At 49.4% G+C, this 57671-nt stretch carries 55 protein-coding genes (1 of these 55 cut by a window edge); 2 read left to right on the top strand and 53 right to left on the bottom strand.

Annotated features, from left to right (window positions below; genetic code table 11):
• Positions 1-75: 75 nt before the first annotated feature.
• From KB186_RS15340 to KB186_RS15210, 27 genes are all read right to left on the bottom strand, one after another.
• The gene (locus tag KB186_RS15340; RefSeq protein WP_137031981.1) at positions 76-474 is read right to left on the bottom strand and encodes a F0F1 ATP synthase subunit epsilon; all 399 of its coding nucleotides are present in this window, start codon (positions 472-474) and stop codon (positions 76-78) included.
• Between the two features lie 27 nt (positions 475-501).
• Entirely contained in the window at positions 502-1911 is a 1410-nt protein-coding gene (gene atpD / locus KB186_RS15335) for a F0F1 ATP synthase subunit beta (protein WP_015893618.1), read from the bottom strand.
• A 48-nt stretch (positions 1912-1959) separates the two neighbouring features.
• Positions 1960-2823 carry an ATP synthase F1 subunit gamma gene (gene atpG / locus KB186_RS15330; protein WP_173610471.1) on the bottom strand — a complete coding sequence of 288 codons (864 nt, stop codon included), beginning with the start codon at positions 2821-2823 and terminating at the stop codon, positions 1960-1962.
• 74 nt (positions 2824-2897) lie between these two features.
• Positions 2898-4409: a F0F1 ATP synthase subunit alpha gene (gene atpA, locus KB186_RS15325; protein WP_106654764.1), complete on the bottom strand. Its 1512-nt coding sequence runs from the start codon at positions 4407-4409 to the stop codon at positions 2898-2900.
• A 43-nt stretch (positions 4410-4452) separates the two neighbouring features.
• Positions 4453-4980 carry a F0F1 ATP synthase subunit delta gene (locus tag KB186_RS15320; protein ID WP_173610469.1) on the bottom strand — a complete coding sequence of 176 codons (528 nt, stop codon included), beginning with the start codon at positions 4978-4980 and terminating at the stop codon, positions 4453-4455.
• On the bottom strand, positions 4977-5480 hold the full coding sequence (gene atpF, locus KB186_RS15315) for a F0F1 ATP synthase subunit B (RefSeq protein WP_015893622.1): 504 nt from the start codon (positions 5478-5480) through the stop codon (positions 4977-4979). Before atpF ends, KB186_RS15320 begins: the two co-directional genes overlap by 4 nt.
• Positions 5481-5594: 114 nt before the next feature.
• Positions 5595-5816 (bottom strand): F0F1 ATP synthase subunit C, encoded by a 222-nt coding sequence (gene atpE / locus KB186_RS15310; RefSeq protein ID WP_015893623.1) that lies wholly within the window; start codon positions 5814-5816, stop codon positions 5595-5597.
• A gap of 55 nt (positions 5817-5871) precedes the next feature.
• A complete protein-coding gene (atpB, locus tag KB186_RS15305) occupies positions 5872-6687 on the bottom strand; it encodes a F0F1 ATP synthase subunit A (RefSeq protein WP_106779513.1) in 816 nt (271 codons plus the stop codon).
• A gap of 67 nt (positions 6688-6754) precedes the next feature.
• On the bottom strand, positions 6755-7123 hold the full coding sequence (locus tag KB186_RS15300; protein ID WP_173610468.1) for an ATP synthase subunit I: 369 nt from the start codon (positions 7121-7123) through the stop codon (positions 6755-6757).
• An 11-nt stretch (positions 7124-7134) separates the two neighbouring features.
• Positions 7135-7344 carry an AtpZ/AtpI family protein gene (locus KB186_RS15295; protein WP_026134010.1) on the bottom strand — a complete coding sequence of 70 codons (210 nt, stop codon included), beginning with the start codon at positions 7342-7344 and terminating at the stop codon, positions 7135-7137.
• A 137-nt stretch (positions 7345-7481) separates the two neighbouring features.
• The gene (locus KB186_RS15290) at positions 7482-8672 is read right to left on the bottom strand and encodes an acetyl-CoA C-acetyltransferase (RefSeq protein WP_173610466.1); all 1191 of its coding nucleotides are present in this window, start codon (positions 8670-8672) and stop codon (positions 7482-7484) included.
• Between the two features lie 145 nt (positions 8673-8817).
• Positions 8818-10806 carry an AraC family transcriptional regulator gene (locus tag KB186_RS15285; RefSeq protein ID WP_232773922.1) on the bottom strand — a complete coding sequence of 663 codons (1989 nt, stop codon included), beginning with the start codon at positions 10804-10806 and terminating at the stop codon, positions 8818-8820.
• Positions 10807-10905: 99 nt separating this feature from the next.
• Complete coding sequence (bioC, locus tag KB186_RS15280; RefSeq protein WP_232773921.1) at positions 10906-11724, bottom strand: malonyl-ACP O-methyltransferase BioC; 819 nt, start codon at positions 11722-11724, stop codon at positions 10906-10908.
• A complete protein-coding gene (locus tag KB186_RS15275; RefSeq protein ID WP_232773920.1) occupies positions 11693-12430 on the bottom strand; it encodes an alpha/beta fold hydrolase in 738 nt (245 codons plus the stop codon). Before KB186_RS15275 ends, bioC begins: the two co-directional genes overlap by 32 nt.
• Complete coding sequence (bioF, locus tag KB186_RS15270) at positions 12427-13626, bottom strand: 8-amino-7-oxononanoate synthase (RefSeq protein WP_173610501.1); 1200 nt, start codon at positions 13624-13626, stop codon at positions 12427-12429. Before bioF ends, KB186_RS15275 begins: the two co-directional genes overlap by 4 nt.
• A 16-nt stretch (positions 13627-13642) precedes the next feature.
• Complete coding sequence (gene bioB, locus KB186_RS15265) at positions 13643-14638, bottom strand: biotin synthase BioB (RefSeq protein ID WP_047069820.1); 996 nt, start codon at positions 14636-14638, stop codon at positions 13643-13645.
• A gap of 20 nt (positions 14639-14658) precedes the next feature.
• Positions 14659-15378, bottom strand: coding sequence for a dethiobiotin synthase (gene bioD, locus KB186_RS15260; RefSeq protein ID WP_232773919.1), 720 nt, complete (start codon positions 15376-15378; stop codon positions 14659-14661).
• A gap of 1 nt (position 15379) precedes the next feature.
• The gene (gene bioA / locus KB186_RS15255; RefSeq protein ID WP_173610461.1) at positions 15380-16765 is read right to left on the bottom strand and encodes an adenosylmethionine--8-amino-7-oxononanoate transaminase; all 1386 of its coding nucleotides are present in this window, start codon (positions 16763-16765) and stop codon (positions 15380-15382) included.
• A 417-nt stretch (positions 16766-17182) separates the two neighbouring features.
• Entirely contained in the window at positions 17183-20347 is a 3165-nt protein-coding gene (locus KB186_RS15250; protein ID WP_232773918.1) for a phosphodiester glycosidase family protein, read from the bottom strand.
• A gap of 223 nt (positions 20348-20570) precedes the next feature.
• Complete coding sequence (gene wecB, locus KB186_RS15245) at positions 20571-21719, bottom strand: non-hydrolyzing UDP-N-acetylglucosamine 2-epimerase (protein WP_173610459.1); 1149 nt, start codon at positions 21717-21719, stop codon at positions 20571-20573.
• An 18-nt stretch (positions 21720-21737) separates the two neighbouring features.
• Positions 21738-22367 carry a uracil phosphoribosyltransferase gene (gene upp, locus KB186_RS15240; RefSeq protein WP_047069825.1) on the bottom strand — a complete coding sequence of 210 codons (630 nt, stop codon included), beginning with the start codon at positions 22365-22367 and terminating at the stop codon, positions 21738-21740.
• Between the two features lie 181 nt (positions 22368-22548).
• A complete protein-coding gene (locus KB186_RS15235) occupies positions 22549-23799 on the bottom strand; it encodes a serine hydroxymethyltransferase (protein WP_173610458.1) in 1251 nt (416 codons plus the stop codon).
• A 19-nt stretch (positions 23800-23818) separates the two neighbouring features.
• Positions 23819-24388: a TIGR01440 family protein gene (locus tag KB186_RS15230; RefSeq protein ID WP_221867350.1), complete on the bottom strand. Its 570-nt coding sequence runs from the start codon at positions 24386-24388 to the stop codon at positions 23819-23821.
• Entirely contained in the window at positions 24389-24844 is a 456-nt protein-coding gene (rpiB, locus tag KB186_RS15225; RefSeq protein ID WP_007725502.1) for a ribose 5-phosphate isomerase B, read from the bottom strand.
• A 140-nt stretch (positions 24845-24984) separates the two neighbouring features.
• Complete coding sequence (locus tag KB186_RS15220) at positions 24985-25455, bottom strand: low molecular weight protein arginine phosphatase (RefSeq protein ID WP_088909763.1); 471 nt, start codon at positions 25453-25455, stop codon at positions 24985-24987.
• Positions 25456-25488: 33 nt separating this feature from the next.
• Complete coding sequence (locus KB186_RS15215; protein WP_173610456.1) at positions 25489-26049, bottom strand: manganese efflux pump MntP; 561 nt, start codon at positions 26047-26049, stop codon at positions 25489-25491.
• 56 nt (positions 26050-26105) lie between these two features.
• Positions 26106-27185, bottom strand: coding sequence for an L-threonylcarbamoyladenylate synthase (locus KB186_RS15210; RefSeq protein ID WP_232773917.1), 1080 nt, complete (start codon positions 27183-27185; stop codon positions 26106-26108).
• A 230-nt stretch (positions 27186-27415) separates the two neighbouring features.
• Between KB186_RS15210 and KB186_RS15205 the strand changes: the two genes are divergently transcribed.
• Complete coding sequence (locus KB186_RS15205) at positions 27416-28213, top strand: DUF3298 and DUF4163 domain-containing protein (protein WP_173610454.1); 798 nt, start codon at positions 27416-27418, stop codon at positions 28211-28213.
• Positions 28214-28272: 59 nt separating this feature from the next.
• Here the strand turns inward: KB186_RS15205 and spoIIR are convergent, their stop codons facing one another.
• From spoIIR to KB186_RS15130, 15 genes are all read right to left on the bottom strand, one after another.
• A complete protein-coding gene (gene spoIIR, locus KB186_RS15200) occupies positions 28273-29028 on the bottom strand; it encodes a stage II sporulation protein R (RefSeq protein ID WP_232773916.1) in 756 nt (251 codons plus the stop codon).
• 110 nt (positions 29029-29138) lie between these two features.
• On the bottom strand, positions 29139-30029 hold the full coding sequence (gene prmC, locus KB186_RS15195; protein ID WP_232773915.1) for a peptide chain release factor N(5)-glutamine methyltransferase: 891 nt from the start codon (positions 30027-30029) through the stop codon (positions 29139-29141).
• Positions 30013-31089: a peptide chain release factor 1 gene (gene prfA, locus KB186_RS15190; RefSeq protein WP_047069834.1), complete on the bottom strand. Its 1077-nt coding sequence runs from the start codon at positions 31087-31089 to the stop codon at positions 30013-30015. The genes prmC and prfA overlap by 17 nt, the downstream gene beginning before the upstream one ends.
• Before the next feature lie 235 nt (positions 31090-31324).
• Positions 31325-31828: a sporulation protein gene (locus KB186_RS15185; RefSeq protein ID WP_173610451.1), complete on the bottom strand. Its 504-nt coding sequence runs from the start codon at positions 31826-31828 to the stop codon at positions 31325-31327.
• Between the two features lie 86 nt (positions 31829-31914).
• Positions 31915-32490: a thymidine kinase gene (locus KB186_RS15180; RefSeq protein WP_232773914.1), complete on the bottom strand. Its 576-nt coding sequence runs from the start codon at positions 32488-32490 to the stop codon at positions 31915-31917.
• Between the two features lie 28 nt (positions 32491-32518).
• Positions 32519-33973: a cryptochrome/photolyase family protein gene (locus KB186_RS15175; RefSeq protein WP_232773913.1), complete on the bottom strand. Its 1455-nt coding sequence runs from the start codon at positions 33971-33973 to the stop codon at positions 32519-32521.
• 87 nt (positions 33974-34060) lie between these two features.
• A complete protein-coding gene (rpmE, locus tag KB186_RS15170; protein WP_015893651.1) occupies positions 34061-34258 on the bottom strand; it encodes a 50S ribosomal protein L31 in 198 nt (65 codons plus the stop codon).
• 106 nt (positions 34259-34364) lie between these two features.
• The gene (locus KB186_RS15165) at positions 34365-35630 is read right to left on the bottom strand and encodes a radical SAM family protein (RefSeq protein WP_232773912.1); all 1266 of its coding nucleotides are present in this window, start codon (positions 35628-35630) and stop codon (positions 34365-34367) included.
• Between the two features lie 70 nt (positions 35631-35700).
• On the bottom strand, positions 35701-36603 hold the full coding sequence (locus KB186_RS15160) for a M23 family metallopeptidase (protein ID WP_173610448.1): 903 nt from the start codon (positions 36601-36603) through the stop codon (positions 35701-35703).
• 75 nt (positions 36604-36678) lie between these two features.
• Positions 36679-37959, bottom strand: a complete 1281-nt coding sequence (rho, locus tag KB186_RS15155; RefSeq protein ID WP_173610447.1) for a transcription termination factor Rho — start codon at positions 37957-37959, stop codon at positions 36679-36681.
• A gap of 67 nt (positions 37960-38026) precedes the next feature.
• On the bottom strand, positions 38027-38989 hold the full coding sequence (glpX, locus tag KB186_RS15150; protein WP_173610446.1) for a class II fructose-bisphosphatase: 963 nt from the start codon (positions 38987-38989) through the stop codon (positions 38027-38029).
• A gap of 28 nt (positions 38990-39017) precedes the next feature.
• Entirely contained in the window at positions 39018-40301 is a 1284-nt protein-coding gene (locus KB186_RS15145) for a UDP-N-acetylglucosamine 1-carboxyvinyltransferase (RefSeq protein WP_173610445.1), read from the bottom strand.
• Positions 40302-40380: 79 nt separating this feature from the next.
• Entirely contained in the window at positions 40381-41025 is a 645-nt protein-coding gene (gene fsa, locus KB186_RS15140; RefSeq protein ID WP_015893657.1) for a fructose-6-phosphate aldolase, read from the bottom strand.
• A 14-nt stretch (positions 41026-41039) separates the two neighbouring features.
• Positions 41040-41894 (bottom strand): class II fructose-1,6-bisphosphate aldolase, encoded by an 855-nt coding sequence (fba, locus tag KB186_RS15135; RefSeq protein ID WP_016740164.1) that lies wholly within the window; start codon positions 41892-41894, stop codon positions 41040-41042.
• Positions 41895-41997: 103 nt separating this feature from the next.
• Entirely contained in the window at positions 41998-42372 is a 375-nt protein-coding gene (locus tag KB186_RS15130; protein ID WP_007725537.1) for a response regulator, read from the bottom strand.
• 170 nt (positions 42373-42542) lie between these two features.
• On the opposite strand from KB186_RS15130, the gene KB186_RS15125 reads away from it, so the two are divergent.
• Positions 42543-43337 (top strand): lipid II flippase Amj family protein, encoded by a 795-nt coding sequence (locus KB186_RS15125; protein WP_173610444.1) that lies wholly within the window; start codon positions 42543-42545, stop codon positions 43335-43337.
• Positions 43338-43407: 70 nt separating this feature from the next.
• Here KB186_RS15125 and KB186_RS15120 read toward each other — a convergent pair whose 3' ends face one another.
• The 11 genes from KB186_RS15120 to KB186_RS15070 all read right to left on the bottom strand — a co-directional run.
• A complete protein-coding gene (locus KB186_RS15120; protein WP_173610443.1) occupies positions 43408-45003 on the bottom strand; it encodes a CTP synthase in 1596 nt (531 codons plus the stop codon).
• Between the two features lie 206 nt (positions 45004-45209).
• Positions 45210-45770 carry a DNA-directed RNA polymerase subunit delta gene (rpoE, locus tag KB186_RS15115; RefSeq protein ID WP_173610442.1) on the bottom strand — a complete coding sequence of 187 codons (561 nt, stop codon included), beginning with the start codon at positions 45768-45770 and terminating at the stop codon, positions 45210-45212.
• 257 nt (positions 45771-46027) lie between these two features.
• Positions 46028-49279 carry a fused isobutyryl-CoA mutase/GTPase IcmF gene (gene icmF / locus KB186_RS15110; RefSeq protein WP_232773911.1) on the bottom strand — a complete coding sequence of 1084 codons (3252 nt, stop codon included), beginning with the start codon at positions 49277-49279 and terminating at the stop codon, positions 46028-46030.
• A 121-nt stretch (positions 49280-49400) separates the two neighbouring features.
• Positions 49401-50033 (bottom strand): TetR/AcrR family transcriptional regulator, encoded by a 633-nt coding sequence (locus tag KB186_RS15105; RefSeq protein ID WP_007725542.1) that lies wholly within the window; start codon positions 50031-50033, stop codon positions 49401-49403.
• Positions 50034-50203: 170 nt separating this feature from the next.
• A complete protein-coding gene (locus KB186_RS15100) occupies positions 50204-51346 on the bottom strand; it encodes an acyl-CoA dehydrogenase (protein WP_016740159.1) in 1143 nt (380 codons plus the stop codon).
• 35 nt (positions 51347-51381) lie between these two features.
• Positions 51382-52524, bottom strand: coding sequence for an acyl-CoA dehydrogenase (locus KB186_RS15095; protein ID WP_173610439.1), 1143 nt, complete (start codon positions 52522-52524; stop codon positions 51382-51384).
• Positions 52525-52554: 30 nt separating this feature from the next.
• Positions 52555-53406 carry a 3-hydroxybutyryl-CoA dehydrogenase gene (locus KB186_RS15090; RefSeq protein ID WP_173610438.1) on the bottom strand — a complete coding sequence of 284 codons (852 nt, stop codon included), beginning with the start codon at positions 53404-53406 and terminating at the stop codon, positions 52555-52557.
• Positions 53407-53421: 15 nt separating this feature from the next.
• Complete coding sequence (locus tag KB186_RS15085; RefSeq protein ID WP_173610437.1) at positions 53422-54600, bottom strand: acetyl-CoA C-acetyltransferase; 1179 nt, start codon at positions 54598-54600, stop codon at positions 53422-53424.
• Between the two features lie 161 nt (positions 54601-54761).
• Positions 54762-55871, bottom strand: a complete 1110-nt coding sequence (locus tag KB186_RS15080) for a hypothetical protein (RefSeq protein WP_232773910.1) — start codon at positions 55869-55871, stop codon at positions 54762-54764.
• Positions 55868-56407 (bottom strand): sigma-70 family RNA polymerase sigma factor, encoded by a 540-nt coding sequence (locus KB186_RS15075; RefSeq protein WP_173610435.1) that lies wholly within the window; start codon positions 56405-56407, stop codon positions 55868-55870. The genes KB186_RS15080 and KB186_RS15075 overlap by 4 nt, the downstream gene beginning before the upstream one ends.
• A 115-nt stretch (positions 56408-56522) precedes the next feature.
• A protein-coding gene (locus tag KB186_RS15070; protein WP_173610434.1) for a heterodisulfide reductase-related iron-sulfur binding cluster crosses the window boundary here: on the bottom strand, positions 56523-57671 show its 3' portion. It continues 927 nt past the right edge of the window; only the last 1149 of its 2076 coding nucleotides appear in the window; the start codon falls outside the window, past its right edge; the stop codon is at positions 56523-56525.

The raw sequence follows: 57671 nt of genomic DNA, 5'->3' as shown, positions 1-57671 counted from the left end.
ATGGCTCATCATTCATTACCCTATAACCGAAAAATCCCCGCAGCCACATGGGCGCGGGGATATCAAGCTTACGCTTTACTTCGATACGTCGAGACGTGCCATCGCACGTTGCAGCGCGCGTTCTGCACGCTTGACGTCGAGCTCGGCATATTTCTCAGCTAAACGCTTTTCAGCACGCTCTTTCGCAGCCTTCGCGCGTTCAACATCGATGTCTCCCGGCAATTCAGCCGTTTCAGCAAGGATGGTCACTTTATCGCCGCGCACTTCCATGAAGCCGCCGCTTACAGCCATCTTCACTTCTTTATCGCCTTCTGTCTTAATCCGAACTGGCGCTGTTTTCAGCGGGGTTACCAACGGCATGTGGTTTGGCATAATACCAATTTCCCCTTGCAAGCCGCGAGCAATCACCATTTCAGCCTGACCGCTGTAGACAACCCGTTCAGGAGTTACGACTTCAACTGTCATCTTACTCACTTACTCGTCTCCCCTTTCCAGGGTGTCTTACGCCATTTTCTTCGCTTTTTCTACCGCTTCTTCAATTGTACCTACGTACAGGAACGCGCCCTCTGGCAGGTGGTCATGCTTACCTTCGAGGATTTCCTTGAAGCTGCGAACAGTTTCCTTCAATGGCACGTATTGGCCTGGGTTACCAGTGAACTGCTCGGCAACGTGGAAGGACTGGGACAAGAAACGTTGAATGCGGCGTGCGCGTCCAACTACTTGCTTGTCGTCGTCGCTCAACTCGTCCATACCGAGAATCGCGATGATATCTTGCAGTTCTTTGTAACGTTGCAGGATTTTTTGAACGCTACGAGCCACATCATAGTGTTCTTGTCCTACAATATCAGGAGCCAGAGCACGGGAAGTGGATGCGAGTGGGTCTACCGCAGGGAAGATACCCAACTCAGCGATGGAACGCTCCAAGTTCGTTGTAGCGTCCAAGTGAGCAAACGTAGTAGCAGGAGCCGGGTCAGTGTAGTCATCCGCTGGTACGTAGATCGCTTGAATGGACGTTACGGAACCTTTTTTCGTGGAAGTAATACGCTCTTGCAGCTGACCCATTTCGGTAGCCAATGTTGGTTGGTAACCTACCGCAGATGGCATACGGCCCAAGAGAGCGGAAACTTCGGAACCCGCTTGAGTAAAGCGGAAAATGTTATCAACAAAGAGAAGAACGTCGCGGCCTTCTTCATCACGGAAGTATTCCGCCATAGTCAGACCAGTCAACGCTACACGAAGACGTGCACCAGGCGGTTCGTTCATCTGACCGAATACCATCGCGGTTTTCGGCAGTACGCCTGCGTCTTTCATCTCGTGGTACAGGTCGTTACCTTCACGGGTACGCTCACCTACACCAGCGAATACGGAAATACCACCGTGCTCTTGCGCGATGTTGTTGATCAGCTCTTGAATAGTAACGGTTTTACCTACACCCGCACCACCAAACAGACCGATCTTACCACCCTTGATGTACGGAGCCAAGAGGTCAATAACTTTGATACCTGTTTCCAGGATCTCAACAGTCGTTGCTTGGTCTACGAACTCAGGAGCTTTACGGTGAATTGGGTCACGACGATCTACTTGACCGAGTTCTTGCAGGTCGATCGGCTCACCCAATACGTTAAATACGCGTCCGAGGGTGATTGCACCCACTGGAACGGAGATAGCTGCACCGGTATCAACTGCTTCCATACCACGAACCAAACCGTCAGTGGAAGACATTGCAACGGTACGAACCAAGTTATCGCCCAAATGAGTAGCAACCTCAACAGTTAAGTCGATGTCGCGCTCACCGGCACTTTGTGCTTTATGTTGAATCTTGATCGCATTGTAAATGGCAGGCAGGTGTCCGCGGTCGAACTCGACGTCAACAACCGGACCCATTACCTGAACCACACGTCCATTCGCCATCTTACTTCTTCCCTCCTGTAAAGCTAAATTGGGAGCTATTCGCTGCCACTAAGCCTGTGCGTTTGCACCTGCAACGATCTCGGAAATCTCTTGTGTAATGGCTGCCTGACGAGCACGGTTGTAGCTCAACGTTAAACGGTTGATCATATCCGTAGCATTGTCTGTCGCGTTGCCCATTGCAGTCATACGGGAACCTTCTTCAGAAGCTTTTGCTTCGAGAAGTGCACTGTAAACCAGTGTTTCCGCATATTTCGGCAACAGGTCCGCCAATACTTCTTCCGAGGACGGCTCATACTCGTAATTGATTGCGCGCGCATTGTTGCTCTCGGGAGCTTCCAATGGCAGCAATTGTTTTACGGTAGGTATTTGCGAAATTGCACTTTGGAACTTGTTGTAGCACAGGTACAGTTCGTCAATCTGCTCATTCTCGAACATTTGGACTGCTGCACCGGCAATTTTCTTGATATCAGCAAAGGCTGGGCTGGTTGGCAGACCTGTCACTTCCTCCAAAAGCGGGTAGTTCCGTTTGCTGAAGAAGTCACGACCTTTGCGGCCAATCACAAAAATACCGTATTCATCCTTGGACTTGTGCTTCTCGTTAATGGTATTTACCACTTTACGGAGAATGTTGGCATTGTAACCCCCAGCAAGTCCACGGTCGGAAGTGATGACAATATAACCAGTCTTTTTCACCGGACGATTTTGCAACATTGGATGCTTGGAACCAGAGGTCCCACTCGCGATGCTTGCGATCACTTCCTGGATCTTGTCAGCATACGGGCGTGCCGCCTCAGCTTTATCCTGGTTACGGCGAAGCTTCGCAGCCGCCACCATTTTCATCGCTTTCGTGATTTGGCGCATATCTTTTTTACTTTTGATACTGCGTCGAATCTCACGTATTCCTTTAGCCACTCGTTTTCACCACCTTGAGGACGCATGCACGGGCAAATCGCCCGGCATGCATCTGATGTCTATCAGGTTAACGATTAGCGAGTTACCGAAAAGCCTTTTTTGAACTCTTCGATCGCTGCGTTGAATTCTTTTTCATCTGGAAGGTCTTTCGTTGTGCGGATGTGCTCCAACAGTTGTGGTTTGTTGGAATCCAAGAAAGACAACAGCTCTTTCTCAAAGCGGCGCACTTCTGCTACTGGAATATCATCCAGGTAACCTCTTGTAGCGCTATAGATAGAAGCAACTTGCTTCTCAACAGGCATTGGATCGAACTGACCTTGTTTCATGATTTCCATCAAGCGCTCACCACGGGTCAGACGAGCTTGGGTCGCTTTGTCCAGATCGGAACCGAACTGAGCAAACGCAGCCAACTCACGGTATTGAGCCAACTCGAGCTTGAGTGGACCTGCTACCTTTTTCATCGCCTTGATTTGCGCGGAACCACCTACACGGGATACGGAAAGACCGGTGTTAACCGCTGGACGTTGACCTGCGTTGAACAAGTCTGTCTCCAGGAAGATCTGACCGTCCGTGATGGAGATCACGTTCGTTGGAATGTATGCGGAAATGTCACCCGCTTGGGTTTCGATGAATGGCAGAGCCGTAATGGAACCAGCGCCCAGATCATCAGACAGTTTCGCAGCGCGCTCCAGCAAGCGGGAGTGCAAGTAGAATACGTCACCAGGATATGCTTCGCGACCTGGAGGACGGCGGAGCAAGAGGGACATTTCGCGGTATGCAGCAGCCTGTTTGGACAGGTCATCGTATACGCACAGAACGTGTCCGCCTTTGTACATGAAGTACTCAGCCATTGTTACACCTGTATATGGAGCCAGGTACAACATTGGAGCTGGGTCAGACGCAGTAGCAGAAACGATGATTGTGTATTCCAGAGCCCCTGCTTTACGCAGAGTTTCTACGATGTTTGCAACGGTAGATTGCTTTTGACCGATTGCAACGTAGATACAAATCATGTCTTTACCTTTTTGGTTGATGATCGTGTCGAGCGCCACTGCTGTTTTACCAGTTTGGCGGTCACCAATGATCAACTCACGCTGTCCACGACCAACTGGGATCATCGCGTCAATCGCTTTGATACCTGTTTGGAGTGGTTCGTGTACGGATTTACGTGCCATAACACCAGGAGCTGGGCTCTCGATTGGACGGAAACCGTTATTTGCGATAGGGCCTTGACCATCGATTGGTTGACCCAGTGGGTTTACAACGCGGCCGAGCAGCGCTTCCCCTACTGGAACTTCCATAACGCGGCCGGTACGTTTTACAGTATCGCCTTCCTTAATGTCGCGGAAAGGTCCCATAATAACGACACCCACGTTATCTTCTTCCAAGTTGAGTACCATACCCATTACGCCATTTTGGAACTCGAGAAGCTCCCCTTGCATGGCCTTTTCCAAACCGTGAACACGAGCAATACCGTCACCTACTTGGATGACTGTGCCTACATCCACAACTTCGATTTCAGATTTAAAGTTAGCGATCCGCTCTTTAATGAGGGAGCTAATCTCTTCTGGTCTGATTGCACTCACTTAATTCACCCCATTCATCCAACTTCTTAAAAGCCATCGAACTTTACGCTTTTTGCGCAAAGGTTTCCAACTTCGTTTTCAAGCTGCCATCGTACAGACGGTCGCCAATTTTGATAATAATGCCACCGAGAATCGCTGGATCTACGACTGCTGTCATACGCAGCTTTTTATTCAGCGTTTGTCCGAACTTCTCAGCCAGCTCATTTTGCTCTTCAGTAGAAAGCGGCTTTGCACTTGTCACAATCGCATCTGCAAATCCACGAGCTTCGTTCGCCAATTGTACAAAAGAACGGTAGATATCAACCAGATCAACTTCGCGTCCGTTCTCAATCAGGACGTTCAGAAAATTAAAGGCTTCTTCCCCTACATGGCTTTTGAACAATTCGTCAGCGAGCGTAGCTTTCGCATCTGCTGCGATGTGAGGGTGCAGCATGATCTTTTTCAGATCTTCATTGCCTTCAACCGCTTCCACGATTGCACCCAGGTCTGCTTCTACCTGATCAATCTTGCTACGTTCACTCGCTACTTCAAAGAGCGCACGAGCATAGCGTTTTCCTACTGCGCTACTCATAGGCGATCTCCCACTTGTGCGAGAAATTTATCAACAGTAGACTTTTGAGCTGCTTCGTCCAGTTCTTTCTCGATGATCTTGGAAGCCAAGAGCACGGACAGGCTGGTCATCTGCTCACGCAGTTCGAGTTTTGCTTTTTCCACTTCACGCGCCAGTTCAGCACTTGCTTCCGCTTTCATACGCTCGGATGCAGCTTGTGCTTCTGTCACGATTTTGGTTGCTTCATCAGACGCTTGCTTTGCAGCGCGGTCAATGATTGCTTTCGATTCTGCACGCGCTTCATCCAGCACGCGACGTTGCTCAGCTAGAAGAGCTTCCGCTTCAGTGCGGTTCTTCTCAGCTGAGGAGATTTGACTTTCGATATGCTGACGACGTTTTTCCATGATCCCTACGATCGGGCCCATAGCCAATTTACGAACAAGCAGCAACAACAACAAGAACACAATTGCCTGGGTTAACAGCGTTCCCCATTCCAGGGATACCGCTCCAAAGTCGAGCATTCGTTTCACTCCTTCCTGCGAAAAGAAAGATGTATCATCAAGGTTATTAATTGTCTTTGTCAAAAATATAGGCGGGTATCAAGTGCCCGCCTATTGTTACTAAATGCTCGCTGATTACAGGCGACCGAAGAGAATGAAACCGATCGCTACAGCGATGATCGGAACTGCCTCTACCAGACCAAGACCCAGGAACATGAGACCCATCAGGCTACCACGTGCTTCTGGTTGACGAGCTACGCCTTCAATTGTACGAGAGATTACCAGAGAGTTACCAATCGCTGCGCCAAGAGCAGCCAGACCAAATACGATACCAATTGCAAGAGCCAAACCTTCCATTGTTTAAAAACCTCCTTAGTGTTTAAAAAACGAAAATAAAATCGGGTAAGCGAAATTAGTGTTCTTCATTCACTTGCTGTGACAGGTAAACCATCGCCAGCGTTGTGAAAATGAATGCCTGTACGGAACCAACGAACACTGAGTAGCCCAACCACAGGAACAGCGGAATGCTTCCGAAGATCCCTACACCCAGCAGGAAGGCGATCAAAACCTCACCCGCAAAGATGTTACCGAATAGACGCAAAGGCAGCGTCAACGGCTTGATGATGAACTCCTCCAGAATGTGAATCGGGTTCAGGAATGTATGTTTCAACCATCCGCCGAAGCTCTTCTTGATGCCCAGATAGTGAGCGTAGAGAAGAACGATGAACGCCAGAGCGAAAGTTACGCTTGGAGTCGCTGTTGGTGATTTCCACCAGCCAATGACAACGCCATGCGAGGACGGATCGGTAGAGTTCAACTCTTCTTCAAGCTTGGCCATCTTTTGTTGCTTCATTTGTTCATTCGTGGAAGCCGTCAACATGTCTTTAACCTTTTCACTTACTTGATGGTCAGGACCGTTGTGGTGAGCCGTGTTTACGTTAAATACGAGACCCAGTTGGTTTCCAAGGAAAATGTAAAGGAACAAAGTGAGTGCCAGCGAGACAAAGCCCGCAGCCTTCTTCGGTGTGATGTAGCTTTTTGTAATGCCGGTAACGAAGTCCACAATCCATTCCATCACGTTTTGCGCGCCGCTTGGAGTTGCGGAGGTCAGGTTGCGGGTCATCCCGATACACAGCAAAAGCACCACCAGAGAGGTAACCAAAATCATGAGAATAGTGGAGATGTCAAATACCATGCCCAACCATTCAAACCGCAGAGAATAATGCATGTATTTCACCCCTTTCTTCCGCGCGAGTCTATTGCTTACGTACGTGTAAAGAAAAAATATCTACTATCTATTTAAAGGAGCGATACACAAATAGGAAACTGAGAATCTGAAAGAGGAATAAACCTATCAACACGCCACCGATTCCAAACAAATGAGGAAAACGCATTGTCAAAAAGACTGCAAAGCCTGCCACAGCCAGTCGCTGCAACATACCAGTCCCTTTTGGCCGGACATTTGAATCAACAGCCATCTGACCTATGCGCCAGGTTTTGCTGAAGAGGACCGTGCCATTCACCAAACTGCAAACCATCCCAAGCAGGAGGCTTTGCAAAAAGAAACGATATGATGGCAACACCGCCCAGAGTATCGAGGCAATTGCCATACAGAAAAAGGCATAGCGAAACGTGGATCGCATTGCCGAAGAAAACGTTTGCATGTTCCATCTCCCTAGAGGTAACCGCGAACGATGCGGTAGACGCTATACACGCCTATTCCTAATCCCGCGAGCAGCCCAACCATCAAAAAAAGCGGATTGGTAGAGAAAAGACCATCCAAGTATTTTCCCAGAAGGACTCCCGAAATCACGCAAACGGCCATATCGACACCGATCAGGGTGACCAACGTGATCGCTCGCCACGGATTATCCAATTTCGACACAGAGTAACATTCTCCTTTCATACATAAGGAGAGGGCTGGTGTCAAGTGCCCCTTTGCCCTCATTCATATTAACGAAGAATTATTCCCTTTGTCAACGTTCGGCTCAGTCTGTACACAAAGCGTTCACAATTTAAAATTTAAATTTTCTCGACAATTGTAGAGACCCCTTGTCCACCGCCGATGCAAAGAGTCGCTAACCCATATTTTACCCCTTCGCGTTTTTGCAATTCATGCACGAGTGTGACCAGGATTCTCGCGCCACTCGCACCAATTGGATGCCCCAAAGCAATGGCTCCGCCGTTGACATTCAGCTTCTCACGATCAAAGCCTAGTGCTTTGCCTACAGACAGCGATTGGACGGCAAAAGCTTCATTTGCTTCGATCAAGTCGATGTCAGCAATCGACAGACCCGCTTTTTCCAGTACGCGTTTGGTCGCAGGAACTGGACCGTACCCCATGATACTTGGATCAACACCTGCACTCGCATTGGCTACAATACGGGCGAGAGGCTTCACGCCCAGCTCTTCTGCTTTTTCGCGTGTCATAATCAAGAGAGCTGCTGCTCCATCGTTGATGCCAGATGCATTCCCGGCTGTCACGGTTCCATCCTTTTTAAATGCAGGCTTTAATTTGCCTAGCGCTTCGGCCGTCACGCCAACGCGCGGGAATTCGTCTACGGCAAACAGCACCGGATCACCCTTGCGTTGCGGGATTGGAACCGGCACGATTTCTTCCTGAAAACGACCACTAGCGAGCGCTTGCTGAGCCTTTTCCTGGCTCCACGCTGAAAACTCATCCTGCTCTTCGCGTCCGATTTCGTATTTGGTGCAGAGGTTCTCTGCTGTAATGCCCATGTGGTAGTCGTTGAAAGCACACCACAGTCCGTCACGAATCATGGAGTCTACTACTTTCTGGTCTCCCATGCGGTAGCCTGAGCGCGCACCTTCCATTAAATAAGGTGCCTGACTCATATTCTCCATCCCGCCAGCCAAGACAACTTCTGCCTCACCTGCAAGGATTGACTGCACAGCCAGATGAACGGCTTTTAGACCTGAACCACAAACCTTGTTGATTGTCAGGGAGGGAACTTCATGAGCAAGGCCCGCGTGAATAGAAGCCTGGCGCGCCGGGTTTTGACCCAAGCCTGCTGACAATACGTTCCCCATAATCACTTCATCGACCGCATCCTTGGAAACACCTGCACGCTCTAGCGCTGCTTCCAGTACAATCCCGCCCAGCTTTGTCGCGCTGACACCTGCAAGCGTTCCTTGAAAGCTACCTATAGCAGTGCGCACAGCACTCGCAATGACGATTTCTCTTTGACTCATCTTCCACACACCCCTCGAATAAACAGGATAGGCAACCTTCTTAAGATTCCATCTTTTTGTGATAATTCCTGCCAGGAAATCGCTTTCTTTTCCAATTCATAAAAAAACGTCACAGCTCTTAGGAGAGAGTGACGGTCTGTATGATTTATAGAAGCGCCTCTGCAATTTCATCGACGATATTGTTGATGGCAATCGGGCCATAATAGGCAATCCACACAGTTGTGTTTACCTCGTACACCTTATTTTCCTTGGCTGCTTTTAGCCCTTTCCAAATGGAGCTATTTTTGAATTCGTCCGTTAATGCTTGGTTCGCTTTGTCCGTTACGACAAATATGTGATCGGCATTTACCTCTGGCAGCACTTCCAGAGAAATCATCGTAGCTGTATCAGATTTATCCATCGCTGGCTTGGGAGGAGTCAGTCCCAAATCGGAATACAAGATAGCAGCCGTACGGTGTTCAACTGTGTGCAGTCGAATGGCATTATCACGCGGACGAATAAGTGCGACGGACTCACCCTTGAGCTTGGTTGCGAGTTCTGCTTTCAGTTTGTTCGTTTTCTCTTTGTAGTCTTTTACGATTTGCTCAGCTTCTTGTTCTTTTTCGAGAATTTTCCCGAATGTAAGCAGTGTATCCCGCCAGTCTTCGTTTCGGCCAAACATGATGGTTGGTGCGATTTTGGACAGGTTATCATAGATTTTGTCCTGGAACTCCGTGCAAATAATCAAGTCAGGCTCCATGGCCACGACCGCTTCCGAATTGGGCTCGTCCTTTGTCCCGAGTACATGTACATCTTTTAGCTTGTCCATGAGATACTCAGGAAACTTTGTACCGTCCCCCGTTGTAATTACACTGCCTGCAGGCAGTTCGCCCAAGGCCAGCATTTGATCTGCGTACTGCGTATCCAGCACAGCGATTCTGACTGGTTTAAAATCAAGCGTCAGCTCGCCTTTCATGTGTTTGATAGTACGTGTCTCGCTTTTCTTCACTTCTTGATTCGCGCTAGGTTGCGTGGTATTCGATTGCGTCGCTACCTGCTTCGAGGCGCCTGTTGCTGTACTCCCCGAATTGCTAGAATTCATGCCGCCAGCCGAGCAAGCTCCCAGCAGCAAGGTAAGGCTCAGCATCAGATTCAGCGCCAGCATCGCTTTTGTACTCTTATACATCGGTACGGCTCCTCCATCTCTTGAATGCGAGTGATTTTGATTTTCATTTTCAATGTGATCATTATATTTCCACAGCTTTTGACCAGCAATGGAATATCGCGACAAGAGTGATGGACTTTGGCGACGTTGTTCCGGTGTCAGAGAATATTCTTTGTAGGAAGACGGAGATATACCTGTGTATTTTTTGAAGATACGACTGAAATAATAGCTGTCGGCATAACCTACTGATTCCGCTACTTCTTTTAGTCCCAAATTCGTTTGACGCAGCAGTTCCTGCGCTTTTTGAATGCGCACTTGGATCAGATAGTCGATAGGGCCGACCGCTAGCTGGGCTTTAAAGGTGCGTTGCAGGGATCGGGAGCTGCAGTTTAAGAGCGCGGATAGATCATCGAGTGTGAAAGTCTCTGCGTAGTGCTCCTCGATATGCCTGATGGCCTGTTCGACCAAGTTCGGTACTGTTACTCCGATTCCTTGTGACTGCATCTGTGCCATTAGCTCACATACGAGTTGATAAAGCAGAGCCTTGGCTCGCAGCTTGTCCAGATTGCCGTTCTGATTCCATGCTTGCTGCATACGTGATATTGCGACAAATACATTTGCCTGATGCATGGGAGTAAAGCCGTATTGGATGTGAAAAGGTTGTGTTTTCTCCAGTAAACGCAGCAGCTCCTGCCGGCAAGGCAACGGCAAATGAGCTTTGTACAAAATCAGATAGTATTCCAGCTCATCCTTTATTTCCTCGATATCCACGTAAGTACCTTTGCCAGCATGGGCAATATAGCAATTCTTGATCGCATGCACATTCCCGTCAAGACGAATCAGACCACTGCCTCTCACCGAAAATAGAAAGGCACTAGCCGGCAATTGATAGGACCGCAGCTGTTCTCCGGCTCGCATGACGATATGCCGTACATCATGTAATCGTACACTTGCCTGATTCCATAAAAAAATATGATCATCTACGTTCATTGTCCCACATTCAACTCCTTGATAGCCCTCCCATCGTTCCTCTATTCATTCTATTTGATAACCATTCTCATTTCCATAACAAAGATCATTGATAACACACTACACCGATGAAATCGCGCGAACGTAAATAACTTCGTAGGTGACAGGGATGCCTGTTTCTCTTTTATACGTCTGCTCATAGTATTGAATCATTTCTGCAAGGAGTTTTCTGCGTCCAAGACCGCTCCCTTGCTCCATACTTGCACTGGCGCCCACAGCTTTCACGGCATGCAAAAAATCCCGTACACCCGGGTACGTTAGCCGCTCATATTTCCTAATGATCTCTATATCCGTAAACCCTGCTTGCTTCAATTGCTCACGCCAATCACGTGCAGAGAGAAACTCCAAGCCATGGCGCACTCCCTTCTCCCCCAAAATTGCATGAGCATTCGCAAACGAATCATGCAGCTCCCAAAAAGTATCGGGTCCAAATGTTGAAAAAACCAAAGGTGCTCCGGGCTTCAGGATTCTTGCCAATCCTTTTAGCGTATGCGTAGGCTTGGCAAACCACTGAAAGCATGCTCCTGAAACGATCAAATCCTTTGACTCCGCCTGTTGTTCCCAAACCCATTCTTCGGCATCAGCTTGAAAATAGGAGCAAATCAGGCGTTGCTGCTCCAGATTGTTCTTCGCCTGCTCCAACATGCCTGACGCAATCTCTACCGCCTCGTAATGGGCAGCAGAAAAATAGCTGCGAATGACGCGGGTTAACCCCACTGTCCCACAGCCAATCTCTACGATGTTTCGCACATCATTCTCATTCGCTATCTCTATAATCATTTGACTCAAATGATCGACCATCTTCTTTTGCACGAGTGCGTATTTTTCGTATGAGACAGCCTTCTCACTAAATCGGCTGCTGATTGCCCTCTTCTGCAAGCTGCTCCACCATCCTCTTTAGCGAATCTCCTACAACCTCTGGAACAAATACATGCGGGGCATGACCACAGTCAGGAATTTGCACGAAATGGGCACTCGAAAGGCTACTCGCCAGCTCTTCTCCCGCTGAGAACGAACAGATAGCATCCTCCATTCCATGAATGACGAGAGCAGGAGTAGTCAGCGAAGACAGAAACGGGCGGCAATCCTCTTCTTCTAAATAGGTCAAGCCCGCAACCAACGCCGCCGTACTCCAATTCTGGCTGTCCAGTCCCACTTGCAGACCTGTTTGTTCTCGCTCTCCTGGTGTTAGCATTTGTTTGACAAAAGTGTCCATCACACGCTCGCGTGCAACAGAAAGCTGCCTTTTCATCCTTTGCAAAACAACGGGATGCCACCCTTTACGAAGATCATGCTGTTCGCTCGTAAAGCGTGCTGTCGTGCCGATCAAAACAAGTCCTGAGACCGGGTACTGGGCAGCGAGGCGTAATCCGAGCATTCCTCCCATTGACCATCCCACTACAATCAGCTCCTGAGCCGATTGGGAGCGGACTTCCTCTTCTACTCTCTCGTAAAATTGTGAGGGGTTCGTGACGTCCGAATAAGTAGGAATGATATGCTGATAGGAAGGAAACTGTGAGCGAACTGCATCCCAGCTGCAATCTGGCATTCCCCACCCGTTTAGCCACAGCATCACTTTTCTCACGATATCGCCCCTCCTTTGTGAAGTTCGTCTCTGATTTCGCTCACTTGCTCACAAGCCCACTCCAGCTCTTCGCGCGTATGGTCAGCCATCACCGTAAAACGGATACGCGCGGTTCCTGCTGGCACAGTAGGAGGTCGAATCGCCACTGCTGCAATCCCTCGCTGCCGAAGCCTTTTGCTGAATTGCAAAGTCCACTCATTCTCTCCTAACGTGAGCGGGATAATTGGCGTATCTTCTTCGTCTACGGTAAACCCGTATGAGCGAAGCAACTGGCGAAACATGAGCGCATTCTGCCTCACTGCTTTTCTTCGCCAAGAGTCTGTTTGTACCAAAGACAACGCCGCCAGATTCGAACCAATCACAGCAGGAGGCAGAGCTGTGGAATAGACTAGCGAGCGTGCTTTTGTCATCAAATAACGAATGATGATCTCATCTGCGCATACGTATGCGCCATAAACACCAAATGCCTTGCTGAAGGTTCCCATCAAAACATCGACTTGTCCGGCGATGCCTAGCTCGTGGCACAAGCCCTGCCCTTCCTCACCACGCACTCCCCCTGCATGGGCTTCGTCAACCATAAGGATGGCATCGTAACGATCTCGCAGTTGTACCAATTCAAGAAGAGGGGCTTTATCACCGTCCATGGAGAATATGCTGTCCGTGACGATCCACTTCCGTCTTGTATCCTGGTGCTTTTTCAGCAAAAATTCCAGGTGCTCCATGTCGTTATGTCTATACCGAAAATGCTCCGCCCGACTGAGCACGATCCCATCTACGATGCTGGCGTGATTCAACCGATCACTAAAAACAGCGTCGCCTCTTCCAGCAAGCGCTGCAAGTACCCCTGTATTTGCCTGATAGCCATTTGCAAAAACAAGCGCCCCTTCTCTCTCTTTCCACGCCGCCAATTGTTGTTCCAGCTCGTCGTATAACGCGTAGTTACCATGGACGAGGCGAGAGGCAGTTCCTCCTGCCCCCCACTCCTCTGCCGCTATCTTGCCAGCTTCCACGATTCGTCGATCATGAGCCAAGCCCAAATAGTTGTTCGATGACAGGTTTAATAATGGTCTCCCTTCGACTTGAATCCACGTGCCAGCGCGATCAATGGCTGACTCTACAGTGTTCCATTCTCTTGCCAACGATTGTTTGCACAATGAATCGTATTCTTCTTCCAGCCATGTGTAGCGTTTCTTCATCACTGACCTACTTGTCCTACAACGCACACAGCTCGATTTCAAACCCGAGGTCTTCAATCATCTGATGGTCTGTCGTGATTTCTTGCCCGGGTGTCGTCAAATAATCACCTACAAACAATGAGTTGGCTGCATACAAGGAAAGCGGCTGCAAGGTGCGCAGATTCACTTCGCGACCACCCGCAACACGAATTTCTTTATCCGGGCAAATAAATCGGAACAAGGCGAGAACACGAAGAGCCTTCATTGCCGGGGTGCGTCCTTTATCCTCCAACGGGGTTCCTGGAATCGCATTTAAAAAATTGATCGGGATGGAATCTGCGTCGAGATTGCGCAGGGCAAATGCCATTTCAACGATCTCCTCATCGCTCTCCCCCATGCCGATGATCACGCCTGCGCAGGGCGACATCCCTGCTCTTTTTACGGTATCGACTGTCTGTACACGCTGATCGTACGTGTGCGTTGTCGTAATCGCTTCGTAATGGTTGCGACTCGTGTTGAGATTATGGTTGTAGCGGTGAACACCTGAATCTTTTAGTCGCGTTGCTTGTTCGTCGCTTAGTATCCCTAAGCACGCGCAAATTTTCAGTGGCATTGTCTCGCGGATTTCTTTGACTGCCTCGATGACCTGCCCCAGCTCTTTTTCCGTGGGACCACGTCCTGAGGCGACAATACAGTATGTACCTGCTTTTCGATTCATGGCTTCTCGCGCACCTGCGAGCAATGTCTCCTTATCCAGCATCGTGTACTTGGATACGGGAGCATTCGAAACAATCGACTGCGAGCAGTAACCGCAATCCTCCGGGCATAGGCCGCTCTTGGCGTTGATGATCATGTTCAGTTTGACCTTTTTTCCGAAAAAGTGCTTTCTGACGCGAAAAGCTTCGTTCATGACCAGCAGCAGCTCATCATCTGGCGCTTGCAACACCTTCATAGCCTCTTCCTGCGTAAACTCTTCTTTGGCAATCGCTTTATGGGCGTATTCCTTCCAATCCAGACAGGTGCTTTGCTTCATTTTCTCGTCTCCCCTTCATTTTATTTATGGCTCCACTGGTACAGCTGTCCGATGTCTACACATTCGTGGATTAACTGTGTCAACTGCTGACGCCCTAACGGTTGGTCTATCCATGGAAGTACGCCCCATACAGGAACTCCCCCATAGCTCTCAATCATGCTCGCGTTTGTTTTGACACTCTCATCAATGACACCAGCTGAGTTGTTTTGATTCAGGATGACACCTACAACCTCGATCCCGAGTTCCCGTGCATACCAAACGGACAACAGCGTATGGTTAATCGTGCCGAGCCCAGCCCGAGCCACGATGAGCATTGGCAGGTTCAGTCGAACAGCAAGATCCGCCATCGTTTCGGTTGGAGTCAATGGCACAATCAGACCACCGGCTCCTTCGACGAGGAGTGCCGGATAACGTTCCATCAGGGAGCGTCCTCCAGCAATTACTTGCTCCATAGTCAAGCTTTTCCCCTCTGCTTCCGCAGCCAGATAAGGGGTAAGCGGTGCCGCAAAACAGAGCGGAGCTATCTCCTCACACGCGTCATGCACTCCACTCCACGATCTCAAGCGCATTGCGTCACTGCCCTCATCCTGTGCTCGTGCTCCTGACTGGACCGGCTTCCAAACCCCGATGTCCACTCCTGTCTCACGCAACACGGATGCGATTCCGGCAGTCACAATCGTTTTGCCTACCCCAGTATCTGTCCCTGTGATGAACAATCCGGATAAGGGGCGATCAGCCATATCAATCACTCCTCGTATCGCCTGTCGTTACGTCCTGAATCGATTCCGCCAAAATCCGAACCATGTCAGCCAATTCTTCGGTTGTAGATACAAGCGGTGGGATAAAAACGATGACGTTGCCCAACGGTCGTGTCAAAAGCCCTTTTTCTCTTGCTGCCTGACAGACACGTACACCGATCCGCTCATTCCAGTGATAAGGCTCCTTGGTCTCTTTATCCCGAACCAGCTCGATTCCCGCCATCAGACCTTTTTGCCGAATTTCTCCTACATGAGGCAGGTCGTATAACGGCCCTAGCAATTGATCCAGATCGATTGCCTTTTTTGCTACTTGTTGAACGACTCCGCGCTCCTCCATCAGCCGCAGGTTGGCGAGAGCAACTGCACAGCCGAGTGGATTTCCTGTGAACGAATGTCCGTGAAAGAAGGTTTTCTGTTCCTCATAGTCGGCGAAAAAAGCATCATAAATCTGCTCGGTTACTAAGGTAGCCGCTACTGGTAAATACCCGCCCGTGAGCCCTTTCGCAACCGCCATGATGTCCGGCACGACCCCATCATGCTCACAAGCGAACATTTTGCCTGTGCGTCCAAATCCTGTTGCTACCTCGTCTGCGATCAGCAATACATCATGGGCGCGCAACAGCTCCGCGATTTTTTTCAAGCAACCGTCTGGCATGATAATCATGCCACTTGCTCCCTGCACGACAGGCTCTACGATCATCGCCGCAATCTCATGAGCTCTTTCCCGAAGCAAGCTTTCCAGACTGCTCAACGTGGCCTGAACGGCTGCTTCTTCTCCTCCCTGCCGGTATGGATAAGGGTATGGAATGACGTGTGGAGAAAAGAGCAGTGGTTTGTAAACTTGATGGTAGAGAGGAATGGCTCCCACGCTGGTAGCTCCAATCGTATCCCCGTGATAGGCATTGTTCATCGTGATAAACGAATGCTTGCCGGTCTGCCCGCGATTTTGCCAGTATTGGAACGCCATTTTCAGTGAGATTTCGACCGCCGTTGCCCCGTTGTCAGAGTAAAAGACCTTGCTCAATCCTTTTGGAGCGAGCTGGATCAGTTTTTCCGCTAATAAAATGGATGGGACGTTTGCCATGCCGAGCAAGGTAGAGTGGGCAATCTGGTCGAGCTGGTCTGTGATTGCCTGATTTAGCTCGGGAACGTTGTGACCATGGACGTTCAACCACACGGAGGAAAAGCCGTCGTAATAAGCCTTGCCGTTCACATCGAACAGCTTGATCCCTTCTCCTCTCGCAATAATCAATGGCTCCTGTGCGACGTAGTCTTTCATTTGGGTGAAGGGATGCCACACGTATCGCTTGTTTTTGGCAGAGAGCTCTGCATAACTTTTTAACAACCAAATCACAACCTTGGTTAACATATATTTGTTAACTGTTATTTTAAAATGGTTAACTCATTTTGACAAAGCTTTTTTTGATCTTGAAAAATAAAAGGACTTTCTGGTTTGAGTCAACATAGGGGAGGAGAAGAAAAAGCGCAGTTCTCTTCGACTCTGACACGCCCGCAAAGGGGATTTACTGTCCGTCTCCACTTCCAAAAGGGGACCGTCGAGCCAAAGCCACCCTACGGGCGGAAGCTTCTCAAGGAAGAAGTGTTCGACAAGCGTGGTCCCCTTTTGGAAGCTCCGACTGGGAAGGCGTTGTCAAGGTCTACGAGCCCTGCGCTTTTTCTTCTCACCAGCTTTGTCAGTTTATCGATACCTTCTAAAACTCAGGAAGGCAACAAAAAAGGTCAAGCTTCTCTTCGTTAGAGAAGCTTGACCTTTTATATTCCGATTCTATTTATCTTGATGCAGGATGCGATACAGCGCTACGACACACACTGCTCTCGTCGTCGGTTCATTTGGTTGGTAATTTGATCCAACTGGATCAATCAGACCGAGTCCGACCATGTTGTTGATAGATGTAGTTGCCCAGGATGGCCAGGTCCCTTTATCGGAGAGCTTTTTCGCCGCTCCCTTTTTATTCACGAGACGATCGAGAATGACTGCGGCCTCTGCGCGAGTCACCGGCTGATCCGGACGGAAGGTATTATCGTTATACCCCTTCACCAGACCTTTGGAAACGGCAACCTGTACGGCACCTTGCGCATAGGAAGGCACCTTATCCTTGAATTTCAGCTTTGGCGAGGAAGGAAGCTCCCACCCAAAAGAGCGCGAGAGCAGGGTGACGAACTGTGCTCTTGTCAGAGAAACCTCTGGGCCAAACGTCGTCTCCGTCAAACCCTTCACGTAGCCCTTTTCCGCCATGTAGGTGATTTCTGCCTTGGCTGGATGCTTCGTGATATCTGTAAATCCAGCGCTGCTCGTGCCTGCATTGTCCAGGTAGTACGGAATGTACTTGCCGTAGCTATTGACTTCATATACCCACTGACCTTGAGCATTCATGGTTCCCAGAAGCGGATCCAACGTATTGTTTACTTGGTTTACGTACAAGAGTCCAACGCCTTTTCCAGCGAGCCATTGCTTCGGTGCCAGTGTCAACTGAATCGACGAGGTTGAAATCGCGTCCTCTTGCCCTGCTTTTAGTTCGCCCGGCTTAATCGTAAACGAGTAATCGGCAGGTACATATCCTGGCATTGGCTGGGTCACGATCGACTCCACATCAATCAGTGCACTATCCAGATAAGATGCGGTATTTTCTAAGGAGTAATGGAGATCAAGCTCCGCTCCGAGTGACATGCTGCCTGGCAGTTCAGGGACAACCGCCGCATCGCTTGGCTGACCTGTCTGGTTGCCCAAGAGGAGCGAGAATTCGTCGAAGTACAGTGTTCCTTTGTCGTGTGTAATGCCATCATTGGCTTGGTCAACGACATACACACTCTTCAATTGCAATGGATAGGCAACATTGCTCGGGAAGTAGCCTTTCACTTGCTTCCAGCCTGTCCAATTGATCTCTTTAGCCAGATCGACGTAGACCGGCTTCCCGTTTGCATCGACTGCTTCAGCACGGAGCCAATGTCCGCTGTTGTCACCATTGACCCACAAGCCCAATCCGAGCGGCTTGCCAGGAATGGTCACAGGTTTTGCCCCCAGAACGCCGTACGAAATCCGCATGTTGTTCGCTGGTGCCCCAGAGAAGTTGTACACCAGCTTCGCTGCCTTTTTCGTGCGGAATGTCTGATCGGAAACGAGCGCAAACGAACCAGCCGAACTGATGCTGGATGGATTCGCTGCATGGTACATGCCGGCCTGATTATCGAAGGTCAGCCATGGCTGCTCAAATTGTCCAACGGCAAATGGTACGGTTGTCGCCACGCCATCATACGTAATCGTCAGGTTTCCGTTGCCCGGCTCATTGCCTGCTACCAGTTGCAGATTGTCGTTGATCGTCGCTACAGAAGAATCGACACTCGCTTTTACGCTAAGTGGTGTCGCTTGTACGGTTGAGCCCTTTTTCGTTTTGATTTTGACATCGAGAGTAAGGGATTGTCCCGGTGCAATCGTGATCGGATTCGGGGAAACGATGATTTGCTGAACATCGTTGCCGGAAATGACTTGAATGTCTTTATTTTGCGTCACATTGCCCAATCGCGCAGTCAATGTGATCTTGCCAGAGCGAGCTGGTGTGAAGTGCTTGCCATTTACGGAGCCCGCTTCGGACTGACTAGCATCCCAGCTCACATCGCCTGCATTGATCGCATACGGCTGGTAATGCACGTCATAACCTTTGGATGCGCTGAGCGGGATAGATTGTCCGATAAGCACATCTGCCGGTACATCGATTTGGAAGCCTCTCAATTCTCCCGCAGGTGCCGTGTTGTATACGGCCAGTCCAGTAGGCACTCGGCGCTCAGCACCGCCGCTCGGCTTATTCGCCAAATTTGCGTGTGTCTCACCCAGCATGCGAGCTGCCATGGTCGTAGAGCCACCACCGTCAAAGTTTACAGCCCGATAAGAGCCGAGCTCCGCCATGATTTTTGCCAGCTCGTCCAAATAAACGCCTTGGCTCGCATCGATCGTGACCATGTACAAGGTCTTCCCGTCCTGGGAAACTCCGACCGATGTGCGTGCCGTCTTGTTGATGATGGACTTGTCCGCTTGAAAGGAAGTGAGGGCTTTCCCTTGATCAACCAAAATCACATTGCCGCCTACCGCTTGCTTTAGGTTGAGTGTCTGTGGTGTCGTTTGGTACTCAACCGCTGCAGTAGCGCCTACAGGGAAGTTTTGCTTGAGGAATGCTCCTGCTGCTCCATGTCCCCAAAGGACATAGCCGTTGTAAGGTATGTATACGCCAGGTTGATTCACACGAACTTCTTTGGCTACGTTGTCTACAAACAAAATCTCGACGACATCTTTGTAGCCCGGTATCGTCCCCAAGCTGGTTTTGCCAAAGGAAGGGGTATAGACGTTCAGTTGGTTCTGGTGACTTTTTCGTGAATCACTCGGGTTGTACTCTTCCTTGTTGACACCCTGAATCGAATAGGTAGCGCCATTAGGAGCCGTAACCTTGCCGCCAAACCCAAACTTGTCGACGATGGCCATCTTGTCGCCAGTCAAGCCCAGCGCGTACCAGTAGGAGACCAAACCCATGGACGAAATGAGTTCATCGTCTTTCATGACGATACCAAACGGCGCTCCCCGTTTGGACATGTTAAAAAAGTCGGCATTGATCGCTGCTATAGCTCCAGTTTCACGCGCCATTTGTGTAACCGTCTGCCTGTCTGTCAGCTTGCCTTTCGTTCCGTATACCGGTTTGACCTCAACGTAAGGATTATTCAGATCAACCTTGGTTACCATGATCGTGACTACTTGATTGGCAAATGATTTCGTATATTTCTGTAAAGTGGTCCCCTCACCAATTGGGGTTTGCCACATCATATTCAATGCACTTGTCTCCGCTCTGGCGTGTGCGACATTGGTCGCAAACGGCACAAACGGAACAAAAGCTCCCCAGGCCATGGTCGTAGCCGTGAGCAGCGTCACTATCCTTTGCGCTCTCATGTTGGTAACTCCTCTCCGTATTCCAAACTCTGTCTTTCTACCATCTAAGCCAAGCAACTAAATATTAGACGCAAAAGGTCATGGATAGTTTCGCCAATTCTCTCGATTCCCTATTAGAAAAACATACCAAATCATCAGTCATCGAAACCCCAAAAATCGCTCTACAACAAGAAACCCGCCCGGTTTTGACGAACGGTACCTGGCGGGTTTTCCTAGCTGTATGTTACTGACCTGGTTGGAAAGGCTCTGGTTGTTCAGCCCGCAAACCAAAATGATAGAGGATTGCTTCTACGATACGACGGGAAGCCTCGCCATCCCCATATGGGTTGACAGCATGCGCCATTGCATCGTAAGCCGCTTGGTTGGTCAGCAATTCTTTTGCCATTGCATACACTTGCTCTTCGTCGGTTCCCACGAGTTTCAACGTGCCTGCTTCAATTCCCTCAGGACGTTCTGTCGTATCGCGCAGAACCAGGACTGGCACGCCAAGAGACGGCGCTTCCTCCTGCACCCCGCCGGAATCGGTCAGGATGAGATGGGAGCGACGAGCGAAGTTGTGGAAATCAAGGGCATCCAATGGTTCGATCAACGAAATGCGATCGTGATTCCCGAGAATCTCCTGCGCCACTTCTTGTACAGCAGGATTCAAGTGAACCGGATACACAACAGCAATCTCAGGATGCTCATCCACCAGTCTTCGAACTGCACGGAAAATACGACGCATCGGCTCGCCCAAATTTTCGCGGCGGTGTGCCGTCATCAACACCAGCTTCTGACCAGCTACGCGATCAAGCACCGGATGCGTGTAATCCTCGCGAACGGTCGTTTTCAACGCGTCAATTGCAGTGTTTCCTGTCACGTAGATGCTCTTTTCCGGCTTTGCTTCGCGACGAAGGTTGTCAGCCGATCCATTGGTCGGGGAGAAGTGAAGGTCAGCCATGACACCTGTCAGCTGACGATTCATCTCTTCCGGGAACGGCGAGTACTTGTCCCATGTGCGCAAGCCCGCTTCCACGTGACCAATTGCTACCTGGTTGTAAAAAGCAGCCAGACTCGCCACAAAAGTGGTTGTCGTATCCCCGTGTACGAGGACGATGTCCGGTTTTACTTCCTTCATTGTTTCATCCAGGCTCTCCAATGCGCGAGTGGTCACACCCACCAGCGTTTGGCGATCCTTCATGATGTTCAAGTCAATGTCTGGTTGAATATCAAAAATGTCCAAAACCTGATCGAGCATTTGACGATGTTGGGCCGTCACGCAAACGACAGATTCGATCTGTTCGCTGTACTTGTTCAATTCATGGACAAGCGGTGCCATTTTGATCGCTTCCGGACGTGTGCCGAATACCGTCATTACTTTTACAGTTTTCATCCGTTTTTCCCTCTCCGACTACTTCGTGCCGTACAAGCGGTCACCCGCATCGCCCAAGCCTGGCACGATGTATCCATGGTCGTTTAAATATTCATCAACAGCTGCTACATAGATATCTACATCAGGATGCTCGTCCTGAACCAGCTTGATGCCTTCTGGAGCAGCGATAAGGCACATCAGTTTCAAGTTTTTCGCTCCACGTTTTTTCAAAGCAGTAAGAGCGGCAACAGCAGAGCCACCAGTCGCCAGCATTGGGTCAGTTACGATCAACTCACGCTCAGCAACATCGGATGGCAGCTTCACATAATACTCAACAGGCTGCAGGGTTTCCGGATCACGGTAAAGACCTACGTGTCCTACTTTGGCAGCAGGGATCAGCCTCATCAGGCCATCCACCATACCAAGACCAGCACGAAGAATCGGTACCAACCCTACTTTTTTACCAGCAATTACATTCGACTGACAGGTAGCCACTGGCGTTTCGATAGTGGTTTCCTCCAACGGCATATCACGGGTAATTTCATAGCCCATCAGAGTAGTCACTTCATCTACCAGTTCGCGAAATTCCTTGGTCCCTGTATTCTTGTCACGAATATACGTAACTTTATGCTGAATCAGCGGATGGTCAAACACATATACACGGCTCATGTCATTTCCTCCGTTTCCCTATCAATACATCCTTTCTATAATAGCTGGTGAGAGTGGTGCCGTCAATTTGCCTAATCTTCGTACTTTTTCACATCCTTGATCCCTAACGACAGCCGCGAAGTGGAAAAAAAGCAGACCCGTATGGGGAATTTTCCACCGGGTCTGCTTCACGTTGCCTTGCTTAGATATTCAAGCCTTCGTACATCGGGAAGCGTTGGCACAAAGCTGCCACACGTTGGCGTGCTTCCTCGTGCTTCGCAGCATCCTCTGGATTTTTCAATGTCAGAGCGATAATCGCTGCTACTTCTTTCATTGCTTCCTCATCAAAACCGCGGCTTGTAACTGCTGGCGTACCCATGCGGACACCGCTTGTAACAAACGGGCTTTGTGTATCGTAAGGAATCGTATTTTTGTTCGTAGTAATGCTTACTTCGTCCAGCAGATGTTCAGCCACTTTACCTGTCAGGCCGATTTTGCTTACATCAACCAATACGAGGTGGTTATCCGTTCCGCCGGAAACTAGCGTCAGACCTTCAGCAGTCAGTGCCTCAGCAAACGCACGCGCATTCTTGATGATGCGATTTGCATAATCCTTGAATTCTGGTTGCAGGTTTTCACCGAAGGCAACCGCTTTTGCTGCGATCACATGCATCAACGGACCACCTTGAACGCCTGGGAATACGGATTTGTCGATGCCTTTCGCGAATTCTTCCTTGCACAAAATCAAACCGCCACGCGGTCCACGCAGAGTCTTGTGCGTCGTAGAAGTAACGAAATGTGCATGCGGTACTGGGTTTGGATGCAGACCTGCCGCAACCAGACCAGCGATGTGCGCCATATCCACCATGAAGTACGCGCCCACCTCATCCGCGATCTCACGGAACTTGGCAAAATCAATCGTACGCGGATAGGCACTCGCCCCACAAACGATCAGTTTTGGCTTGTGCTCCAATGCTTTTGCACGAACAACTTCATAGTTGATCAGGTGCGTATCTTCGTCTACACCGTAATCAACGAAATTGTACAGAGTACCGGAGAAGTTTACTGCGCTACCATGCGTCAAGTGACCACCATGGGACAGGTTCATTCCCAATACGGTGTCTCCTGGCTGAAGAATCGTGAAGTATACAGCCATGTTCGCCTGAGCGCCGGAGTGTGGTTGTACGTTTGCATGCTCAGCGCCAAAAATTTCTTTTACGCGGTCACGCGCGATGTTTTCCACGATATCCACATACTCGCAACCACCGTAATAGCGACGGCCTGGGTATCCTTCTGCGTATTTGTTCGTCAAAACGGTTCCCATTGCTTCCATGACTGCGCGGCTTACGAAGTTTTCAGAAGCGATCAGCTCAATCTTGTCGCGTTGTCTTCCGAGCTCCAGTTGAATGGCTTCCAATACTTGCGGGTCTTGTTTACGCAAAAAATCTAGCATAGTAGTTTCTCCTCCTCTTTTATGTGCAGCTTTCATTTGGTGGTGTCTTCTCATAAACGGCGCGCGGTCCACCAATCAGCTTGGGACGTGTGCGCGCTGCTGTAACATGTGCTTGTCCAACAAGACGCTGCTTCGGACGTACCGGTACTGCCACATGCTTCAGATGCATACCGATCAGCGTATGACCGATATCTATGCCTGCATGCGCGCGAATTTGCTCCACAACGGCTGCATCCATGAACTGTGTAAACGCATGCGCAGCCATAGAGCCTCCAGCAGTCGGAACAGGAACAACCGAGACCTCTTCCAGTCCGTATCGCAATGCAACCTCGCGCTCGACGACCAGGGCCCTGTTCAAATGTTCACAACATTGAAAGGCCACAGCAAAGCCGCGCTTCTCTACAACAGACTGGATCCCGCGATACAGAGCCTTCGCTACATCTTGGCTGCCAGCTTTTCCAATATGCTCCCCGAGCACCTCGCTGGTACTGCACCCAATCACCATGAGTTGTCCTGCTGCAAGCTCTGCCAAATCGGCTACTTCCTCGACAATTTCATTGATTTGTTTTTCGATAGCGGATAAATCCACTTACTTCACTCCCGCATGCTTCGCTTCTATTTGGGAAATCTTTTCTACACGGCGCTCGTGGCGACCACCTTGAAACTCTGTTTCCAACCAAATTTTCACGATATCAAGCGCAAGACCCGGTCCAATAACTCGCTCACCCATCGCCAACACATTGGTGTTGTTATGCTCACGAGTAGCGCGTGCGGAAAACGTATCATGCACAAGTGCACAACGGATGCCTGGAACCTTGTTGGCTGCGATCGACATGCCGATACCTGTTCCGCAAACGAGAATGCCTCGATCAAATTCCCCCGCTGCCACCTTTTCCGCTACTGGCAAAGCATAATCGGGATAATCAACCGATTCCTCGCAGGTGCAGCCGAAGTCTTCCGTTTGGATGTTCATGGAGGCCAGCAGAGTCTTGATCTCCTCTTTTAGCTTGTATCCACCGTGATCAGCAGCAAGTGCTACTTTCATCTGTCATCCCTCGCTTGTCTCATAATCTTCGTCTAGTATACATCAAAAAACAATAAGTAAAAAGTGAACATTTTTATCAAGTCACTAAAAAATCGTTCGTACTCTCACAAAAAACAAGGTCCTGGCTATACACCAGCACCCTATTCATCCACTGATTTACGAAGACCTGGGTCCTTGAGCATCAATGAAAGCCTTTCCAGTGACTCTTCGATTTCTTCGGCACACCTGCGATAATCCATCAGTGATCCCCCATACGGATCAGCAATATCACTAAAGCCTTCTATCCCCACGAACTCTTGTAGGGTATGCACTTTTTCAGCGGCTGAGGGGAAATACGTCAAGATCGCGCGCTTGTGACCGTGCGTCATCGTCAAAATGACATCAGACCATTCAATCAACCCATCATCTACCTTGCTGGCCTTATGATCGTGGGCAATTCCTCGCTCTTCTAATACTTGTTTGGCGTGCAAGGAGGCATCCTGACCAGCAAATGCCGCCACTCCGGCTGAGCGTATTTCAAGCCCCTGTCCGTCTGTCTTCGCACGGAACATCGCTTCTGCCATTGGGCTTCGGCACGTATTTCCCGTACAGACGAAAAGTATCCGTTTCACGTATGGTTCCTCCTCTCCTGTTAATAAGCCCGGTTATATCATAAATTTTAACCCAAAACCAAACAAAATAAGTCCACCTATTAATTCGCTGTAATCCCCAAGCCACCCTCCCACACTCCTGCCTAACATTAAACCGAAGTAAGACATCGTGGCACCCATTACTCCAAACAGGGCGATGGCCAAAATTCTATTGACCTCGATCAAGCCGAACGAGAAACCGACGGTGAAAGCATCCAGGCTGACACTAAATGCGAAGAGCATAAGTCCGAACCCTTTTGTCTTCAACACACTTTTTTGATCCCCTTGAACGAAGCCATTCCATAGCATATGCAAGCCGATGATCATCAGGACCCCGCCGCCAATAAACACGGCTATATCTCCAATCAAATCGGACAAATACGCTCCAACGACAATCCCGATGATCGGCATCATAATGTGAAACAGTCCGATGGTGATACTTACTTTGATAATCTCTCGTAACCGAATCCCAACCATCCCTACGCCAATTCCCAACGAAAAGGCATCCATACTTAAGGCGAAAGCAATAATGAGCAACGTCAAAAATTGCCCCCATTGGAATAACACCTGATCCAAGCAGCTCCCCTCCCGTCTCTTCACCTTATGCGGACAAGGGGGAGTTTAGGACAGGTTTACACGGACAAGACGCGGCCTCCAGCAGCCTTTTCCAAGCGATTCATCACGGCCATACCCAACCCGTTTCGCGGGAAAGTCTCGCCGACAATATACTGTACTTCTTGATCGTCGAATTCTCGCAGCACTGCATATAGCTGTTGGGCAACCGCTTCGAGATCCGCTTGTGATCCAACCACAAGAACGACATCTGCCGCCGCGTGGCTTTTCCAAAAGGGCGCTGTTTCTTCCGTTGCCAGCACACCCGTTTTTTGACCGTGCTGCTTCGCCTGTTGCAGCATGTCTTCCATTTTTGCCCGAACTTTTTCACTCTCTCCTGATACTAGCCACATTTCCCCTTCCGGAGCGTAATGCGTATATTTCATCCCCGGAGAGCGCGGTGCCTCGGCTGCTCCCACTTGAAAAGAAGGGTCGAGCTCCACATAGCCAATCACTGGTTCCATTTGCTCCCGTGTAATGCCGCCTGGACGCAGAATCATCGGGGGGTCCTGCGTCACATCAATAACAGTAGACTCTACCCCAACACCTGTTGCCCCACCATCGACCACTCCTGCTACGCGTCCATTCAAGTCAGCCAATACATGCGCCGCAGTCGTTGGACTCGGACGTCCGGAGCGATTGGCGCTCGGAGCTGCAATCGGTACACCCGCTTCCTTGATCAAAGCCATGGCAACCGGATGATCAGGCATGCGAACCCCGACTGAATCCAGCCCTGCCGTTACCAGCGACGCTACCTGATCTGTTTTTGGCAAAATGACCGTCAAGGGTCCAGGCCAAAACGCCTCCATCAGCTTTTTCCCTTTCTCTGGAACCTCACTTGCTACTGTGGACAACTGGTCCCACGCTCCAATATGTACAATCAGCGGATTATCGCTGGGTCTGCCTTTTGCTGTAAATATTTTTTCCACTGCTTCGTTTGATAATGCATTCGCTCCCAAGCCGTAAACCGTCTCTGTGGGAAACGCCACAACTGCCCCTTCTCGAAGAAAACGGGCTGCATCCACAATCTGTGCACAACTATGCTGATTTTCCACATCGTTATCCACAGACCAGACTTTTGTCACAAAATTCATTTCCATCGTTAAAAAATCCTTTCTCTAGCTCGTTTCTTTGTAAGGAGTGCCTTAAGTATAGATGTGCACCAAAAAGTTTTCAACAGGCTGTGGGTAACCTGTGAATAACTTTTCTGAACAGCGTGGAAAAAAGAGCATTGTTACCTTTTTTTAACTTTATCCGTCATAGCCTTGTAGTAGAATGAACACGAAAACAAAACAATAACTTTCCCTTTATCGAAAGGACCGTGAATGAAATGTCATCTTTTAAATCTTTAGCTTCCAGCCTGCTTGGCACAGCTGTATTGTTAACAGCCGTTGCTGCTCCAGTATTTGCAGCACCCGCTTCACCCGCAACCTCCACAAAGCCTGCTGTGCAAGCACCAGAGCCACAAGCTAACGGTGTCGTGTTCACACCAAAAACCATTACGGTCGATACGAAAGAATTTCAAGGTAAAGTATCCATCCCAGTCATTAGCGGGATGAAGGATAAAGCTTTTGAAGCAAAACTGAACGCTACGCTACTGAAAGAAGCACAAACAGGCCTGGCAGAAGGACAAAAAGCCGGCAAAGAAGATGCAGCAGACGCGAAAAAGAACGGCTGGGAGCTACGCCCTCATGCACTCGACATCTCCTATGAGGTACACAATGCTGGCAAGCTCGTTTCTTTCTCCGTACAGACATACATTTATACAGGCGGAGCACATGGCATGACGGATGTTACGTATTACACCATCGATAATCAGGCCAAGGCAAAACAACTGAAGCTGGCTGACCTGTTCCAGCCTGGCTATGACTACCGTACTATTCTCAATCAAATCATTACACAACAGATCAAAGCAGAGACTCAGGCGGATGGCTTTAACCCTTATGATGCATTCGAGGGCATCAGAGAGGATCAAGGCTTCTCCTTTAAAGACGGCAACCTGGTTATCCATTTTGGTCAATATGAAATTGCCGCTTATGCAGCAGGAATGCCAGAGTTCACGATCCCTGCTCATCGTTACCAAAGTCTGTTGAAGCCTGAGATCCGTGAGGCTTTGTTCAAAAAGTAACAGTGGCAATTCAAAACGACACCTGCACGTGCGGCGGGTGTCGTTTTTTTTATGTCCGGCTAGGAGAGCCAGCCCTCGATTTTTTCCCATAAGTAAAATCGCACTTCTACTTCAGGAGCAGAGGCCGTTACTTCTTCTTCTTTTTCTACCTCTTCGGTTTCTTCTACCTCTACCTTCATTTGCTCGGCATCCACTTTATTTGTTTCGGATTTCAACCCTACTTCGTTCTCTTCCAAAGGGAAGACCGCTACTTCCTTTTCCTCGGATACAGCTACTGTCGTTTGCTCAGATTGTTCCGGCTCCGGAGTTGGCTTGGCTTGTACAGCGTCGCCATTGGACATGTCAATAAAGCAGAGCGGCGGGAACAGGACACACCACCAGTTTTGACCTTTTGCCTCTCCAATTTGTACACGGACTGCTCGGTAATTACCCGCAGGATACACATAGGAGCCGTACAGCTTCGTTGGAAAAGGAACTTCGCCGAAATCGACTACTGCTTTGTATGAAAAACCGCGTTCCTTGATCGTCTTGTCTACCACTTGTTGAAGGACAGGCAATTGTGATTGAATCACTTGCTCTGCTTCCGCCAAAGTCTCGATATCGTCCGCCCACGTATTCATTTGAGCGATAATCGCATCTCTGACTTCGCGCTTTAACCATTGATCTTGGACCGAATCGCTGTTCGCAATAATGCGCAAACGAACGGATTCTTGAGGGATCGGCCCATTATCCAACACATTGGCCGAAGTAAGCTGCCCCTCCCAGCTCATCATAAGCATAAACAGGCTAAATGCCATTAACAACATCCGTTTCATCGTTATCCGTCTCCCTCTCTACTGATCTTCTCTCTTTAGCAATCAGTATGGACGGATTCACACGATTTCAAACATTCATTCCTATGTAAAAAAGGCGAGACGAGCCAGTGCTATCGTCTCACTCCGATAACAACCCGCTCGATCCCCGCCAAGTCTGGAACAATCTCTACCTCATTCATGACGCCAGATGCCCTCATCAATGCCGCTACATCCCCAGCCTGATAAATGCCTACCTCAAACGCTACGACCGCTCTTTCTTTCAATAGATTCGGCAGCGCGTCACACAAGCGACGATAGCAATCCAGACCATCTTCGCCGCCATCCAAAGCCAAGCGAGGCTCATGTACGCGCACCTCATCGTCCAGCTCCTCGACATCGCGACTCGGGATATAAGGTGGATTGGATACGAGGATGTCTACCTTTTCGCCAGCTTCCAAAAGCGGCTGCACCAAATCCCCTTGTAGAAAGCGGACATCCGCACCAAGATGACTTGCATTTTCCCGAGCAATTGCCGTTGCCTCAGGAGACAGGTCCACCGTAGTTACACGCCATTGCGGTTTTTCTAGCGCTAGCGTAATACAGATGGCTCCACTCCCTGTGCCGATATCCACCACCGCTAGCTCTTCGCTCTCAGGCCAGAGCTTTGTAGCGACAGCCAGCACTTGCTCCACCAGTATTTCCGTTTCCGGTCTTGGGATCAGCACCCCTGGTCGCACCGTAAAAGGACGCCCGTAAAACTCCTGTTCGCCAAACATGTATTGCAATGGCTCGTTATTCGCCCTGCGCACGCACAGTCCGTCCAGCTTCACTAATGTTTCTGCATCGATTGAATCCGTCATCGCCATTAAAAAGCGCGTCCGATCCCAGTCGAGACAATGACGAATCATTAGCTCCGCTTCGAACAAAGGATCCTTTGCCCCTTTTTCCCGCAAAAAGGAAGAAGCCCGTAATAGGGCTTCTCGAATCGTCGTGACATCAGACCAATCAAGCTGAGTGTGCATGGCTTTTCAAAAGCTCCGTTTGTTCATGCAGGATCAGGTTGTCGATCACTTCATCCAATTCGCCTTCCAATACCGATTCCAATCGGTGCAGGGTCAGACCGATGCGGTGGTCGGTCACGCGGCTTTGTGGATAGTTGTACGTGCGGATACGCTCGCTTCGGTCACCAGTACCCACCAAGCTTTTGCGCGTAGCATCTGCTTCCGCATTTTGTTGTTGCATATAGAAATCATACAGACGAGCGCGTAATACACGCAGCGCTTTGTCTTTGTTGGAATGCTGGGATTTCTCGTCCTGACAAGAAACCATGATCCCTGTAGGAATATGCGTTACGCGCACCGCAGACTTGGTCGTGTTAACGCTCTGACCGCCCGCACCACTGGAGCAGAACGTATCGATGCGGATATCTTTTTCGTGTACTTCCACTTCCACGTCTTCTGCTTCTGGCAGAACCAGTACGGTCGCAGTAGAAGTATGGATGCGTCCGCCTGACTCAGTAGCCGGGATACGTTGCACACGATGGGCGCCGCTTTCGAATTTCATTTTGCTGTAGGCACCACGACCAGACAGCGAGAAAACAATTTCCTTGTATCCGCCGATATCGGTTGGACTTGCCTCCAGCACTTCAATTTTAAAAGCGTTGCGCTCCGCAAAACGTGTGTACATACGGAACAGTACCGCTGCAAATAGTGCAGCTTCATCGCCACCCGCAGCACCGCGGATTTCTACAATCACGTTTTTCTCATCGTTCGGGTCTTTTGGAAGCAACAGGATCTTCAAGCGATCTTCCAGTTGTTCCTTGCGTGCTGACAATTCGTTGAGTTCGAGCTTGACCATCTCACGCATCTCGTCATCCAGCTTCTCTTCCAGCATCGCTTTGGCGTCATCGATTTGACTCACCACTGATTTATATTCACGGTATGTCGTTACCGTCTCTTCCAACGAAGATTGTTCCTTGGACAGTTCACGCAAGCGTTTTGTATCACTAATGACGTCGGGGTCACATAGGAGGTTGGTTACTTCTTCAAAACGCTCTTCGACTGCAGATAAGCGTGTAAACATTTTTATTTCACCCCATCGCAAAGAATAATAGCCTTTTGGCGCAGGCGAAGCCTTGGTAGCATGTATGTTAGATATGAATTGCGATAAAATGCTATCTACCATAAAAACGGTTATAACAGATAAATTATAGGAGGAATGGCGCAAGAAGTCAAAGTGCATTATAACTGGAAATGTTTTACCGATGCCAAACAGGCCCGGCAATGCCGAGCCTTGCTACATACGTCCTGCTCACCTGTCAGCGATGGTAACCGTCATGCGAGGTTAAGTGAAAATCGTAACGCGGGAGTCTTTCCTGAAGAAGCGAAATCACCTGCTGTTCGATGGTTCGCGCTTGATTCGCAGTGATGTTATGCACAAGGTCAAGAGTAACATATGCATTGGCATCGCTGAGTGTGATGCGAGCGTTTTCCACACCTTTTACCGACATGGCCATTCTTTCCATATTGGTCACGTCGACTTGGGTATTACGTGAGTTCCAGTGGCCGATAACCATATTCGGATTCTGATTGCGCCCCATTAACGGGTCACGATCCGCAGGAACAGGCGCACGGCCTTGAAGTGTATTGCCGCTTTGATCCCCTCTGATCTTCATATTGTGCTGGGTATTCCTCGTATCCGTACTATAGCCCTGTTGCTTAGCCGTATTTCCCCCGCATCCGACAGTGAGGACAGTCGTAAGTACAACCAAGCCCAGAACGACACGCGGGCTGCGCAAAAGCCAATTTGGCTGTGTCCACATGAAAAAGCCACCTCCTGTTTTGCTTAGTCTGTGCATCGCCTTTTGGGCTCATGCACGGGACAAACAGGGGGTGGCTTATGCTTTCTTTATTCGGCAACTGGAGGGGTATAGTAATGCTTGCGACAGACGCTGCTGTATGTATCATTTCCAGCAATTTCAATCGTCTCCCCAAAGTAGACGGGTTGTCCATTTTTGAACTTGAGAATATGTGTCGCCTTTTTATTGCAGTACACACAAACTGTTTTAATTTCTTCTACTTTGTCTGCCTCGCATAAAAGGGCGGCGCTGCCAGGGAAGAGCTCATTCTTGAAGTTTTTCAACAAGCCATAGACGATTACAGGGATTCCCAGCTTGTCTACGATCCTGACGAGCTGATCTACATGGTGGCGGCTGATGAACTGAGCCTCGTCAACCAACACGCAATGCGGCTTGACTGATTCTGCCTCTACGATTTGGTACAAATCGGTCTCTTCGCTAATCGGAATCGCTTCTCGGCTAATCCCAACACGCGAAGCCACTTTTCCCACGCCATAGCGATCATCAACTGCTGGAGTAAACACTACTACTTTTTTCCCCGATTGCTCGTAGTTGTGGGCAACGGTCAATAATTGAATGGATTTGGAAGCATTCATCGCTCCATACCGAAAATATAGTTGTGCCACGTCTCTGTCTCCCTTTGCCTAAAAGTCGTTACTCAGTCTTTGCATGGCGGTCTTTTGCCTCCTGAAGCAAGGCCATGACCAACTTTCTTCTTTGTGCATGGTCCACACAAGGAAGCGGGTAGTCGAAGCCAATCCTGCAGCCTGCTTGCTCTTGGATATGCTCCGGCATGTCCCATGGTTTATGAATATATTGTAGAGGTACTTCACGCAATACGGGAAGATATTTTTTGACGAAAACACCGTCTGGATCAAACTTTTCCCCTTGCGTGACAGGATTAAAAATCCGAAAATACGGTTGCGCGTCGGTACCAGTCGAAGCACTCCACTGCCAGCCCCCGATGTTTGCCGCTTCATCGAAATCGATCAACTGCTGTGCGAAATAGGCCATTCCCCACCGCCAATCCACAAGCAAATCCTTTGTCAAAAAAGAAGCCGTAATCATCCGCAGCCGATTGTGCATCCATCCCGTTTCATTCAACTGCTTCATGGCAGCATCCACAATCGGGTAACCCGTTTCCCCTTGACACCAGCGGGCAAACAAATCCTTCCTGTTTTCCCAAGCGACCTCTTCAAATTGCGGCAGGTAAGCATGGGCAGTCGTGTGCGGATGGAAAAAAAGCACCTGCTGATAAAATTCTCTCCAAATAAGTTCCGTCAGAAAAGCTTCGATCGAGGTAACCTGCTCACCCCGCGCATCGGAAAGCACTTCCTGTACGCAATGATACACCGTCCGTATAGACAAAGTACCTGCATTTAGGGCAAAAGACAGCCGGGAGGTCGCATTCACTCCTGGCATGTCACGTTGTTCTTTATACGTATAAATGTCACCATCTAAAAATTGCTGCAATCGTTGACGTGCGGCTCGCTCCCCGAACTGCTTCATTTCCCACTCAGTGCCAAACGGTCGGTTGCGTCCGAAATCTTCCACAGTAGGAACAGGCTCACTCGGCAACTCCTTCAACCGATCAAATAGATTCCAGCTCGTCGGTTGAGGGAATGGACGGTCTTTGGGCAACGTCTGCCAAACGCGGCGATAAGGCGTAAAAACCGCATATGGTGTCCGCTGCTTCGTCATAATTTCCCCCGGCTCATGCAAAACCAAATCCTTGCATGCATGCACAAATACGCCGTGACTGCTCAACACTTCTGACACGAGCTCGTCTCGCTTGCGAGCGTCTGGCGTATAATCCCGATTGAAAAACAGCTTATTGGCACTCGTCTCTTCGGCTAATTGGCAAAGCACTTGGTGTGGTTCGCCGTGGCGAATCAAGAGACGACCTCCCAGTTGAACCAAAGCGTCGTCGAGTGCAGCTATCGCGGAAAAATGCGCATGAAGTCGCTTTTCCCCTACAGCCGCAGAAAGACAAAGTGAATCATCCACTATATAAACAGGAATAATCGGATCACCTGTGAGGATGGCTGCGTGCAGAGCAGCATGGTCGTGCAAGCGCAGATCCCGACGGAACCAGACTATGGCAGTCATCACTTGTCCTCCCCCAAAAAATCAGTGCCAGAAAAAGACAAAACCAGGCAGATTGCTCTACCTGGTTGCTCCCATACATTCTGATTATTACAGATTGTATTTGCGTTTGAAACGGTCTACACGGCCGCCTGCATCAACGAATTTTTGTTTTCCTGTGAAGAAAGGATGGCAGTTGGAGCAGATCTCCACTTTCAACGCTTGTTTCACGGAACCGGATTCAAATTCGTTACCACATGCGCAGCTAACTGTTACTACGTTGTACTTAGGATGAATGTCTTGTTTCATCTCTTCTACACCTCTTTCCGCCCTGAATCGTTTGCCGAAACAGAGTTATATAAACACATATCAGATAGTAGCATGAAACACTGTTGAAATGCAACTGGTTGGCCGATTACGCCATGTTTTTCCTGCCCTGGAGTTGATCCGGAGGAATATGTGTAAACGAACCGATAACGACATCTGGCAGCTCCTGCTGATAAATTTCGATAGCTTGCTTCATGCCGAACACTTCGCCTTGCGCTTTTGGAATCATCGCCAAGTAGCTCTCTGGATCGATATTCAGATTTCGCAACTGGATCAGCTTAATGCCTGTTCTGCGGATGAACTCGATCATCGCTTCCATTTCCTCTTCGCGGTCAAACACACCAGGGAAGCACAAGTAGTTAATGGACGTATACACACCCTTGGATGCCGCGTACTCAGCAGAACGTGCTACATTTTCCAATGTGTAGTTGCGCGGGCGGTAGTATGCATGATAGTGTTCGTCAATCGCACTGATAATACTCACGCGCATCAGATCAAGTCCGGCGTCGACAATGCCTTTGATATGATCCGTCAAGCCTGCATTCGTATTGATGTTGATAAAGCCCATATCTGTCGTTTCCCGTACGCGACGCATAGCAGGCACAATGATCGAAGCCATCGTAGAAGGCTCACCCTCACAGCCCTGTCCAAAGCTTATGATGCTCTCCGGTGTCTTCAAGTGGTGTAGCATGACTTCCACCAGCTCGTCCTCTGTCGGTTTGAAGTTCATCCGCGTCTGTGGAGAAGGGAACCCACTGTCATCTGGTTGCTCGGAAATACAGCCGTAACAACCCGCATTACAGGTATAGGAAACAGGCAAGCTGCCTTCCCAGCGGTTGAAAAAGTTATTGGAGGCCGTCAAGCATTCGTACTCCAACGCACAGTGGGACAAGTGGTTCAAAATGCGGTTTTGCGGAAACGTCTCCAACGTCTTTGCCACTCGCTGGCGCAGTTCATCCATCGGGAAGTTCAACGGGTCCCATTTGTAAATATCGTCACTCGCGCGCCCCGTTACCCAAAAACGGTTATCCTTCCAGACGACTGCGGAGTAGCCAAACAGAGGCAGCTTGCTTTCCTTGTTCGTTTTCACGTAGCCTGGCAGCAAGAGCCTTGTAATGCCTTGTGGCACAAGTGCACCTACTGCTGTACAGCCATCCAACTTGACCATTTCACCTGTGTCGGGGTCCATTCCGATCGGCTCGGTGTCTGGCAAACTGACCAACGTCGATCCTTCCGGGAGCGGGATCAGTTCTTCTTCCAGAATTTCTGTCAATATATCTCCGTTACGAGCCACTGCAAAAAGACCTGGGTGGTCGTATACATTGCCTTTTTCATCTGCGTAAACTAAATACATGGGAAAATCGCCTCGCTTCTTTGCTTTGCCCATTGTATCGCATTGAAAAAGCAATGTAAATTGTATAGGGTTACCTGCCAAGATAGGGAAGTGGATTGATCGGCACATCATCCTGCCGCACTTCAAAGTGCAAATGGTAGCCCGTAGAGTTACCCGTTTGCCCCATGTATCCCAATATCTCACCTGCTTCTACGGTTTGACCAGGTGACACCAGCAACAGACGCATATGGGCATAAAAGGTTTGCAAGCCATCTCCGTGATCAATCACGACCATCCGCCCATACCCTGACCGATTGGCGCCAGCCTCCACAACCACTCCTGCTCTCGCTGCCAAAATCGGGGTCTTTGATTCATGTTCATTCCACAAATCCACACCCTTGTGTGTTTTTCCCCAACGTTCTCCAAATCCGCTTGTAATCGTTGCTTCTCTGACAGGCCAACTTAGACCGCCGCGAATCCTCGTGATGACTTGCCGACTTGCTGCATGAACGGCACTTCGCTTCTGCTCCGGGTCGTTGCCCAACATCGGATTGCCTTTTGCGATAGGGACATACACGACCTGTCCTACATACAGGTTGTCCGACAGCCATTTTAGCAGCGGGTTTCGTTCGATTAACGATTCCCGACTCACACCGTACCGCCTTGCTATGTAATCCAGTGTTTCTCCTTTTTTCACCATATGTCCGACTTCATCACGCTTGATGATCAGCTTCATGCCCACGCTTACCAGATGGGGATTCGTAATACTATTCGCTTCTACCAGGTTTTTTAGAGAAAGACCGTATCGCTGGGCAATACCAGATAGCGTATCTCCTTGCCGAACAGCGTACACCACTGAATTTCCTTTCGTTGCTGGTGCAGGTGAAGTCAGACTGGCATAGGGATTAAACGCTTGAAATAGCGCTTGCTCCACGACTGCTTGTTTCGCTTCCATCTGTGACTCCACCGGAGCGCTAACTTGCACGTACTCCACTAAGCATCTCCTCCTTCTTTTCCAGCTCCCTTCCTAACGGTATGCCAACGCCACAAAAAAAATGACGGTGAGTCATCATGAACTCACCGTCGTGCTAGCTGCTTTCCCTCTTCCCTGTTGCTTAGACTCAAGGGTTTGCAAAAATTCTTCGTTTGTTTTTGTATCTGCCAACTTTTTAATAAAGGAGTCGACAAACTCATTTGTTTCATTCATGTTTTTCCGGATCATCCACAGCTTATCCAGCTCTTCTTTGGTGAGCAGAAGCTCTTCGCGGCGCGTACCCGAACGGCGGATATCGATCGCCGGGAAAATCCTGCGCTCCGCCAGCTTGCGATCCAAATGAAGCTCCATGTTTCCGGTTCCTTTAAACTCCTCATAAATCACATCGTCCATACGGGAGCCGGTCTCAACCAAAGCAGTCGCCAAAATGGTCAAGCTGCCGCCTTCTTCAATATTGCGCGCTGAACCAAAAAAGCGCTTCGGACGATGGAAGGCTGCCGGATCAATACCACCGGACAACGTTCGACCACTTGGAGGAATAACCAAGTTGTAAGCACGAGCGAGACGTGTAATGGAATCCAGCAGGATCACCACGTCTTTTTTGTGCTCAACCAGTCGCTTTGCACGCTCCAAGACAAGCTCAGCAACTTTGATGTGATTCTCAGGCAACTCGTCAAAAGTCGAGGCAACTACCTCTCCTTTGACAGATCGCTGCATATCCGTCACCTCTTCCGGGCGCTCATCAATGAGCAAGACAAACAAGTGGATATCCGGGCGGCTTTCGGTAATGCTGTTGGCAATTTCTTTGATCAGCATGGTTTTCCCCGCTTTTGGCGGAGCCACAATCAATCCACGCTGACCCAGTCCAACAGGAGAGAGAAGATCCATCAGGCGAGTGGAAACACGTGTAGGGGCTGTCTCCAGTACGAGCTTGGTTTGAGGATACAACGGTGTCAAAGCGGGGAAATGAAGACGCTCTGCGGCTATCTCAGGGTCTTCTCCGTTCACAGCCTCTACTTGAAGGAGCCCAAAATAACGTTCATTCTCCTTCGGTGGTCTTGCTTTTCCTGATACCACATCCCCCATCCGCAGATCAAAACGGCGAATCTGCGACTGGGAAATGTAGATATCTTCTGAGCTGGGGAGATAGTTAATGGGGCGGAGGAAGCCGTATCCCTCCGGCAAAATTTCGAGAACCCCCTCCATAAACATGAGACCATCCCGCTCCGCTCGTGCCCGAAGAATCGCGAAAATCAATTCCTTCTTCTTCAGCTGGGAGTAGTACGGAATATGGTATTCCTTGGCCAACTTATAGAGGTCGGTCAGCTTCTTTTCTTCTAGTTCAGAAAGTAACATACATCCACCACTCTTTATTTACTCTTGAAAAAACCTAGCTCAACAAATAGATGCGAAAATGATTTTCTTACAAACCTTTCATCGGCTTGCGTTCCAAGCGGTGGTTCCCTTCAATGAAGCGTACCGTTCCGGTTTTTGCACGCATAACAACGGAATTGGTCGTCGCACGAGTTCCCTGGAAGCGAACCCCTTTGAGCAACTCGCCATCCGTTACACCTGTCGCTGCAAAAATAGCGTCATCACCTTTGACCAAATCATCCATGAACAGTACTTGATGAGGGTTCGTCAATCCCATTTTGACACAGCGTTTAATCTCATCTTCATTTTGTGGCAAGAGCTTGCCCTGAATTTCTCCCCCGAGGCATTTCAAGGCAACTGCTGCCAGAACACCTTCAGGAGCTCCTCCAGAACCGAACAAAATGTCTACACCTGTATCCGGGAAAGCGGTATTGATCGCAGCCGCTACGTCTCCGTCAGAGATGAGGCGAATACGCGCGCCTGCCTCACGAATCTCGTGGATCACCTTGGAGTGGCGATCACGGTCAAGTACAATAGCGACCAAATCGCTGATATCTTTCCCTTGTGCCTGTGCTACCGCCTTCAGGTTATCGCGAACCGGTGCGTTGATATCGACCTTACCCACTGCTTTAGGCCCTACTGCCATTTTCTCCATATACATGTCAGGAGCATGCAACAAATTTCCGCGGTCTGCGATAGCAATGACCGAAATCGCTCCCCACGTACCTTTTGCAAGGATATTTGTTCCCTCCAAAGGGTCTACAGCCACATCGACTGCTGGAGCCACTCCCTGGCCCAGACGCTCACCGATGTAAAGCATTGGCGCTTCGTCCATTTCGCCCTCGCCAATTACTACGACGCCATCCATCGGCACTTTCATAAATTCATTGCGCATTGCGGTCGTTGCCGCATCATCAGCCTCATCTTTTTTTCCGAGACCCATCCAACTGGCAGAAGCCAAAGCAGCGGCTTCAGTCACACGTACCAATTCAAGTGTTAAACTGCGTTCCATTCTGGAAGACTCCTCTCCTGGTGATTGGTTAACGCTGGTGGTTTTCCATGCTTTGCAGGCCCACACGAGTAATGTCGGCCCCCAAGGCTTGCAACTTGCCCACCAGGTTTTCGTAGCCACGATCTATATGTTCGAGTCCTTCTAATTCTGTCGTGCCGTTCGTTGCCAGGCCGGCAATGAACAAAGCTGCTCCCGCACGCAAATCTGAAGCCACCACCTTGGCACCATTCAGTTTGCTTCCGCCTTCGATGACAGCCGATCTTCCTTCAATCTTCAAGGAAGCTCCCATACGGCGCAGTTCATCTACATGTCGAAAACGCGAGCTGTAAATATTGTCCGTCACGATGCTTGAGCCTTTGGCAAGAGTCAGCAAGGTCGTGATCGGCTGCTGGAGATCCGTTGGAAAACCCGGATACGGACTCGTTTTCACATCGATTGATCGATAAGAATCATGTCCGATGACTTGAATACTGTCATCCTGCTCTACCACGTGCACACCAATTTCGCGCAGCTTGGCCGTTACAGACTCCAAATGTTTCGGAATAACATTCTCCACCATCACATTGCCGTTGGTAGCCGCTGCCGCAATCATGTACGTCCCCGCTTCGATTCGATCGGGGATAATCGTATGACGGCATCCGCGCAAGCGTTCGACGCCTTGAATGCGGATCATGTCCGTTCCTGCCCCTTTGATGTTTGCTCCCATATTGTTGAGCAAGGTTGCTACATCGACGATCTCAGGCTCACGGGCGGCGTTTTCAATAATGGTCACACCGTCTGCTTTGGCAGCAGCCAGCATGATGTTAATGGTCGCACCAACACTGACCAGATCGAGATAAATTCGCGCACCCTGCAAACGTCCATTTTGGGCACGGATAGTCATGACGCCGTTTTTGTTCTCCACTTCGGCGCCCATCGCTTCAAAGCCTTTGATATGCAAATCTACTGGACGCGGGCCCAAATCACAGCCACCTGGCAAGCCTACCTGGGCTTCACCGAACTTGGCGAGCAAAGCTCCCCACAAATAGTACGAGGCACGAAGCTTTTTGATGCGACCATTTGGCATGAGCATCAGCCTCATACTGCGTCCGTCTACTTCCATCCAATCTTCTTCGAACAGCACGTCAGCTCCCATTTCCTGCAAGAGCTCGTGATAAATACCTACATCCTGAATACGGGGGAGATTCTCAATAACAACGGGTCCATCTGCCAGCAACGCTGCTGGAATGAGTGCGACCGCGCTGTTTTTTGCTCCGCTGATGGTCACCGTCCCCGCGAGCGGTTTTCCACCGTTGATGATCAGCTTATCCATGCTTTGCTCTCCTCAGGCGTAATCGGGAAAGAAGCACCTTCCCCAATGGAAAAGGTGCTTGGACTTTCAACACGTGTCCTTATTTTTGCATGCTTGCCCAGTCAGCGAGGAATTTCTCCAAGCCACTGTCTGTCAGTGGGTGGGCAATGAGTTGTTTGAAGACTTTCGCTGGAATGGTAGCGAAGTGAGAACCACGGCGGGCTGCCTCCGTTACGTGAACAGGGTGGCGCACAGATGCCGCAATGATTTCGGTGTCGATACCGTGAACAGAAAAGATTTCTGCAATATCTTCGATCAATTGCATACCATCTTGACCAATATCATCCAAGCGTCCCAGGAACGGAGACACGAAGCTCGCACCTGCGCGCGCAGCCAAAAGTGCCTGGTTCGCGGAGAACACCAGTGTTACGTTTGTTCTGATTTTGCGCTTGGCAAAATACTTGGTTGCCTTCAAACCTTCTGCGGTCATTGGCAGCTTGATGACGATGTTTTTCGAGAGAGCAGCGAGCTTCTCTCCCTCTTCGATCATGCCTTTTGCATCGGTACTGATGACTTCGGCACTGATCGGACCGTCAACAATATCGAGAATTTCTTTCAGGGTTTCAACAAAATCGCGTCCTTCTTTGGCAACCAGAGACGGATTTGTCGTTACGCCCGCCAGAACTCCCCATTCGTGAATCTCGCGAATTTCTTCAACGTTTGCTGTATCGATCAAAAAACGCATGATTATCCTCCCAGTTACGCGCGGTTGCTGCTTCCGAACAGGCGCATTTTTCCTTTGACTACTTCCTTGATCGCATCGCGAGCAGGGCCCAGGTATTTGCGTGGGTCGATCTCATTCGGCTTGGCAGCCAGCACTTTGCGAACTGTTTCCGTGCATGCGACTTGGCTTTCTGTATTTACATTGATTTTTCCTACGCCCAAACGGATGGATTCGATAATCGCTTCGTCTGGTACGCCGGAACCACCGTGAAGAACGATCGGCGCTCCAATATTGCTCGCTACTTTTTCGATAATGTCGTAGCGGATTTTTGGAACTCCTTTGTACATACCGTGTGCTGTACCTACAGCAATCGCTACGTAGTCTACTTTTGTTTCTTCCCAGAAGCGGATTGCTTCCTCAGGATTTGCCAGAGTGGCATCTTCCTCGTCAACAGACAAGTCGTCTTCCACCCCGCCGATGGTACCGAGTTCACCTTCTACCGATACGCCAACAGCGTGAGCAGCCTCTACAACCTGTTTGGTCAGGCGAAGGTTATCTTCAAACGAATGATGGGAACCATCGAACATAACAGAAGAGAACCCAGCACGAATGCACTTCATTACCATGTCAAAATTGCTACCATGGTCAAGATGCAAAGCAACAGGAACTCCTGCTCGTTCAGCAGCCACTTTTGCAATCGCTACTGTATAATCGATCCCCATGTATTTCAATGCACCCTCAGAAACACCAAAGATCACAGGCGATTTTTCTTCCATCGCAGCTTCCGTAATCGCTTGAGTAAACTCCAGATTGTTCAGGTTAAATTGTCCGACGGCGTATTTATGCTTTTTGACGTCTTCGGTAAAAGCGGTCATAGGTACCAGTGGCATTTTGTAAATCCTCCTCTAGCAGACTTCAGTCATGTGGCTTATTATACCACAGACAAGCATTTGTTAACAGGGACGCTTGTACCCTGACCTTTGCAGTCTGTTTCTAACAAGCTAATTGCTGATGTACTGCCATTCGTAGTTCATCGATATCAAAAGGCTTTGTAAAATGAGTCAATGCTCCCAGTTGTGTTGCTTCTTTGATCATGTCCAGCTCTCCGTAAGCTGTCATCATGATGACTTTGATTTCCTGATTGATCTTCTTGATGTGTTTCAAGATCTCAATACCATCCATCCCAGGGATCTTCATGTCGAGGATAACCAAATCTGGTGATTCTTTTTCCACGATTTCCAATGCCATTTTCCCGTTTGCTGCCTGAAAGGTCTTGTACCCTTCTTTTCCCAGCACCTCATACAGTAAAATGCGAATCCCATACTGGTCATCCACAACCAGTACCTTTTTATCTTGTTTGTCGAACAATCTGATTCCCCCCTGACGAATGCGTTTTCTTAATTATTATGGGTTCGCCTAAAATCAGGAAACTCCTTCACCTTTTTTGCTAAACGTCAACTTAAAATTTCCCATGGGCCTCATTTCGAGTATAATGGAAAAACCAATTTCCCCTACACACAAGGAGCCAGATACTTACTATGGATGCTCTGTGGCTGATTTGCTTGTTAACATTTATTATCCATACGACAGAGACACTTACCTACGGAATCCGTTTTGCAGGGGTACAAACGGGCAGGATTGCTGTAGCGATGTCTTTGGTCGGGATCGTATTGCTCCTCTCCCGTACTTCCAACCTGATTCAAGGACCCTTTACTGGGGGATTGATGGATCAAGCTGCAATGGAACACTTTGATCCTAGCACGCATTTGCACGTAATTATTGCAGCGTCCTCGCTCGGAACCTTGGCGGCTATTGTACTGTTTCCCACTTTTGTCCAAATATCGAAACGAATGATCTCGCACTTGGAGATAGCTGGCTCGATTCCACAAATGATTCGCACGGCAGTTAGTGTCGATACCATCCGACGTGTCCACCACCATGTTCGGATTCCTAGCTGGCAAGCCATCTCTCGGTTTCGAATCAAAGGCGTTCCCAAACGATTACTGTTATTAAATGCATTTGGGACAGCCATCTACACAAGCAGCGTACTGTCCGTGTTGTACGCGACATTGCTAGCCCCCGATTACAAAGCAACCGTTTTGATGTCTTCCGGATTAATCAACGGTTTTGCCACGATTTTCATGACGATTCTGGTAGACCCGCAAATTGCCCTTTTGACAGAAAAAGCAATGCAAGGGAAAACCACGCAGCAATCGATTCGTGATATGTACCTGTGGCTGATGATCTCACGTTTTATCGGAACGATTTTGGCTCAATTCCTACTCATTCCCGCCGCCTACTGGGTAGCCTGGCTATCACCCTTGTTCCATTGATCTGCTTCTAAAAGCACAAGACGCACCTGCGAATACATCGCGGGTGCGTCTTTCTATTTATCGATCTATGTTATTTGTTCAGGGAAGCCTTCACGAAGTCACGGAACAGTGGCTGTGGACGGTTCGGACGGGATGTGAACTCTGGATGGAACTGTGTCGCTACATACCATGGATGTTCGGGAACTTCCACGATTTCAACCAGACGACCATCTGGAGTTGTACCCGCAAAACGCAAGCCCATTTGCGCCAATTGATCACGGTATTCGTTGTTCACTTCATAGCGATGACGATGACGTTCATAAACCAGAGTGCTTCCGTATGCAGCCTCAGTCAGCGTGCCTTCTTCCACTTTGGTTGGACCGAGGCCCAGACGCATTGTACCGCCCTTGTCCTCGATATCTTTTTGCTCTGGCAAAAGGTCAATCACCGGATACGCTGTATTCGGGTTGATCTCGGAGCTGTTTGCTCCATCCATACCCGCTACGTGGCGAGCGAACTCGATCACAGCGATTTGCATACCCAGGCAAATTCCGAGGAATGGCACTTTATTTTCACGAGCATAGCGCGTAGCGATGATTTTACCTTCGATACCACGATCGCCAAAGCCGCCTGGTACGAGGATACCATTTACATCACCGAGCAATTCGCCAACATTTTCTGGCGTAACTTCTTCCGCGTGCACCCATTTGATTTCTACTTTGGAGTCGTTCGCATAGCCACCATGGTACAGCGCTTCTGCTACGGACAAGTAAGCATCATGCAATTCTACATATTTACCAACAATTGCAATGGTAGTCGTTTTCGACAGGTTTTTGATTTTCGATACGAGCGATTTCCACTCTGTCATATCCGCATCCTGGCAAGTCAGCCCCAGGTGGCGGCATACGTAATCGTCCAATCCTTGTGCCTGCAATTGCAGTGGCACATCGTAAAGGCTATCAGCGTCTACACATTCCACTACCGCGTTTTTATCGATATCACAGAACAGAGCCAACTTGTCTTTCATTTCTTGCGTCATCGGTTGCTCCGTACGTGTCACGATCACATTTGGTTGAATACCCAAGCTGCGCAGTTCTTTCACGCTGTGTTGCGTAGGTTTGGTTTTCATTTCACCTGCTGCCTTGATATATGGTACCAGGGTTACGTGGATGTACATGACGTTTTCACGACCGATGTCACTTTTGATCTGGCGAATGGATTCAAGGAATGGCAAGCTCTCGATATCCCCAACAGTTCCACCGATCTCGGTAATCACTACATCTGCCCCGGTTTCGCGACCTGCACGGAAAATGCGATCTTTGATTTCGTTCGTGATGTGAGGAATTACTTGAACGGTTCCTCCCAAATAGTCGCCACGGCGTTCTTTGGCGATGACAGTCGAGTAAATTCTACCCGTCGTCATATTGGAGTTAGCGCTCAGGTTGATATCGATAAAGCGCTCATAGTGGCCCAAGTCCAGGTCTGTTTCCGCACCATCGTCCGTTACGAAAACTTCCCCGTGTTGATATGGACTCATCGTTCCCGGGTCAACGTTGATGTATGGGTCACACTTCTGAATGGTTACCTTCAGACCCCTATTTTTCAAGAGTCGGCCCAGAGAAGCCGCTGTAATTCCTTTTCCCAACGAGGATACAACCCCGCCTGTCACAAAAATATACTTCGTCATCGTTAACGTCCCCTCTTTCCCTCACCCTTAAGTTGTTATAAAAATCGAATGAAGACGGCTCCAAAAAAAAAGAAAAACAAAAGCGAGTCCTATCCCGTAAAGAAATGGGGTAGGGGCACTTTTGTTTTATAGTTTCCCATATTTGATCCTTCTTCATGTGAAGCCCAAGGAGTATTTTATCTGTCCCTTAAGCGGAAGTCAAGGATCTATTTCTCGTCTTCGTCGTCGAGCTCTTCGTCGGATTCCTCTTCCTCAAGCTCTTCGTCCTCTTCGAACATCTCATCTTCTTCGTCTTCGAGTTCTTCCTCGTCGATTTCTCCATCGATTTCTTCTTCTTCGATATCAGAATCTTCGTCGACGAATTCCTCTTCGTCCTCAAAGATGACAACATCGTCGTCTTCGTATTCTTCGACACCTTCGTCTTCGGTATCGTAATCGTCGAAGTCGTCTTCCGTGACGATTTTCTTCTTCTTCGTTCCGCCACCCTCTTGAGTTTCCTCCACGGTGTCAGTTGGGTACCAACGTTTCAATCCCCATACATTGTCACCAAGGCACACGAAACGGCCATCAATGTTAATTTCTGTGTATACTTGCGCGATGATTGCCATGAGTTGTTCATCAGTTAGCTTGCGCACTGCAACCAGTTCATTCATCAGCTCGCGGAAGTTGTAAGTGCGGTTAGTTTCACGCAAAATTTCATACGCAATGTCAACTAACGCCATCTCACTCAGTTTCTCGGAATCAATATGAGCAAACAATTGACTCACTCAGGGCACGTCCTTTCCATATGAAAACGATTGATTTGAATACTGACCCGGTGCCCTGTTCGGGGGACGCAGGCCTGTATAAGTCATTCATAAATGATATCGATTTCTTCGATTGTACAACGTACAACATAAGAAGGCTATCATACAGTATTCCTTATTTTAGACGAAAATGCAAGGCTTTCAAACAGGGGCTGACTAATTCTTGTCGACACCAAAACCAAAGACATCCCTCGGCAATCGTTACCGAGGGATTTGTCTTACATATTTCTGCGGTATTGGCCACCCACTTCATACAGGGCAGCACTGATTTGTCCAAGCGATGCTACTTTTACCGTCTCCATCAGCTCGGCAAAGATGTTCTCTCCCGCCATAGCCACTTCCTGCAGGCGCCGGAGTGCAGCCGCAGAAACATCCTTGTGGCGCTCCTGGAACGCACGGAGATTTATGATTTGCTGTTCTTTTTCCTCTTCGGTCGCGCGAGCCAATTCAATCTCGTAATCGTCCTCGGATGCATTCGGGTTAATGAACGTGTTCACCCCAATAATTGGCAGTTCACCCGTATGCTTTTTCATTTCGTAATACATGGACTCGTCTTGAATTTTGCCGCGCTGGTATTGAGTCTCCATTGCCCCCAGCACGCCTCCGCGAGAACTGATCCGCTCGAACTCTTGCATAACTGCCTCTTCTACCAGATCTGTCAGCTCATCGATGATGAATGCCCCTTGAAGCGGGTTCTCGTTTTTGGCGAGTCCCATTTCCTTGTTGATGATCATCTGAATCGCCATCGCCCGTCGCACAGAGTTCTCAGTCGGGGTTGTAATCGCTTCGTCGTATGCATTCGTATGGAGAGAATTACAGTTGTCGTAAATCGCAATCAAGGCCTGCAAAGTCGTTCTGATATCGTTGAAATCCATCTCCTGCGCGTGCAAGGAACGGCCGGACGTCTGAATGTGGTACTTCAGCTTTTGACTGCGGTCATTTGCACCATAACGATTTTTCATCACAGTTGCCCAAATCCGGCGAGCCACACGTCCAATCACGGTGTATTCCGGATCGAGACCATTGGAGAAGAAGAAGGACAGGTTCGGCGCAAAGTCATCGATGTTCATCCCGCGGCTCAAATAGTACTCGACATAGGTAAATCCGTTAGACAGCGTAAACGCAAGCTGCGTAATCGGATTCGCCCCCGCCTCCGCAATATGATAGCCGGAAATGGACACGGAGTAGTAGTTCCGCACTTTATGGTCGATAAAATACTGCTGGATATCCCCCATCATCCGCAAGGCAAATTCTGTCGAGAAGATACACGTGTTTTGCCCTTGATCCTCTTTCAAAATATCTGCCTGAACGGTTCCGCGAACAGTCGACAGCGTGTACGCTCTGATTTGCTTCGCTTCCTCTTCGGTAGGCTGACGCCCTTCTTTTTGAACAAAGGCATCCAACTGCTGCTCAATCGCCGTATTCATGAACATGGCCAAAATCATAGGAGCAGGACCGTTGATTGTCATGGACACAGAGGTGCTAGGTGCACAAAGATCAAAGCCGGCGTACAGCTTTTTCATGTCATCCAAAGTACAAATGCTAACCCCACTCGTACCGATTTTCCCGTAAATATCCGGGCGGTAGTCAGGGTCCTCTCCATACAGCGTAACCGAGTCAAAAGCAGTACTGAGTCGCTTCGCTTCATCATTTTGAGACAGGAAGTGAAAGCGTCTGTTCGTCCGCTCTGGAGTACCTTCGCCTGCAAATTGTCGCTTGGGGTCTTCTCCCTCGCGTTTAAACGGAAATACTCCTGCAGTATACGGGAATTCCCCCGGGACATTTTCTTTTAACGACCACTTTAAAATTTCGCCCCAATCCTCGTAATCAGGGACGGCTACTTTTGAAATGCGTGTACCCGACAAAGATACGCTGAACAGCTTGGTAACCAATTCCTTGTCGCGAATTTTCGTGACGAATTGATCCTTCCGATAGGCCTCCTTGAGCTTGGGCCAATTTTCCAGGATACGTCGGCACTCCGGATGCAGCTTTTCTTCAAAGAGAACGATTTGTTTATCAAGTACCGCAACCAGCTCGGAAGCCGCAGAATCTCCCGAGGCCAGAATTGTTTCCTTCGCACCCTGCAACTGAAAAAGCTTGCGTGCAATCGCTGACTGTTCTTCCGTATAGGCACGATATTGACGAACGGTGTTGGCAATGTCTTGCAAATAATTGATTCTCTCTGTCGGAATCAACGAAGTTTTATGAATCTTTACGGGAGTCGTATCCAAATGCTCTACAGACCAGTCAACGCCAGTCTTTTCTACAATCCGATGCATCAAGGCAGCAAACAACACATTTGTTCCCGGGTCGTTAAACTGGCTCGCAATCGTACCATACACAGGAACCTTCTCATCCGGCAGCTCAAAAAGCTGATGATTGCGTCGATATTGCTTGCGAACCTCGCGAAGAGCGTCCTCTGAGCCTTTGCGCTCAAATTTATTGATCGCGATCACATCAGCGAAGTCGAGCATATCAATCTTTTCCAGCTGAGATGGCGCCCCGAATTCACTGGTCATGACATACATGGAGACGTCGCACACTTCTGTGACCTGCGCATCCCCCTGACCAATCCCGCTCGTTTCCACAATGATCAGATCAAAATGGGCAGAGCGCGTTACTTGAATCGCGTCTTTTAATGCAGCAGACAGCTCCATGCCTGATTTGCGAGTAGCGAGACTGCGCATATAAACGCGGGGTGTCGAGTTGGCATTCATGCGGATGCGGTCACCAAGTAACGCTCCACCTGATTTTTGCTTGGATGGATCGACAGACAAGATTGCAACCGTCTTCTCGGGATAAACGCGAATAAATCGACGAACAAGCTCATCGGTTAATGAGCTTTTTCCTGCTCCACCCGTACCTGTAATCCCTAATACCGGTATGGTTGAATCGGCTTCCACTAAACTTTCACGGAGAGGCTCTGTCCATTCGGGCTGGTCCACTGCATACTCCGCAACGGAAATAAGCCGGGCAATCGCCTGATGGTTTTGCTCGCGCAAGCCTGCTACTTCTTCCTCCAGCTGCTTGACGGTTGGGAAGTCGCTGCGTCTGATCATGTCGTTGATCATGCCCTGCAAGCCCAATCGTCTGCCGTCATCTGGCGAGTAAATCTTACAGACTCCGTACTCTTCCAATTCCCGAATCTCGCGTGGAACGATAACGCCGCCACCGCCGCCAAAAACACGGATATGCTCTGCTCCCCGCTCGCGTAATAGATCAATTACGTATTTGAAATACTCCACATGACCGCCTTGATAGGAACTGATGGCAATCCCTTGCACATCCTCCTGGACAGCGGCTGTTACAATATCGTCAACAGAGCGGTTATGTCCGAGATGGATAACCTCTACTCCCGACGATTGTAAAATACGGCGCATGATATTAATCGAGGCGTCGTGACCATCATACAGACTGGCTGCGGTCACAAAGCGAACCTTGTTTTGCGGACGATACACTTCCGTTTCCATCGTTCCACTCTCCTTTTTATACGTTTAAAAAGGCGGAAAAACAGGGCCAAGCAGATCAAGGCGCGGTAGACGCGAAGTATGCTTGGCACCCTATGTTTCCCAGACTTTTTAAACTCTCTTCTTAATCGGAGACACTGATTTCGCGAAGCAACAGGGCAATTTGCTTCTCTGTGTACTCCTCAATGGTATAGTGCTTTTTCAATGCCCAGCGGCGGAAGACCCACATTTCGCCCAAAACCATGATATTGTCCGCCATTAGCTTGACGTTCTTTTCGTCAATGCGCAACGAACCATCGGCAATCCCTTTTTCCAGGATTTCCACGAAAATATGCGAAATGGCTTCTTCACGGCCCAATACGTAGCGGAGTGTTTCTTTTGGCAATGATTTGGCTTCCTGATAAATAAGCAACACGCGGTCGCTCATCTGATCCATCACGCGGATCAGACTTTTTAGTGCTACCTTTAATGTTTTCAAGCCAGTTCCGTTGAAGTTGATCGCTTCACGCAAGCGCGTCTCCATCTCCGCATGAATGGCATCGCAAACAAGATAAAGCACGTCTTCTTTTGACTCGATATACTCGTACAACGTACCAATACTAAATCCAGACGCCCGGGCAATCTCCCTTGTCGTCGTTTTATGAAAACCTTTATTAATGAAGAGATGAACGGCAGCCTCAATAATCTGCTCTCGTCTTCTCTCGATCAGTTTTGGGTCCTTTACCAGGGACGGTATCGTTTTTCTCTTGTCAGACACTCCAAAATCCACCTTTCCAACCGACTGAGCGTTTGGTCAGACGCCTCATAGAAAAGAAGGCGCAAACACTCTACTTTTGTATCATCGCAGATCATTATACGCGAGTAAGAGCACAAAGCCAAACTTTTCTTTTCTATGTGTGTAATCGTGTTGGAAGACGGGACAGCTTCCTACTCTTTTAGCAGGAAATTGCTGATCACGACACGTTGGATTTCATTTGTTCCTTCATAGATTTGTGTAATTTTGGCATCACGCATGAAGCGCTCCACAGGATACTCCCGCGTGTAGCCGTAACCTCCGAAAACTTGAACAGCCTCGGTTGTCACTTCCATCGCCGTATCCCCTGCAAATACTTTGGACATCGCAGATGCTTTGCCATATGGTAGACCTTGATCCTCCAGCCACGCTGCTTGATAAGTGAGCAAACGGGATGCCTCGATCTTGGTTGCCATGTCTGCCAGTTTGAACTGGATTGCCTGCAAGGAAGCGATTGGTTTGCCGAACTGACTGCGTTCTTTGGCATAATTCCGTGCATGCTCGTACGCACCTTGTGCAATTCCCAATGCTTGAGCAGCGATACCGTTTCTTCCACCGTCCAATGTCATCATTGCGATCTTGAAGCCTTGACCTTCTTCACCCAGTCTATTTTCTACCGGCACGCGCACATCTTCAAAATTGACCGCAAGTGTTGGCGAGGAACGGATGCCCAGCTTTTTCTCCTTTTTCCCCATCGTGAAGCCATCCATGCCTTTTTCAACGATGAAAGCCGTGATGCCCTTATGCTTCAGCTCTGGTTGAGTGACCGCGAATACGATGTAGATTTCGGCTTCGCCTGCATTGGTAATGAAGATTTTGGTGCCATTTAAAATGTAGTGATCGCCATCGCGTACGGCTGTCGTGCGCATTCCAGCAGAATCGGAGCCAGATCCCGCCTCGGTCAAACAGTACGCGCCCATCTTCTTGCCTTCTGCCAATGGACGCAAAAACTTTTGCTTTTGCTCCTCTGTCCCGAATTTGTAAATCGGCCAGCTCGCCAAGGAGACATGGGCAGACAGTGTCACCCCAATAGAGGCATCCACACGGGAGAGTTCTTCCACTGCAATAACGTAGCTCAGGTAATCTGCACCTGCTCCGCCGTATTGTTCGGGCCAAGGAATGCCTGTCAGTCCAAGCTCAGCCATTTGTTCAAAAATGGAACGATCAAAGCACTCTTCTTCGTCGCGCTCGGCTGCTGTCGGAGCTACTTGATTCTCTGCAAAGTCGCGAATCATCTTGCGCATCATGTCATGTTCTTCCGTCAGTTGGAAATTCATATGGCTCACTCCCCCATGTGCTTTTCATTTTTCTATCAATCAGCAAGCAAATGCTTGGCGATAACAATTCGCTGAATTTCGTTGGTGCCCTCATAGATTTGCGTTACTTTCGCATCCCGGAATAGTCGCTCAACCGGATATTCTCTGGTGTAGCCATAGCCGCCAAAGATTTGTACTGCTTCTGTGGCGAGCTCCATCGCAGAGTCTGTGGCAAAGCGTTTTGCCATCGAGGCTTCCATTCCACAAGCAATTCCTTGACTGCGCAGCCACGCCGCTCGGTATACCAGCAATCGGGCTACTTCTGCTTTTGTCGCCATGTCAGCCAGCTTGAAAGCGATGGCTTGCTGCTTGGCAATCGATTGTCCGAACTGCTTGCGTTCCCGCGCGTACTCTGTCGCGTATTGGACTGCGGCCTCGCAAATACCAAGGGCTTGTGCAGCAATCCCGATTCTACCAGAATCCAGATTCGCCATCGCGATACAGAAGCCTTCCCCTTCCTGTCCAAGCAGGTTGGCAGCCGGTACACGGGCATTGTCGAATATGAGCTCTGTCGTATAGGAACCGTGAAGTCCCATCTTCTTTTCCTTTTTCCCAACCGTGAAGCCCGGGGTATCCTTGTCTACGATAAAGGCCGATATTCCCTTGGGTCCTTTTGTCGAGTCAGTAACGGCAAAGGCGATATACGTATCAGCCTCCCCGCCGTTTGTGATGAACACCTTGTTTCCGTTCAGGATGTATTCATCGCCTTTTTTCACGGCTGTGGTTCGGATACTGCTCGCATCAGAACCTGCATGCGGCTCAGTCAAGGCAAAAGCTCCGAGGTATTCCCCACTCGCAAGCTTGGTCACGTATTTGCGTTTTTGCTCCTCGGTACCAAAGTAGAGAATCGGATTCGTCCCGACGGAGGTATGCACGGACAAAATGACACCTACTGTCGCACTCACCTTGGAAATCTCGTGAATGGCCAAAATGTAGGAAATAAAGTCCGCTCCCGCTCCTCCCCACTCTTCGGCGATTGGAATGCCCATGAGCCCCATTTCGCCCATCTTTTTGAGGATCTGACGTGGAAACTGGTCCGTCTCCTCCATCACCGGGACGAATGGTGCGATCTCTTTCTGGGCAAAGTCTCGCACCATGCGGCGCATCATCTCTTGCTCTTCGTTCAATCGGAAATCCATGTCCGTCCTACCTTTCTGCGAAATCTTCGGCTAGCTGTACACGTAGAAACCACGACCGGATTTTTTGCCTAGCCATCCTGCTTTTACGTACTTGCGCAGCAATGGGCATGGGCGGTATTTCGAATCACCGAACCCTTCGTGCAGTACTTCCATAATGTAGAGGCAAGTATCCAGCCCGATGAAATCAGCCAGTTGAAGCGGTCCCATCGGATGGTTCATGCCCAGCTTCATCACTTCATCGATCGCTTCCGGTGTTGCAACTCCTTCGTACACGCAATAAATCGCTTCATTCAACATTGGCATCAGTACCCGATTGGACACAAAACCTGGGAAATCGTTGACGCTCACGGGTACCTTGCTCATTTGTTTGGACAAATCTTCTGTCAGCTGATAGACCTCATCGGACGTTTGCAGCCCACGGATGATCTCAACCAGCTTCATCACTGGAACGGGGTTCATAAAATGCATCCCGATTACTCTTTCCGGCCGCTTTGTAACTGCCGCAATCTCAGTAATCGGCAGCGAGGATGTATTGCTCGCGAGCACCGTATGCGGCGGACATACTTCATCCAGCTTGGAAAAGATTTGCGTTTTGACCGCCATGTTTTCTGTCACCGCTTCTACCACAAAATCTGCTTCAGACGCATCTGCCAGATCAGTAGACAGTGTCAAACGGCCGAGAATCGCTTCCTTATCTGCTTCGCTGAGCTTGCCTTTTTCCACGTTGCGTGACAAGTTTTTCGTAATCGTGGCCAGACCGCGCTCTACAAATGCTTGCTGGACATCGTTCAGAAAAACGCGAAAGCCAGCCTGCGCCGCTACTTGGGCAATCCCGCTGCCCATCTGTCCTGCCCCGATGACCATAATCGTTTGTACGTTCATGTAAAAAGGCCTCCCTTACTCTACTTTAATCAAGATGGCGTCACCCTGTGCGGCACCACTGCAAATGGCCGCGATCCCTAAGCCGCCGCCTCGTCTTTTTAATTCATAAGCAAGGTGCATAATGATCCGAGCCCCACTCGCGCCAATCGGGTGTCCGAACGCAATCGCTCCCCCGTTTACATTCACTTTCTCTGCGTCCCAGCCAACGATTTTGCCACTTGTCAAAATCACCGCGGCAAACGCTTCGTTTACCTCAAATAGATCGATCTCCGAAAGCGAGACACCTGTCTTTTCCAAGAGCTTGTTGATCGCAAGCCCCGGAGTTGTCGCGATATAAGGAGCTTCTGCGCCGACTGCGGCGTGCCCCAGTATCGTCGCAAGCGGCTTGATGCCCAGCTGTTGTGCTTTCGCGTCTGACATCAGCACCATTGCTGCCGCCCCGTCGTTGATTCCTGGTGCATTGCCTGCCGTGATTGTTCCGTCCTTTTTGTACACGGGTGGCAGCTTCGCCAATCCTTCCTCGGTGGTATCCGGACGTGGTCCTTCATCGACGGTTACTTGCAGCGGATCCCCTTTTCTTTGCGGAATGGAAACCGAGACAAGCTCGTCGGCAAAAAGTCCTTTTTCCATCGCTTGTGCGGCTCTCTGCTGGCTGCGCAGCGCCCACGCATCCTGCTCTTCTCGCGTAATCCCGTTCTCTTCCGCCACATTGCTGCCGTGAACAGCCATCGCCACTTGATGAAACGGGCAAGTGAGGCCGTCGTACATCATGAGATCGCGAACGGTCGAATCTCCCATCCGCATTCCGTTACGTGCATCTGGCAGTGCATACGGTGCGTTGCTCATGCTCTCCATGCCGCCAGCGACGATGATTTCTCCGTCTCCGGCCCGAATGATCTGGTCCCCCATCGTCACTGCACGCATCCCGGACGCGCATACTTTGTTGATCGTCTCACTCGCTACATTCCACGGCAAACCAGCTTTGCGAGCTGCCTGGCGTGAGGGCACCTGACCCGCACCTGCCTGCAAGACCATACCCATGATCACTTCGTCCACCTGATCGCCGGAAATACCAGCGCGCTCTACCGCTTCCTTGATCACAATGGAGCCGAGCTCTACTGCCGATAGCGCTTTCAAAGAGCCACCAAACTTACCAAAAGGGGTACGCGCTGCCCCTGCAATGACCGTTTTCATCGAATGCCCTCCATTCGGATGATGTTTCACATCAATAAAAACTAAATTGATCGAGCGTTCGTTCATTTTGCATACTTTTATTTTGCCGTCTTCCGTACGAATAGTCAATCTATAATGAAAAAAAGAACAGCCTGACTTTTGTGAAAGCCAGGCTGTTGCTGCTATTGTCGTGCCATCCAGCTTAGTTTCCAGATGCCTTGTTTGTTTTTCTGCATTTTATATCCAACCTTATCCCTGTTGTCCTTGAAGGTCACCCATACAACCGCTTCCTTGTCAGACGTTTGTTCAAGCGTTAAGTCATTTGCCAACTCTCGCATCGTTTTCAACTGCTTCCAGCTATTTCGTGCTCCAACCGGATCTTTTTTCATATCTTCCAAATATTGCTCCAGTGTTGGCTTCTCGAATCCATCGTCCTCGATATGCAAAGCGTACTGCATTTCGAGCTGACCCTCTTGCTGTGCTTGCACATACAGCTTCCATACATCGATTGGAGATAATCCACGCAAAAGCTCATCTTTTTTCTCATACATGTAATTGTAATAACGATCCTGTTCCTCTGTCTTTAAATCGAATATGGACGGAGGAGCAGGTGTCTCGGCACCATCTTGAACGATTTCTTCTTGGACAGTTCCGTTGCTATTCAGCTTGAAAAAATAGACGTCTTTGCCTTGGACATAGCTCACGGAATACCAATGAAGCTTTTTATCCTTCCATCCAACTAACATCTCCAAGCCCACGTCTCTTTTTAGTAGAGCCTCTGTCTCGATCATTGTCCAGTCTTTTCGCTGATATCCTTCTTTTGCGAGAATCGAATAGCCCCAGTACTCTTCTGTGCCATCGTCCCCGCTTCCGCCATAATCGTCTACAACTTTGTAAGGGATCGAAATCTTTTCTTTCATTTGTTCTTGTGTCATCCCAACACGCAAGACATCGATGATCTCATCTACCGTTTCCATAATCACCTGATCATCAGAGGCCGGGTGAGCTTTTGGATCGGGCTTTTGATGGGTACCTGGCTCGGCAGACGTTTCCTTCGGCGTATGTGTACTCGTCGTGCTTTCCTTCTGCAGTAGATAAGGGGTAAGCACGATGACAAGCGCGACCGCAACAAGCGCTGCGCTTACGGGGTAGATGAAACGAAACCTTTTCTTGCCTTTCTTCTCGATATTCATGCGAATCCTCTCCTCCAAGCCAGTCGTATCGTCCATTCCGCGCAACAGTGTCCGGTCAGCCGTTTCCTTGAATTCCGCCAGCAATTTATCCAGATTCATTCGATCCCCTCCTTTTCCAGGAGCGCTTTGAGCTTCTGGCGTGCGCGGTGCATTTTCGTATAAATGGCTCCTGCGGACGTGTCCAAAATGACCGCGATCTCCTCTACGGACAACTCCTCGTAGTAGTGAAGGACAATCAATTGACGATAGCTATGCGGCAGCTTCATCACGAGATGGGCAAAACGGGCGCGAAGGTCATTTTGCAAAACAGCCGACTCTGCTCCCTCCACTACCTCTATGTCCACTTCCGGCTTGAAAAACAGGTGACGAAACGACCACGAGCGCAGGTGTTTTTTCGCTTCGTTGACGGCAATTCGGTACACCCATGTTTGCATCGAGCTCTCTTGGCGGAATTTCCCCAAGTTTTTGTAAGCCAACAGGAACACTTCCTGGGTAATATCCTCAGCAAGACTACGGTCCTTGACCATCAAATACACGAGTCGCAGCACCTTTTTTAAATAGTGCCGGATTAATTGATCAAATAATGCTTCTTTTGTTTTTGTTAAACTTTTCTCTGCAAGCTCCAGCTTCCTCACTCCCTTCCCACTCCTTTAGATTCAGCTGGCTCCTTTATCTTACAGTTTTTTGCAAAAAAATAATGCGCAAGCCTCGTCGCTTTGATTAGCACCGAGACTTGCGCATGGTATGAACCTAGATGGCGTCTGCGAGAATTTCCGCGACGTCGCGTGTTTTAACGTGGTCTTCCTGCTCTTTGGTCTTGATTCCGTCGTTCATCATCGTCAGGCAGTATGGGCATGCACTCGCGATTTCCGTCGGGTTGACCTCCAGAGCTTGCTCTGTACGTGTGACGTTGACACGAGAGCCCTCATGTTCCTCCATCCACATCAAGCCGCCGCCTGCTCCGCAGCACATGCTGTCGCAGCCGCTGCGCTTCATTTCGACTACCTCTACGCCAGGAATGGCTTCGAGGATCACTCGTGGCTTGTCGTAAATTTCGTTGTAGCGACCCAAGTAGCAGGAATCGTGGTAGGTGATGCGCTCTTTGACTTCCTTGGTTGGCTTCAATTTGCCTTCCTTCACCCACTCCGCCAACAGCTCAGAGTGGTGGTACACCTCTGCCTTCAACCCAAACTCCGGATATTCGTTCTTGAACGTATTGAACGCATGCGGGTCGCAGGTGACGATTTTTTTGACTTCATAGGCTTCAAACAAGGCGATATTTTCTTGGGCGAGCTGCTGGAACAAGAACTCGTTACCAATGCGGCGGGCCGTATCTCCAGAGTTCTTTTCCTCGTTGCCCAGAATGGCGAACTTCACGCCGGCTTCGTGCATAAGCTTCACAAATGCCTGCGAAATTTTTTGGCTGCGCAAGTCAAACGATCCCATCGAGCCTACCCAGAACAAGTACTCGAATTCCTCGACCTGCTTCACAGTTGGCACCTCGTACTCACCATTCAGACCTTCAATCCATTTCGTCCGGTCTTTGCGGTTGATTCCCCACGGATTGCCCTGACGCTCGATATTGTTCAAGGCGCGCTGCGCTTCTGCTGGCATGCTTCCTTCTGTCATAACCAAATAGCGGCGCATATCGATGATTTTATCGACATGCTCGTTCATTACCGGGCATTGGTCTTCACAGTTACGACAGGTCGTACAAGCCCATAGCTCCTGCTCGGTAATGACATCGCCGATCAAGCTTTTCTCATAGACCGCGGTTGCTCCTTCCGCTGTCGCCGCTACTTCAGATGCTTGGAACGCAATCTGATTGGCAGTCGTCTGCGAAAAAGCGAAGCTCGGCATCCATGGTGTACGCGACGTCACCGACGCACCTTTTTCCGT

The organism is Brevibacillus sp. AF8, assembly GCF_021270385.1.
Taxonomy (GTDB): domain Bacteria; phylum Bacillota; class Bacilli; order Brevibacillales; family Brevibacillaceae; genus Brevibacillus.
The sequence above is the reverse complement of the archived record's forward strand: the minus strand, read 5'-3'. Positions and strand labels throughout refer to the sequence as shown.

Bases quoted from the DNA above. Each gene is read 5' to 3' on its own strand.
- KB186_RS15205 (WP_173610454.1), top strand. From the start codon at position 27,416: ATGTCATCTTTTAAATCTTTAGCTTCCAGCCTGCTTGGCACAGCTGTA.
- spoIIR (WP_232773916.1), bottom strand. From the start codon at position 29,028: ATGAAACGGATGTTGTTAATGGCATTTAGCCTGTTTATGCTTATGATG.
- KB186_RS15185 (WP_173610451.1), bottom strand. From the start codon at position 31,828: ATGTGGACACAGCCAAATTGGCTTTTGCGCAGCCCGCGTGTCGTTCTG.
- KB186_RS15120 (WP_173610443.1), bottom strand. From the start codon at position 45,003: ATGACGAAGTATATTTTTGTGACAGGCGGGGTTGTATCCTCGTTGGGA.
- rpmE (WP_015893651.1), bottom strand. From the start codon at position 34,258: ATGAAACAAGACATTCATCCTAAGTACAACGTAGTAACAGTTAGCTGC.
- rpiB (WP_007725502.1), bottom strand. From the start codon at position 24,844: ATGAAAGTAGCACTTGCTGCTGATCACGGTGGATACAAGCTAAAAGAG.
- KB186_RS15210 (WP_232773917.1), bottom strand. From the start codon at position 27,185: ATGGAAATGAATTTTGTGACAAAAGTCTGGTCTGTGGATAACGATGTG.
- glpX (WP_173610446.1), bottom strand. From the start codon at position 38,989: ATGGAACGCAGTTTAACACTTGAATTGGTACGTGTGACTGAAGCCGCT.
- KB186_RS15300 (WP_173610468.1), bottom strand. From the start codon at position 7,123: ATGCAAACGTTTTCTTCGGCAATGCGATCCACGTTTCGCTATGCCTTT.
- bioB (WP_047069820.1), bottom strand. From the start codon at position 14,638: ATGAAGCAAAGCACCTGTCTGGATTGGAAGGAATACGCCCATAAAGCG.
- KB186_RS15085 (WP_173610437.1), bottom strand. From the start codon at position 54,600: ATGAAAACGGTCATTGCAGGGGCAGCGCGTACCCCTTTTGGTAAGTTT.
- fba (WP_016740164.1), bottom strand. From the start codon at position 41,894: ATGCCACTGGTACCTATGACCGCTTTTACCGAAGACGTCAAAAAGCAT.
- prfA (WP_047069834.1), bottom strand. From the start codon at position 31,089: ATGTTTACACGCTTATCTGCAGTCGAAGAGCGTTTTGAAGAAGTAACC.
- bioD (WP_232773919.1), bottom strand. From the start codon at position 15,378: ATGGCTGATCGCCCCTTATCCGGATTGTTCATCACAGGGACAGATACT.
- atpE (WP_015893623.1), bottom strand. From the start codon at position 5,816: ATGGAAGGTTTGGCTCTTGCAATTGGTATCGTATTTGGTCTGGCTGCT.
- icmF (WP_232773911.1), bottom strand. From the start codon at position 49,279: ATGGAAACGGAAGTGTATCGTCCGCAAAACAAGGTTCGCTTTGTGACC.
- upp (WP_047069825.1), bottom strand. From the start codon at position 22,367: ATGAGCCGTGTATATGTGTTTGACCATCCGCTGATTCAGCATAAAGTT.
- atpF (WP_015893622.1), bottom strand. From the start codon at position 5,480: ATGCTCGACTTTGGAGCGGTATCCCTGGAATGGGGAACGCTGTTAACC.
- KB186_RS15125 (WP_173610444.1), top strand. From the start codon at position 42,543: ATGGATGCTCTGTGGCTGATTTGCTTGTTAACATTTATTATCCATACG.
- bioA (WP_173610461.1), bottom strand. From the start codon at position 16,765: ATGTTAACCAAGGTTGTGATTTGGTTGTTAAAAAGTTATGCAGAGCTC.
- KB186_RS15100 (WP_016740159.1), bottom strand. From the start codon at position 51,346: ATGAATTTCCAACTGACGGAAGAACATGACATGATGCGCAAGATGATT.
- KB186_RS15095 (WP_173610439.1), bottom strand. From the start codon at position 52,524: ATGGATTTCCGATTGAACGAAGAGCAAGAGATGATGCGCCGCATGGTG.
- KB186_RS15080 (WP_232773910.1), bottom strand. From the start codon at position 55,871: ATGAATCTGGATAAATTGCTGGCGGAATTCAAGGAAACGGCTGACCGG.
- KB186_RS15250 (WP_232773918.1), bottom strand. From the start codon at position 20,347: ATGAGAGCGCAAAGGATAGTGACGCTGCTCACGGCTACGACCATGGCC.
- KB186_RS15090 (WP_173610438.1), bottom strand. From the start codon at position 53,406: ATGAACGTACAAACGATTATGGTCATCGGGGCAGGACAGATGGGCAGC.
- KB186_RS15285 (WP_232773922.1), bottom strand. From the start codon at position 10,806: ATGAACGTAGATGATCATATTTTTTTATGGAATCAGGCAAGTGTACGA.
- atpD (WP_015893618.1), bottom strand. From the start codon at position 1,911: ATGGCGAATGGACGTGTGGTTCAGGTAATGGGTCCGGTTGTTGACGTC.
- KB186_RS15145 (WP_173610445.1), bottom strand. From the start codon at position 40,301: ATGGATAAGCTGATCATCAACGGTGGAAAACCGCTCGCGGGGACGGTG.
- bioF (WP_173610501.1), bottom strand. From the start codon at position 13,626: ATGAAGAAACGCTACACATGGCTGGAAGAAGAATACGATTCATTGTGC.
- wecB (WP_173610459.1), bottom strand. From the start codon at position 21,719: ATGAAAACTGTAAAAGTAATGACGGTATTCGGCACACGTCCGGAAGCG.
- prmC (WP_232773915.1), bottom strand. From the start codon at position 30,029: ATGCACACTCAGCTTGATTGGTCTGATGTCACGACGATTCGAGAAGCC.
- KB186_RS15175 (WP_232773913.1), bottom strand. From the start codon at position 33,973: ATGACTGCCATAGTCTGGTTCCGTCGGGATCTGCGCTTGCACGACCAT.
- KB186_RS15235 (WP_173610458.1), bottom strand. From the start codon at position 23,799: ATGCTAGATTTTTTGCGTAAACAAGACCCGCAAGTATTGGAAGCCATT.
- rho (WP_173610447.1), bottom strand. From the start codon at position 37,959: ATGTTACTTTCTGAACTAGAAGAAAAGAAGCTGACCGACCTCTATAAG.
- KB186_RS15165 (WP_232773912.1), bottom strand. From the start codon at position 35,630: ATGTATTTAGTTTACGCAGATGAAAAAGGCAATGTATACGACCACCCA.
- KB186_RS15320 (WP_173610469.1), bottom strand. From the start codon at position 4,980: ATGAGTAGCGCAGTAGGAAAACGCTATGCTCGTGCGCTCTTTGAAGTA.
- KB186_RS15290 (WP_173610466.1), bottom strand. From the start codon at position 8,672: ATGAGTCAAAGAGAAATCGTCATTGCGAGTGCTGTGCGCACTGCTATA.
- atpB (WP_106779513.1), bottom strand. From the start codon at position 6,687: ATGCATTATTCTCTGCGGTTTGAATGGTTGGGCATGGTATTTGACATC.
- fsa (WP_015893657.1), bottom strand. From the start codon at position 41,025: ATGCGTTTTTTGATCGATACAGCAAACGTTGAAGAAATTCGCGAGATT.